Source organism: Streptomyces sp. S.PNR 29 (assembly GCF_030386795.1).
GTDB lineage: Bacteria > Actinomycetota > Actinomycetes > Streptomycetales > Streptomycetaceae > Streptomyces.
In genome coordinates, this window is sequence record NZ_JANUQM010000012.1 from 283,230 (window position 1) to 335,089 (window position 51,860).

At 70.2% G+C, this 51,860-nt stretch carries 51 protein-coding genes and 5 pseudogenes; 29 read left to right on the top strand and 27 right to left on the bottom strand.

From position 1 onward, the window contains the following. The first annotated feature begins 18 nt into the window (after positions 1–18). The 9 genes and pseudogenes from NW895_RS29980 to NW895_RS30020 all read left to right on the top strand — a co-directional run bounded on the left by NW895_RS29980 (position 19) and on the right by NW895_RS30020 (position 11,101). Positions 19–450, top strand: a complete 432-nt coding sequence (locus NW895_RS29980) for a tautomerase family protein (RefSeq protein WP_289939471.1) — start codon at positions 19–21, stop codon at positions 448–450. Further along, on the top strand, positions 443–1,453 hold the full coding sequence (locus tag NW895_RS29985) for an alcohol dehydrogenase catalytic domain-containing protein (RefSeq protein ID WP_289939474.1): 1,011 nt from the start codon (positions 443–445) through the stop codon (positions 1,451–1,453). Before NW895_RS29980 ends, NW895_RS29985 begins: the two co-directional genes overlap by 8 nt. 44 nt (positions 1,454–1,497) lie before the next feature. Then, entirely contained in the window at positions 1,498–2,208 is a 711-nt protein-coding gene (locus tag NW895_RS29990; RefSeq protein WP_289939476.1) for a PaaI family thioesterase, read from the top strand. Positions 2,209–2,512: 304 nt separating this feature from the next. Then, positions 2,513–3,601 (top strand): LacI family DNA-binding transcriptional regulator, encoded by a 1,089-nt coding sequence (locus NW895_RS29995; RefSeq protein ID WP_289939559.1) that lies wholly within the window; start codon positions 2,513–2,515, stop codon positions 3,599–3,601. A gap of 374 nt (positions 3,602–3,975) precedes the next feature. Continuing rightward, on the top strand, positions 3,976–5,367 hold the full coding sequence (locus NW895_RS30000; protein ID WP_289939478.1) for an extracellular solute-binding protein: 1,392 nt from the start codon (positions 3,976–3,978) through the stop codon (positions 5,365–5,367). Position 5,368: 1 nt separating this feature from the next. After that, the gene (locus NW895_RS30005; protein ID WP_289939480.1) at positions 5,369–6,247 is read left to right on the top strand and encodes a sugar ABC transporter permease; all 879 of its coding nucleotides are present in this window, start codon (positions 5,369–5,371) and stop codon (positions 6,245–6,247) included. Between the two features lie 92 nt (positions 6,248–6,339). Next, positions 6,340–7,170, top strand: coding sequence for a carbohydrate ABC transporter permease (locus tag NW895_RS30010; protein ID WP_289939560.1), 831 nt, complete (start codon positions 6,340–6,342; stop codon positions 7,168–7,170). Between the two features lie 48 nt (positions 7,171–7,218). Beyond that, positions 7,219–9,363: a beta-galactosidase gene (locus NW895_RS30015; RefSeq protein ID WP_289939483.1), complete on the top strand. Its 2,145-nt coding sequence runs from the start codon at positions 7,219–7,221 to the stop codon at positions 9,361–9,363. A gap of 109 nt (positions 9,364–9,472) precedes the next feature. Further along, positions 9,473–11,101, top strand: a pseudogene (locus NW895_RS30020) (RICIN domain-containing protein). A 179-nt stretch (positions 11,102–11,280) separates the two neighbouring features. Here NW895_RS30020 and NW895_RS30025 read toward each other — a convergent pair. Both NW895_RS30025 and NW895_RS41290 read right to left on the bottom strand, forming a co-directional pair. Continuing rightward, the gene (locus NW895_RS30025; protein ID WP_289939485.1) at positions 11,281–12,318 is read right to left on the bottom strand and encodes a PP2C family protein-serine/threonine phosphatase; all 1,038 of its coding nucleotides are present in this window, start codon (positions 12,316–12,318) and stop codon (positions 11,281–11,283) included. Positions 12,319–13,122: 804 nt separating this feature from the next. Continuing rightward, entirely contained in the window at positions 13,123–13,473 is a 351-nt protein-coding gene (locus tag NW895_RS41290; RefSeq protein ID WP_354670126.1) for a hypothetical protein, read from the bottom strand. Between NW895_RS41290 and NW895_RS41295 the strand changes: the two genes are divergently transcribed. After that, complete coding sequence (locus NW895_RS41295; protein ID WP_354670125.1) at positions 13,427–13,732, top strand: CAP domain-containing protein; 306 nt, start codon at positions 13,427–13,429, stop codon at positions 13,730–13,732. The two genes, NW895_RS41290 and NW895_RS41295, sit on opposite strands and share 47 nt — an antisense overlap. A gap of 133 nt (positions 13,733–13,865) precedes the next feature. On the opposite strand, the gene NW895_RS30035 is transcribed toward NW895_RS41295, so the two are convergent. Together NW895_RS30035 and NW895_RS30040 are read right to left on the bottom strand one after the other, a co-directional pair. Further along, entirely contained in the window at positions 13,866–14,831 is a 966-nt protein-coding gene (locus NW895_RS30035; protein ID WP_289939490.1) for a D-2-hydroxyacid dehydrogenase family protein, read from the bottom strand. A 130-nt stretch (positions 14,832–14,961) separates the two neighbouring features. Further along, the gene (locus NW895_RS30040; protein ID WP_289939492.1) at positions 14,962–15,708 is read right to left on the bottom strand and encodes a dienelactone hydrolase family protein; all 747 of its coding nucleotides are present in this window, start codon (positions 15,706–15,708) and stop codon (positions 14,962–14,964) included. A gap of 263 nt (positions 15,709–15,971) precedes the next feature. On the opposite strand from NW895_RS30040, the pseudogene NW895_RS30045 reads away from it, so the two are divergent. Next, positions 15,972–16,079: pseudogene (locus tag NW895_RS30045) on the top strand (branched-chain amino acid ABC transporter); the annotation flags it as partial. A gap of 28 nt (positions 16,080–16,107) precedes the next feature. Here the strand turns inward: NW895_RS30045 and NW895_RS30050 are convergent. Then, the gene (locus NW895_RS30050) at positions 16,108–16,416 is read right to left on the bottom strand and encodes a hypothetical protein (RefSeq protein WP_289939495.1); all 309 of its coding nucleotides are present in this window, start codon (positions 16,414–16,416) and stop codon (positions 16,108–16,110) included. Between the two features lie 154 nt (positions 16,417–16,570). Between NW895_RS30050 and NW895_RS30055 the strand changes: the two are divergent. Further along, positions 16,571–16,669 (top strand): annotated as a pseudogene (locus NW895_RS30055) (nucleic acid-binding protein); the annotation flags it as partial. A gap of 63 nt (positions 16,670–16,732) precedes the next feature. Here NW895_RS30055 and NW895_RS30060 read toward each other — a convergent pair. The 3 genes and pseudogenes from NW895_RS30060 to NW895_RS30070 form a co-directional block, all read right to left on the bottom strand. Continuing rightward, on the bottom strand, positions 16,733–17,254 hold the full coding sequence (locus tag NW895_RS30060) for a hypothetical protein (RefSeq protein WP_289939497.1): 522 nt from the start codon (positions 17,252–17,254) through the stop codon (positions 16,733–16,735). Positions 17,255–17,426: 172 nt separating this feature from the next. Beyond that, positions 17,427–17,588: pseudogene (locus NW895_RS30065) on the bottom strand (alpha/beta hydrolase); the annotation flags it as partial. 71 nt (positions 17,589–17,659) lie between these two features. After that, a complete protein-coding gene (locus NW895_RS30070; RefSeq protein WP_289939498.1) occupies positions 17,660–18,082 on the bottom strand; it encodes a DUF6223 family protein in 423 nt (140 codons plus the stop codon). Positions 18,083–18,323: 241 nt separating this feature from the next. Between NW895_RS30070 and NW895_RS30075 the strand changes: the two genes are divergently transcribed. Together NW895_RS30075 and NW895_RS30080 are read left to right on the top strand one after the other, a co-directional pair. Next, positions 18,324–19,451, top strand: a complete 1,128-nt coding sequence (locus tag NW895_RS30075; protein WP_289939500.1) for a histidine kinase — start codon at positions 18,324–18,326, stop codon at positions 19,449–19,451. After that, entirely contained in the window at positions 19,448–20,110 is a 663-nt protein-coding gene (locus NW895_RS30080; protein ID WP_289939501.1) for a response regulator transcription factor, read from the top strand. Before NW895_RS30075 ends, NW895_RS30080 begins: the two co-directional genes overlap by 4 nt. Positions 20,111–20,157: 47 nt before the next feature. Here the strand turns inward: NW895_RS30080 and NW895_RS30085 are convergent, their stop codons facing one another. Then, positions 20,158–21,591 (bottom strand): MFS transporter, encoded by a 1,434-nt coding sequence (locus tag NW895_RS30085; RefSeq protein WP_289939502.1) that lies wholly within the window; start codon positions 21,589–21,591, stop codon positions 20,158–20,160. A gap of 109 nt (positions 21,592–21,700) precedes the next feature. On the opposite strand from NW895_RS30085, the gene NW895_RS30090 reads away from it, so the two are divergent. Together NW895_RS30090 and NW895_RS30095 are read left to right on the top strand one after the other, a co-directional pair. Beyond that, positions 21,701–22,348 (top strand): TetR/AcrR family transcriptional regulator, encoded by a 648-nt coding sequence (locus NW895_RS30090; protein ID WP_289939503.1) that lies wholly within the window; start codon positions 21,701–21,703, stop codon positions 22,346–22,348. A 4-nt stretch (positions 22,349–22,352) separates the two neighbouring features. Continuing rightward, positions 22,353–23,057 carry a GNAT family N-acetyltransferase gene (locus NW895_RS30095; protein ID WP_289939504.1) on the top strand — a complete coding sequence of 235 codons (705 nt, stop codon included), beginning with the start codon at positions 22,353–22,355 and terminating at the stop codon, positions 23,055–23,057. Between the two features lie 178 nt (positions 23,058–23,235). Here NW895_RS30095 and NW895_RS30100 read toward each other — a convergent pair whose 3' ends face one another. Then, positions 23,236–23,718 carry a MarR family transcriptional regulator gene (locus tag NW895_RS30100; protein WP_289939505.1) on the bottom strand — a complete coding sequence of 161 codons (483 nt, stop codon included), beginning with the start codon at positions 23,716–23,718 and terminating at the stop codon, positions 23,236–23,238. Positions 23,719–23,843: 125 nt separating this feature from the next. Here NW895_RS30100 and NW895_RS30105 point away from each other — a divergent pair, with 125 nt between their 5' ends. After that, positions 23,844–25,205, top strand: a complete 1,362-nt coding sequence (locus NW895_RS30105) for an aminotransferase class I/II-fold pyridoxal phosphate-dependent enzyme (RefSeq protein ID WP_289939506.1) — start codon at positions 23,844–23,846, stop codon at positions 25,203–25,205. On the opposite strand, the gene NW895_RS30110 is transcribed toward NW895_RS30105, so the two are convergent. The 5 genes from NW895_RS30110 to NW895_RS30130 form a co-directional block, all read right to left on the bottom strand. Beyond that, a complete protein-coding gene (locus NW895_RS30110) occupies positions 25,200–26,117 on the bottom strand; it encodes an endonuclease/exonuclease/phosphatase family protein (RefSeq protein ID WP_289939561.1) in 918 nt (305 codons plus the stop codon). The genes NW895_RS30105 and NW895_RS30110 overlap by 6 nt on opposite strands. 83 nt (positions 26,118–26,200) lie before the next feature. Further along, positions 26,201–26,842 (bottom strand): hypothetical protein, encoded by a 642-nt coding sequence (locus tag NW895_RS30115; RefSeq protein WP_289939507.1) that lies wholly within the window; start codon positions 26,840–26,842, stop codon positions 26,201–26,203. A gap of 41 nt (positions 26,843–26,883) precedes the next feature. Then, entirely contained in the window at positions 26,884–27,756 is an 873-nt protein-coding gene (locus tag NW895_RS30120; RefSeq protein WP_289939508.1) for a methyltransferase domain-containing protein, read from the bottom strand. Continuing rightward, positions 27,753–28,406: a DUF2064 domain-containing protein gene (locus NW895_RS30125; RefSeq protein WP_289939509.1), complete on the bottom strand. Its 654-nt coding sequence runs from the start codon at positions 28,404–28,406 to the stop codon at positions 27,753–27,755. The genes NW895_RS30120 and NW895_RS30125 overlap by 4 nt, the downstream gene beginning before the upstream one ends. Continuing rightward, positions 28,403–29,119, bottom strand: a complete 717-nt coding sequence (locus NW895_RS30130) for a glycosyltransferase family 2 protein (RefSeq protein WP_289939562.1) — start codon at positions 29,117–29,119, stop codon at positions 28,403–28,405. The genes NW895_RS30125 and NW895_RS30130 overlap by 4 nt, the downstream gene beginning before the upstream one ends. 116 nt (positions 29,120–29,235) lie before the next feature. Between NW895_RS30130 and NW895_RS30135 the strand changes: the two genes are divergently transcribed. Together NW895_RS30135 and NW895_RS30140 are read left to right on the top strand one after the other, a co-directional pair. After that, positions 29,236–29,961 carry a response regulator transcription factor gene (locus NW895_RS30135; protein WP_289939511.1) on the top strand — a complete coding sequence of 242 codons (726 nt, stop codon included), beginning with the start codon at positions 29,236–29,238 and terminating at the stop codon, positions 29,959–29,961. Then, positions 29,951–31,063, top strand: coding sequence for a HAMP domain-containing sensor histidine kinase (locus tag NW895_RS30140; protein ID WP_289939513.1), 1,113 nt, complete (start codon positions 29,951–29,953; stop codon positions 31,061–31,063). The genes NW895_RS30135 and NW895_RS30140 overlap by 11 nt, the downstream gene beginning before the upstream one ends. A 1,144-nt stretch (positions 31,064–32,207) precedes the next feature. On the opposite strand, the gene NW895_RS30150 is transcribed toward NW895_RS30140, so the two are convergent. The 3 genes from NW895_RS30150 to NW895_RS30160 all read right to left on the bottom strand — a co-directional run bounded on the left by NW895_RS30150 (position 32,208) and on the right by NW895_RS30160 (position 34,481). After that, positions 32,208–32,837 carry a hypothetical protein gene (locus NW895_RS30150; protein ID WP_289939514.1) on the bottom strand — a complete coding sequence of 210 codons (630 nt, stop codon included), beginning with the start codon at positions 32,835–32,837 and terminating at the stop codon, positions 32,208–32,210. A 97-nt stretch (positions 32,838–32,934) separates the two neighbouring features. Then, on the bottom strand, positions 32,935–33,339 hold the full coding sequence (locus tag NW895_RS30155; protein WP_289939515.1) for a hypothetical protein: 405 nt from the start codon (positions 33,337–33,339) through the stop codon (positions 32,935–32,937). Beyond that, complete coding sequence (locus NW895_RS30160) at positions 33,336–34,481, bottom strand: molybdopterin-dependent oxidoreductase (protein WP_289939516.1); 1,146 nt, start codon at positions 34,479–34,481, stop codon at positions 33,336–33,338. The genes NW895_RS30155 and NW895_RS30160 overlap by 4 nt, the downstream gene beginning before the upstream one ends. Before the next feature lie 263 nt (positions 34,482–34,744). Here NW895_RS30160 and NW895_RS30165 point away from each other — a divergent pair, with 263 nt between their 5' ends. After that, complete coding sequence (locus NW895_RS30165) at positions 34,745–36,235, top strand: DUF1996 domain-containing protein (RefSeq protein WP_289939517.1); 1,491 nt, start codon at positions 34,745–34,747, stop codon at positions 36,233–36,235. A 189-nt stretch (positions 36,236–36,424) separates the two neighbouring features. Next, positions 36,425–36,994: an SMI1/KNR4 family protein gene (locus NW895_RS30170; protein WP_289939518.1), complete on the top strand. Its 570-nt coding sequence runs from the start codon at positions 36,425–36,427 to the stop codon at positions 36,992–36,994. A 79-nt stretch (positions 36,995–37,073) separates the two neighbouring features. Here the strand turns inward: NW895_RS30170 and NW895_RS30175 are convergent, their stop codons facing one another. Then, entirely contained in the window at positions 37,074–37,991 is a 918-nt protein-coding gene (locus tag NW895_RS30175; protein WP_289939519.1) for a hypothetical protein, read from the bottom strand. Next, on the bottom strand, positions 37,988–38,407 hold the full coding sequence (locus NW895_RS30180) for a peptidase inhibitor family I36 protein (RefSeq protein ID WP_289939520.1): 420 nt from the start codon (positions 38,405–38,407) through the stop codon (positions 37,988–37,990). The genes NW895_RS30175 and NW895_RS30180 overlap by 4 nt, the downstream gene beginning before the upstream one ends. A gap of 553 nt (positions 38,408–38,960) precedes the next feature. On the opposite strand from NW895_RS30180, the gene NW895_RS30185 reads away from it, so the two are divergent. Beyond that, positions 38,961–39,737: a winged helix-turn-helix domain-containing protein gene (locus tag NW895_RS30185; protein ID WP_289939522.1), complete on the top strand. Its 777-nt coding sequence runs from the start codon at positions 38,961–38,963 to the stop codon at positions 39,735–39,737. Here NW895_RS30185 and NW895_RS30190 read toward each other — a convergent pair. Both NW895_RS30190 and NW895_RS30195 read right to left on the bottom strand, forming a co-directional pair. Further along, positions 39,732–40,130, bottom strand: a complete 399-nt coding sequence (locus NW895_RS30190; protein ID WP_289939523.1) for a hypothetical protein — start codon at positions 40,128–40,130, stop codon at positions 39,732–39,734. The genes NW895_RS30185 and NW895_RS30190 overlap by 6 nt on opposite strands. Continuing rightward, positions 40,127–41,497: an MBL fold metallo-hydrolase gene (locus NW895_RS30195; RefSeq protein ID WP_289939524.1), complete on the bottom strand. Its 1,371-nt coding sequence runs from the start codon at positions 41,495–41,497 to the stop codon at positions 40,127–40,129. The genes NW895_RS30190 and NW895_RS30195 overlap by 4 nt, the downstream gene beginning before the upstream one ends. A gap of 95 nt (positions 41,498–41,592) precedes the next feature. Between NW895_RS30195 and NW895_RS30200 the strand changes: the two genes are divergently transcribed. The 3 genes from NW895_RS30200 (at position 41,593) to NW895_RS30210 (ending at position 44,339) form a co-directional block, all read left to right on the top strand. Beyond that, on the top strand, positions 41,593–42,270 hold the full coding sequence (locus tag NW895_RS30200; protein ID WP_289939525.1) for a metalloregulator ArsR/SmtB family transcription factor: 678 nt from the start codon (positions 41,593–41,595) through the stop codon (positions 42,268–42,270). Between the two features lie 371 nt (positions 42,271–42,641). Then, entirely contained in the window at positions 42,642–43,310 is a 669-nt protein-coding gene (locus NW895_RS30205; RefSeq protein ID WP_289939526.1) for a class I SAM-dependent methyltransferase, read from the top strand. 57 nt (positions 43,311–43,367) lie between these two features. Beyond that, a complete protein-coding gene (locus NW895_RS30210) occupies positions 43,368–44,339 on the top strand; it encodes a cyclase family protein (RefSeq protein ID WP_289939527.1) in 972 nt (323 codons plus the stop codon). A 185-nt stretch (positions 44,340–44,524) separates the two neighbouring features. On the opposite strand, the gene NW895_RS30215 is transcribed toward NW895_RS30210, so the two are convergent. From NW895_RS30215 to NW895_RS30230, 4 genes are all read right to left on the bottom strand, one after another. After that, positions 44,525–45,670: a DUF6596 domain-containing protein gene (locus tag NW895_RS30215; protein ID WP_289939563.1), complete on the bottom strand. Its 1,146-nt coding sequence runs from the start codon at positions 45,668–45,670 to the stop codon at positions 44,525–44,527. Positions 45,671–45,678: 8 nt separating this feature from the next. Further along, a complete protein-coding gene (locus NW895_RS30220; protein ID WP_289939528.1) occupies positions 45,679–46,086 on the bottom strand; it encodes a YciI family protein in 408 nt (135 codons plus the stop codon). 172 nt (positions 46,087–46,258) lie between these two features. Further along, a complete protein-coding gene (locus NW895_RS30225) occupies positions 46,259–47,257 on the bottom strand; it encodes an aldo/keto reductase family protein (RefSeq protein ID WP_289939530.1) in 999 nt (332 codons plus the stop codon). Positions 47,258–47,489: 232 nt separating this feature from the next. Then, positions 47,490–48,419 (bottom strand): DNA alkylation repair protein, encoded by a 930-nt coding sequence (locus tag NW895_RS30230; protein WP_289939532.1) that lies wholly within the window; start codon positions 48,417–48,419, stop codon positions 47,490–47,492. A gap of 143 nt (positions 48,420–48,562) precedes the next feature. Here NW895_RS30230 and NW895_RS30235 point away from each other — a divergent pair, with 143 nt between their 5' ends. Both NW895_RS30235 and NW895_RS30240 read left to right on the top strand, forming a co-directional pair. Continuing rightward, a complete protein-coding gene (locus NW895_RS30235; RefSeq protein ID WP_289939534.1) occupies positions 48,563–48,931 on the top strand; it encodes a MerR family transcriptional regulator in 369 nt (122 codons plus the stop codon). A 47-nt stretch (positions 48,932–48,978) separates the two neighbouring features. Next, on the top strand, positions 48,979–49,995 hold the full coding sequence (locus NW895_RS30240; RefSeq protein WP_289939536.1) for an NADPH:quinone oxidoreductase family protein: 1,017 nt from the start codon (positions 48,979–48,981) through the stop codon (positions 49,993–49,995). A 45-nt stretch (positions 49,996–50,040) separates the two neighbouring features. Here the strand turns inward: NW895_RS30240 and NW895_RS30245 are convergent, their stop codons facing one another. Next, the gene (locus tag NW895_RS30245; protein WP_289939537.1) at positions 50,041–50,664 is read right to left on the bottom strand and encodes a TetR/AcrR family transcriptional regulator; all 624 of its coding nucleotides are present in this window, start codon (positions 50,662–50,664) and stop codon (positions 50,041–50,043) included. Between the two features lie 70 nt (positions 50,665–50,734). On the opposite strand from NW895_RS30245, the gene NW895_RS30250 reads away from it, so the two are divergent. After that, on the top strand, positions 50,735–51,160 hold the full coding sequence (locus NW895_RS30250; protein ID WP_289939540.1) for a hypothetical protein: 426 nt from the start codon (positions 50,735–50,737) through the stop codon (positions 51,158–51,160). A gap of 294 nt (positions 51,161–51,454) precedes the next feature. Continuing rightward, a pseudogene (locus NW895_RS30255) lies at positions 51,455–51,635 on the top strand (AraC family transcriptional regulator); the annotation flags it as partial. Positions 51,636–51,860 lie beyond the last annotated feature (225 nt).

Genomic DNA, 51,860 nt, shown 5'->3' on the forward strand with positions numbered 1-51,860 from the left:
CGAAGGGGAGACTTCGTCATGCCGATGATCCGGCTCACCGCACCACACGGTGCCCTGGCCGAGGAGGGCCGCAGGACGGTCCAGCGCGATCTGGCCGCCGTCCTGCTGCGCTGGGAGGGAGCGCCCGACACCGCGTTCTTCCGCGCCCAGGCGTGGAGTTACCTCGTCGAGCTCCCTGAAGGGGCCCAGACCACCGCCGAGGACGACGCGCCCCGTTTCCTGGTGGAGGTGACGGTTCCGCAGGGCGCGCTGTCCGAGCGGCGCAAGAGCGGACTGGTCGAGGACGTCACCAGGAGCGTGCTCGCGGCGGCCGGGCTCTCCCCGGACGACGCCCTGCGGGTGTGGGTGCTGGTGCACGAGCAGCCCGACGGCACCTGGGGCGCCGGAGGCTCCGTGATCCGCTACGCCGACCTGGTGGCTCTGGCGAAGGGACAGCAGGCCGATGCGTGAGCTGACCTACGTGGCCCGCCATACCGTCGAGTGGCGCGAGGCGCCCGACCCCGAACTCCGGTCCGGCCAGGAGGCGATCGTCGCCCCCGTGGCCGCCACCTCCTGCGACGTCGACTCCGCGATCCTGGCCGGGCACGGCTTCATCGACCCGCCGTTCGCCCTGGGGCACGAGTGCGTGGCCCGCGTCGTCGAGACCGGTGACGCCGTCACCACCGTGGCCCCCGGCGACCTGGTCGTCGTGCCCTGGTCCATCAACTGCGGCACCTGCGACAACTGCCGCGCGGGACTGACCGCGCACTGCACGGCCGTACCGCACATGGCCATGTACGGCGCACCCATCGGCGGCACCTGGGGCGGGCTCTTCTCCGACCTGGTCCGTGTCCCCTGGGCGGACGCCATGCTGGTGCCCCTGCCCGGCGGTCTGGACCCCGTCGCCATGGCGTCCGCCGGCGACAACTGGTCCTTGTCGTGGCGTCTGGTCGCGCCCCATCTGAAGAACCGGCCCGAAGCCCGCGTCCTGGTCGTCGCCCGGGGCAGCATCGGCCTCTACGTGTGCGACATCGCCCGCGCCCTCGGCGCCTCCAGCGTCCTGTACGTCGACCCCGACCCCGAGCACCGCGAGATCGCCCGCGGCTACGGCGCCGCCACCGCCGAGACGCTTGAGCCCGTCCGGCACGGCTTCGACATCGCGGTGGAGGCGACGGGCCGGGTCGACCAGCTGGCCCTGGCCGTCAAGTCCCTCGTACCGGAGGGCGTTTGCGAGTCGGCGGGCAACCACTTCCGCCCCGGTGAGCTGCCGCTGCTCGACATGTACCTCACCGGCGTCACCCTGCGCATCGCCCGCGACAACGTCCGCAACCACATCCCCGACGCCCTCGCTCTCGCCGGATCCGGCAAGGTCGACCCGGCCCGGGTCGTCTCCCACGTCCTCGACTGGGACCAACTCCCCGACGCACTGCCCGAGAAGCGCCTCAAGCCCGTCTTCGTCCGCGCCGACGGCTGACCGCGCCACGCTCCCGCCCCACCTCCCCCGACCCGAGAAACCCGATGAACGCACCACTGCCCGAAACGGCCACGGACCCCGGCCCCGCGAGACCGACAGAAGAACAACTCGCCCATCAGCGGGCGGCGATCGCCGCACTCGGCCACGAACTGCGGTCCCTGGTGGACGCCACCGTACGCACCGCGGCCTCGGCGGACGTCCTGCACCACGTTGCGGACGGTGTGCGTCGGCTCGCCGGACAGCTGACCGGCCGACAGCGCGCACCGGCAGAGATACCCGCCGTGGACGAGTTCCCCGGAGGGGTCCGGATGTACAGCCCCGTCACCGGAGCCGGCAGCCCCCTCGCCCCGCCCCTGCGGGTGACGCAGGACGCCGACGGCATCGTCGGCCGCTGCACCCTCGGCATCGCCCACGAAGGCCCGCCCGGCTACGGACACGGCGGCATGAGCGCCATGCTGCTGGACGAGGTCATGGGCTGGGCCTGCGTCGCGGCCGGAACGCCGGGCATGACGGTCTCCCTGCAGGTGCGGTACCACCGACCCGTGCCGCTGGAGACCCCCCTACGGGTCTACGCCCGCGTCACGGGGACCGAGGGCCGCAAGGTCTTCGTGGCCGGGTCGATCAGCGTCGAGGGGGACCCGTCGACCGCCGTGGTCACCGCGGACGGCACCTTCGTCTCGCCCGACCCCGACCGCACCCGCGCTCTGTTCCCGGCCATGCAAGGACCGCCGCGAACAGCCGGCCCTCCCCGCTGACCCGCCGCACGGCTTTCAGCACGGCGTCATCAGCGACACCGCCCGGTACCGGTCACGGCTCCCGTCGAGAGCCGGGCGGCAGTTGAACCCAGGTGCGGTTCCGTGAACGATCCCCACCGACCCCTTGACGGCTCCTCTATGACTGCGTAGACATGACTACGCAGACATGACAGCGCAGTCAGGCGGCCTCGGACACGAGTCGGGCAGGCGGTGTCTGACACCATAGGGCTGGATCGTGCGGTCGGCGGGAGGTGCCATGACGCGAGGGACAGGGCGGGGCGGTAGCTCCGCCGCGCCGAGCAGCATGGACGTGGCCCGCGTGGCCGGGGTCTCCCAGAAGACGGTGTCGAGGGTCTTCAACGATGAGCCGTACGTCTCCGCGGAGGTGCGCCGACGCGTCCTGGAAGCCGCCGAGCAGCTCGGTTACCGGCGCAACAGTGCCGCCCGGGCACTGGCCTCCGGACGCACCCGCTCCATCGGCGTGGTCACGCTGGGCACAGCCCTGTACGGGCCGGCCTCACTGCTCATGGGTGTCGAGCGGGTCGTCCGCGACACGGGCTACGCACTCCGCGTGGTCAACTCGGTGGAAGGCGACCTTGCGGGCATCGCGGGCGCCGTGGACTCGCTCCTCGACCAGGGCGTGGACGGCATCGTCATCTCCGAACCGATCGACGAGGCCGGAGAGGACGGAGACGTGACCCTCCGCGTCGCCGTGCCGGTCCTCGTCATCGGCGCCCCGCCGCCCGTCACCGCGCCCACGGTGCTGACCGTGGGCGACGGTGCCGACCTGATGGCGCGTACCGCGACCGAACACCTGCTGGGACTCGGTCATCCGACGGTTCATCACCTGGCCGGTCCACAGCGCTGGTACGCCGCCCGGGACCGCCTGGAAGGATGGCGAGCGACGCTGACGGCACACGGCAGAGACGTACCTCCGGTCATCGCGGGCGACTGGTCGGCCGCGTCCGGGTACGCGGCCGGGCGCGAACTGGCCGAGGACGGTGACGTCACCGCGGTCTTCGCCGCCAACGACGACATGGCGATCGGTCTCATCCACGCGCTCACGGAGGCCGGACGGCGCGTACCGGAGGACGTCAGCGTCGTCGGCTTCGACGACATTCCGGTCGCCGCCCATGTGGCTCCTCCCCTGACCACGGTGCGGCAGCCGTTCGACGCCGTGGCGCAGGAGGGACTCAAGCGTCTCGTGCACGTCATCGAGAACCCGGAGGCAGCCCCCTTGACGGCCAGTGACCCACCGGTCGATCTCATCATCCGCGCCTCGACCGCGCCGCCGCCGAACCGGACGACCCCGGCTCGCGGGCGGCGCGCCGCCTCCCGTTCCCGACGGGGAAAGCCCGATCCGTCGCTCTCGAACGGAGGCCCCGCCACCTGACACCGAATGACACCGGCCTGCCCGCGCGGCAACGGCCCATGACCGAAGCGTGACCCCAGGGCAAGCCGCCCGACCGGTCACTGCCCGGCCGCTCCGGGCGCGCCCCTCGCCCCGGGCGACGCGCGCGGTCACCCCTGATCCCAGCATGCCCTGAGCCGGCTCGGAGCACCCTGTACGGGGCTCCCTCACCTCTTCTCTCCGGCCGCGATCTCCGCCTCCGCAACACATGGCGCGTCGTCGGCCCCGTCCACCTGGACGCGCCCCGGCCATGCCGGCGTTCCAGCCCGGTCGCGCGTCCGCGCCTTCCGTCCCACACCCCTTCGGCACGCCCTCGCCAGGCATGCCGCCACCTTCGCCATCGGCGGGAGTTCACCATGCCCCGAACCACATTCCTGTCCAGCGCGTCCCCGATGAGCCGTCGGCTGTTCCTCACCACGACGGGCGCCCTCTCCTTCGGCGCCGCCCTCACTGCTTGCGGCGGCGGTGACAACGGCGGTTCCTCCGCCGCCGGCAAGCCGGTCAGCCGCGCCGACATCGACAAGGCGATGAAGACGCCGACCGAGCTGACGTTCTGGACCTGGGTACCGAACATCGACAAGGAGGTCGCCCTCTTCGAGAAGAAGTACCCGGCCGTCAAGGTCAAGGTCGTCAACGCCGGTCAGGGCACCCCGCAGTACACCAAGCTGCGTACGGCGCTCAAGGCCGGCAGCGGCGCCCCGGACATGGTGCAGATCGAGTACCAGGCGATCCCGACCTTCACGATCACGGACAGCCTGCTGGACCTTCGGCCCTACGGCGCCGCCACGCTCAAGGACGAGTTCGTCGACTGGACTTGGGGCCAGGTCAGCGGCAGCGACGGCGAGGTCTGGGCGATCCCGCAGGACACCGGCCCGATGGGCATGCTGTACCGGAAGGACATCTTCGACAAGCACGGCATCGAAGTGCCGGGCACCTGGGACGAGTTCGCCGAAGCAGCGCGCAAGCTGCACAAGGCCGACCCCGGCGTGTACCTCACCAACCTCGCGGCCAACCAGGTCGCCGCCTGGCACGGGCTGCTGTGGCAGGCGGGTGCCAGGCCGTACGTCGTCTCCGGCAAGAGCGACATCACCATCAGCGTCGACGACGCGGTGTCGAAGAAACTCGGCGCGTACTGGGGTGGGCTGGCGAAGGAGGGGGTCATCGGTGTCGAGCCGGACTTCACCGATGCCTGGTACGCGGCGCTCAACAAGGGCAAGTACGCGACCTGGATCACCGCGGCCTGGGGCCCGGTCTTTCTCTCCGGTTCGGCCAAGGCCACCGCCGGCAAATGGCGGGCGGCGCCGCTGCCGCAGTGGGACGCCGCCAAGCCCAGCTCGGGCAACTGGGGCGGCTCGACGACGGCGGTCATCCGGTCGACCAAGAATCCCATCGCGGCCGCCCTGTTCGCGCAGTTCCTCAACAGCGACCCGGCGAGCGCCAAGATGTTCGCCACCGAGCAGTTCTTCTTCCCGGCGACGAAGGCCCTCCTCACCGACCCCGACTTCGCCTCGGACGCTCCGTCGTTCTACGGCGGTCAGAAGGTCAACCAGGTCTTCGCCGGCATCAGCGACACGGTCAATGCCTCGTTCCAGTGGCCTCCCTTCCTGGACAAGGCGGCGACGGACTGGACCGAGACGGTCGGCAAGTCTCTGGCCGACAAGACCGACACGGTCGCCGCGCTGGGCACGTGGCAGACGCGCCTGACCACGTACGCCAAGGGTCAGGGCTTCACCGTCAAGGGGGGCTGAGATGGCTGCCACGCACCGTCGTCGATCAGCGGGGCCGCTGTTCGTCGCACCGTTCATGGTGCTGTTCCTGCTGCTCTTCCTCGCCCCACTCGGCTATGCCGCGTACCTCAGCCTGTTCCAGGAGCGACTGGTCGGCGGAAGGGTGTTCGTCGGTCTCGACAACTACGTCCAGGCCCTGAGCGACGCGCAGTTCCTGGGCGGTGTCGGCCGCGTCGCGCTGTTCTTCGTGCTCCAGGTCCCCGTGATGCTGCTGCTGGCGCTGCTGTTCGCGCTCGCGCTCGACAGTGGTCTGCTGCGCCTCGCGCGCGTGATCCGGCTGGGCATCTTCGTTCCCTACGCCGTGCCGAGCGTGGTCGCCGCGCTCATGTGGGGCTATCTGTACGGCCCGGACTTCGGCCCCTTCGCCCAGCTGAGCCGCACGCTGGAGCTGCCGGCCCCGCACTTCCTCAGCGACGGCTGGATGCTCGGCAGCCTGGCGAACATCGTGACGTGGGAGTTCGTCGGCTACAACATGATCATCCTGTACGCCGCCCTGCGTACGATCCCGCAGGAGTTGTACGAGGCGGCCGCGATGGACGGTGCCGGTGCCTGGCGCATCGCCTGGTCGGTCAAGCTCCCCGCGCTCCGCCCGGCGCTGCTGCTCACCCTGCTGTTCTCCGTGATCGGCAGCTTCCAGCTGTTCAACGAACCGAACCTGCTGATGAAGATCGCCCCGGACGTGATCAGCAGTTCCTACACCGCCAACCTCTACGCCTACTCCCTGGCCTTCACCGGCCAGCAGGTCAACTACGCGGCCACGGTGTCCTTCCTCCTGGGCCTCGTCATCGTGATCGCCTCCTACGGCGTCCTGCTCACCGCGAACCGCAGGGGGACCCCGTGACGACGACACCGCCGGCCACGGCCGCCGCGACGACGACGCAGCCGGCGCGCACCGCCCACGCGAAAACGCACTCGGCCCGCCGCAGCACCCCGCTGACGATCGCCATGCTGGCCGCCCTGGCCTACTTCCTCCTTCCCCTCCTGTGGCTGCTGATCGCCTCGACCAAGAGCACACAGGACCTGTTCAACAGCTTCGGCCTGTGGTTCTCCGACACTCCGCAACTGCTGACGAACATCAAGGAGACCTTCACCCAGGACGACGGGGTGTTCGCGCACTGGCTGCTCAACACGATGCTGTACGCCGTCGTCAGCGCGGTCGGCGCCGCGCTGCTCGCGGCCGCCGGAGGGTACGGGTTCGCCAAGTTCCGCTTCCGCGGTGACCGGGCCGCCCTCAACCTCGTACTCGGCGCCGTCATGGTCCCGACCACCGCCCTGGCGATCCCGACCTATCTGCTCTTCGCGAAGGCGGGCCTGGTCAACACCCCCTGGGCGATCATCCTGCCCTCGCTCGTGAACCCGTTCGGCCTGTATCTCATGCGTATCCACGCCCAGGACGCGGTCCCCGACAGCATCCTGGAGGCTGCCCGCATCGACGGCGCGGGCGAGGCGCGGATCTTCTTCCGCATCGCCCTCAGGCTGCTGGGCCCCGGCCTGGTCACGGTCCTGCTCTTCACACTGGTCGCCACCTGGAACAACTACTTCCTGCCGCTGATCATGCTCAACGACCCGAACCTGTACCCCATCACGGTCGGCCTCTCCTCCTGGGCGGCCCAGGCGCAGAACGGTGGAGCGGGCGCCAGCAGCGACATGCTCGCGCTGGTCGTGACCGGCTCGCTGATCTCGATCGTTCCGCTGGTCGTGGCCTTCCTCATGCTCCAGCGCTACTGGCAGAGCGGTCTGGCCACCGGCGGCGTCAAGCAGTAGGGCACGCAGTCCCCGTACCACTCCCCCACTCTTCGGAGGTTCCCTTTCATGGCGGCTCTGCCTGCCCGCGTCCTCTTCGGCGCCGCGTACTACCACGAGTACCAGCCCTACGAACGGCCCGGCGAACGCCTCAAGACGGACCTGGACCTGATGGCCGACGCCCACGTCACCGTGATCCGGGTCGGCGAGTCCGTCTGGTCCACCTGGGAACCGGAGAACGGCCGCTTCGACCTCGACTGGCTCCAGCCGGTCCTCGACGGCGCCCATGAACGCGGCATCTCCGTCGTCCTCGGCACCCCCACGTACGCCGTCCCTCCGTGGCTGGCCCGCCAGTACCCGGAGATCACGGGCGAGTACGCCACGGGGCAGCGCCTCGGCTGGGGCGCCCGACAGGAGGTCGACTTCACCCATCCCGCCTTCCGGTTCCACGCCGAACGAGTCGTCCGCAGGATCGTCTCCCGGTACGCGGACCACCCGGCCGTCGTCGGTTTCCAGGTGGACAACGAACCCGGCCTGCACCTCTTCCACAACCGCGGTGTCTTCCAGCGCTTCGTGGACCATCTGCGCGAGAAGTACGGCGACGTGGAAACCCTCAACCGTGCATGGGGCCTGGTCTACTGGTCCCATCGCCTGTCGACATGGGCCGACCTGTGGACGCCGGACGGAAACGAACAGCCTCAGTACGACGTCGCCTGGCGCGAGTTCCAGGCCCGCCAGGTCACCGAGTTCATCGGCTGGCAGGCCGACATCGTCCGCGAGTACGCCCGGCCCGAGCAGTTCGTCACCACCTGTATCTCCTACACCCGCCAGGGGGTCGAGGACGACGAGCTGACCGACCGCCTCGACATCGCCTCCGGCAACCCGTACTACGACATGCAGGACGGCCTCCTCCTGCCGGACTCCACGCCCGACGTCCATGAGCAGATCTGGAAGACCACCGGTGTGTGGGCTCTGTACCAGACCGCCGACTGGATGTTCTCCTCCCGTCAGGCACCGTTCCTGGTGACCGAGACCAACGCCGGCTCGATCGGTTTCCCCTGGGACAACCGCCCCGCCTACGACGGCCAGTGGCGGCAGGCCGCCTGGGCGCTCGTCGCGCGCGGGGCCCGCATGATCGAGTACTGGCACTGGCACACGCTGCACTTCGGCGCGGAGACCTACTGGGGCGGCATCCTCCCCCACACCGGTCGGCCCGGCCGGACGTACGCGGAACTCGCCCGCCTGGGCGCGGAGTTCGAGACGGCGGGCGGGCTCGTCGCCGGCCTCGAACCGGACGCCGACATCACCATGGTGTACTCGACGCCGAGCAAATGGCTCATGCAGAAGTACCCCCCGCTCGCCAAGCCGGACGGCGAACCGGACCCGGCCGCCTACCACCGCTTCTTCGACCCCTTCTACCGCGGCGCGTTCGACGCCGGGCGCCAGGTCCGCATCGTCCACGCCCGCCAGTTGCACGATCCACGCGGGGAGCGCGAGGGTCTTTCGCCGGAGGAGGCCGTCCGCCGCCACCCGGTCCTCGTCGTCCCGGCGTTGTACCTCGCCGCCGACTCGTCCCTCGACTGGCTGGCCGCCTACGCCCATGCGGGCGGCCACCTGGTCCTCGGACCGCGCACCGGTTACGCCGACCAGGAGGCCCGGGCCCGCACCGAGCCGGCCCCCGGACGTCTCGGCGACGCCGCGGGCGTCACCTACGACGAGTTCAGCAACCTCGTGCGGGAGGTCCCCGTGCGGTCGGCACCCGGCGCCCCCCTCGACCTCCCCGACGGCGCGACCGGGACGCGCTGGGCGGACGGCCTGACCGTCACCGACGCCGACGTACTCGCCACGTACGACCATCCGCACTTCGGCCGCTGGCCCGCGGTCACCACCCGCCGTCACGGCGAGGGCCGCGTGACGTACGTCGGCACGGTGCCCGGCCGTGACCTCGCCCGGGCACTGGCCGAGTGGCTGACACCGTCCTCACGGCACGCATGGCAGGACCTCCCCGCGTCCGTCACGGCCGCGACGGGCACCTCCACGGACGGACGCCGGGTCCACATCGTCCACAACTGGAGCTGGGAGCCCGCGAGCGTCATCACGCCGGTGGAGCTGTCCGACGTCCTGACCGGCGCGTTCCTCCCCGCGGGAGCGTCACTGAACCTCGGAGCGTGGGAGGTACGCGTGCTCGTCTTCGCCGGCACCCCCGAGGCCTGAGGCCTCGAACCGTTCCTGATCCGTCCCCGAAGGAGGGGCTGTGCACAGAAGAAGACTCGCAAGAGCGCTGGGAAGCGTCACGGGAGCGGCGGCGCTGCTGGTGATCCCCATGGCCAGTGCGCGTGCGTACAACCCGACGGGCGGGATCCTCTACCAGCTCGGAAGCGAACCGTGCCTGAAGGGCCGGGGCAACTGTGCCATCTACCCGAAGTCGGCGCAGCTGCCGAGCGGACGCCTGGTCGCGTCGTAGGCCCCGGCGTACCTGTCCGATGACCCCCGGTACGCGAAGTACACGAGCAACTGGACCAACCCTTATCTCTACGTGCTTCCGCAGCGCGTCGGCGAACTGAAGGCGGGCACGCTGCTCCTGGCCGGTGTCGTGTCGGGCGACGACCACTACTACAGGGAACACAAGGCGGCCGACCCCACCTGGACGCCGTCCAACGACGGCGACCGCAGTGACATGGCGATCGCCCTGTACTCCAGCACCGACGAGGGCGTGACGTGGAAGGTCGTCAACGTCATCGCGAAGGGCGGCTGGCAGGGCGGCAGCGCGGGCGCGATCGGCCGGAACGTGGCTAGCGCGAACACGTACCGGCAGGTGGACCCGCTGTGGGAGCCGTACCTGATGGTCTACAAGGGCAAGCTCGTCTGTTACTACTCCGACGAGAACGACTACACCGGCTTCGACCCGGCCACCGGCGTACCGGCACTCGACCCTGCGAACGACACGGCCATGGACTCGCACGGCCAGATCCTCGTCCACAGGACCTGGGACGGGAGCGGCGAGAAGTGGAGCGCTCCCGTCGTCGACGTCGCGGGACTGACCCAGGACATGGGCGGCGGCAAGACGGAGATCGGCGGCGGGCGGCCCGGTATGACGAACGTCGTCCGCACGACGGACGGCAGGTGGCTGCTCACCTTCGAGTACTGGGGCGGTGGCGCCAACACCAGGTACAAGGTCGCGGACGACCCGTTGAAGTTCTTCCGCGGTTCCCCTACCGGCATGGCCGTCACCGCGCTGCCGGTCGTCGCCGGCTCCCGTCCGCTCGCGACGGGCGGCAGTCCGGTCATCATCAGGCTCCCCGACGGGCGCCTGGTGTACAACGCCGCCGGGAGCGGCAGTGTCTGGGTCGACGAGACCGGACGCAGCGACGGCGTGTGGAAGGAGTACCAGACGACTTCGCGGGCCGGCTACAGCCGCACCCTGCAGTACGTCGAGGGCACCGGCCGCATCGCGATCCTCAACAACCAGGACACCTCGACGCTCGCGTACGCCGAGGTGGATCTCGGCCACTCGGCCGGGGCCTACCACCAGCTGGTGAACCGGAAGACGGGGCAGATGATCGGCACCGGAAACAAGACCAACGACGCCAACATCGGCAACGGCGACGTCCCTGATGTCACCCTCGAAGACGCCGGATCGGCGGCGAACCCGGACACCCAGTACTGGCATGTCATGCCCAAGCCCGAAGGCGGCGTGACGCTGCTCAACAAGTCGGGAGGCCGTGCGGCGGCCATCTGGACGGGCGACGCGACGGCCGGCCGGCGGATCGGACAGTGGGTCGACGACAGTGCTGCCGGCAGCTGGAACATCGTCAGGACCGACGACGGGTTCTTCAAGCTCCAGTCGGTCAAGAACAGGGACCTGTACCTGACCGGGGCCTCCGACGGAGCACCGCTCACCTTGCAGTACGCGGTCGCGGACGGCTCACAGGACTGGAAGCTCGTCCCGTAGGCCCCGGTCTGCGGACGTTTCTCGTGAGGCCGAGCCGGGGCGCGCTGATGAAGCGACGCCCCGGCTTTGGACAACTCATCTGCCTCCCGCCCCCCGCCGACGTCTGATCGCCGCGGATCATCCGGCGCGCGGTGCCAACGCCATGGGCGGTGTTCCCAGCGCCATGGCCGACCGCTTGCCTAGGACTCCTGGGACAAGGTCTGCCGGCAGCGTACGGCGAGGGCCGCGATGTCGTCGTCGAGTCTTCCACCGCCGTAGCGGAGCAGATCTCCGTGCAGCCGGTCCAGCAGCTCACGGGGCGACGCCGGGCCCTGGCGCCGCATCCAGTCCGGCAGCGGGAAGAACTCGCCGGCGCGGTCCCGGGTCTCCGTCACGCCGTCGGTGTAGAGCAGCATCTGATCGCCCTGGACGAAGGCGACGGTGTCCACGTGGTAGTGGTCGCCGAGCAGTGCCGCGAGATTGAGCGGGGTCGAGGGCAGGGTGGGTTCAAGAACGTGGATCTCCCCGCTCCGTACGAACACCGGTGGCGGGTGTCCGCAGTTGAGGATTCTGATCTGCCCGCTGCCGTACGGGATCTCGGCGAGCAGAGCGGTGGCGAAGTGCTCCGACTGATCATCGGCCGGGACCGCCTCGCTGTAGCGGGCGAGGGTGACCTGCAGGCGCTGGATGAGGCCTCTCAGGTCGGGTTGGTCGTACGCGTTCTCCCTGAAGCAGTTGATCACCGCCGAGGCCGCCCCCACCGCCGACAGGCCCTTGCCGCGCACGTCGCCGATGAGCAGCCGGACTCCGTAGGGTGTGTCGGCCACCTCGTAGAAGTCGCCTCCGATCCGGGCCTGCTCCTGAGCCGCCAGATACAGGGACTCGATGTCGACGTCCTGGATACGGTGCGGCAGCGGACGCAGCAGCACCTTCTGGGCCGCGTCGGCGACGAGCCGGACCTGGAAGAGCGTCTCCTCTCTCTGGAGCCGTAGATGGCTCGCGTATGCGGCCGCCAGGGTGACCGCAATGATCGCGGCGGCCGTGTACGGCGTCCCCAGATCCGAGTAGACGAAGCTCAGGCCGATCATGATCAGCAGGCAGAAGGCGCCCAGCAGGACCGTCGGGAGCACCGGCCACAAGGCGGCGGCCAGGGCCGGTGCCGCGGGCAGGAGGCGGCTGAAGGCGATCTCTCTCGGAGTCGAGAACGCCAGCCCGCCGATGAGGAGAGTGACAATCACCGGCGACAGCTGTACGGCTTCCCTCTGGCCACCGTACGGACGGTGGCGGCGCCGGAGCCGTCGTGACCTGAACACAAAATGGATCATACCGGCGCGAAGTGGACATGAGCCCGCGACGGCGCGGCGAACATGACGTCCGGCCGCAGTGGCGCTGTCACCCATCACGAAGGCGCCCGCCGACGCGTCCGCGAAATACATCCGCACCCCCGCAGACGACACCCCCGTGACATCCGTCACAGCGATTGCCATAACTAAGCACGCCGCATAGTAGATGCCACTCTTGCGACATATGGGACTTGTCCGGCTTGGTAGAGCGAAATAGCGACCCAGGACGGGCGGCATTCCACCAGCACGGCAATTTCGCGCGCATCCGGGAAAAGAAAAGGCTTCTGACAAGTCGACAGGTTCCGCGAAAGGCGTCAGACGCCGGACCAGCACCGCACCCATACCCATGGCAAGGGCTGCCGTGACCTACGAAGCGGGGTAGTACGAACGTACATTGCGTTCCCCTGTGAAGCCGTCCTAAGAATGACCACCCGCAGGGCGTCTTTGCAGTTCATGACCGGAGTCTGCGCAGAGCCACAACACAGGGGCGCTCGGCGATCACCGAGTGAGGTCACGCATGGGGAAGCACCGTAAAAACAGACATTACCGCCGAATAGTCGTCGCTGTTACCGCCATAGCGGCCGTGGGCGTACCGTCCGCCGCCATGGCCTGCGGCGACTGGCAGGAGAGCGGAGGAGATCGGTTCCACAGCGCCGCAAGGCACTCGGACAAGGATTGGGGGAAGGACGCCGAGTGGCGTCACCACTGGAAGAAAAAGAACTGGGATCGCGACAGGAAGGGCGGCAAGGACAGCAAGCCCACTCCGACGGCATCGAAGACTCCCACCGCTTCCGCGAAGACTCCGAAGGCTGCGCCGAAGGCCACTGCGCCGAAGCCCAAGAGCACCGCGTCCCGTAGCACGTCGAAGCCATCCCCCTCGGCTTCCGCGACGCCCAGGCCGACGAGCACCCCGAAAGCCACCGCCCCTGCGACCGGGGCCACCGCCCGCGTCGTGGAACTCGTCAACGCCGAGCGCAAAAAGGTCGGTTGCTCGCCCGTAACGGTGAACGCGACGCTGACCAAGGTCGCGCAGGCACACAGTGAGGACATGGCGGCACACCAGAACATGTCGCACACCGGGTCCGACGGGTCCTCCCCGAGCGACCGGATCACACGTGCCGGCTACAACTGGAGCACCGTCGGCGAGAACGTCGCCTACGGTTACGCCACGCCCGAGCAGGTCATGGCGGGCTGGATGTCCAGCCCCGGCCACAAGGCCAACATCCTCAACTGCGCGTTCAAGGAGATCGGCGTCGGTCACGCTCAGCCCGATGACTACTGGACCCAGGACTTCGGGACCGCCCGGTAGGAGGCAGCAGGGTAGCGGGCCCTCGGCGTACGCCCGAAATGCGGTGGCGTACGGCTGTCGCCGAGGGCCCGGCGCCGCGCACAGGCGGTGTGCGGGAAGCGTGCCGGGAGTCGCACCGTTGTGGCAGCCCCGCTCAGCCGCCCGTCAGCAGTCGCACCGGGGAACCGGCGAGGTAGGCGGTGATGTCCTCCACCGCTTCCGTATAGAAAGTGCGGTAGTTCTGCTCGGTGACGTAGCCGAGGTGCGGGGTGGCCAGCACGTTCGGCAGGGAGCGCAGGGGGTCGTCGGCGGGGAGCGGCTCGGTTTCGAACACGTCGAGCCCCGCCCCGGCGATCCAGCCCTCCCGCAGGGCGCGCAGAAGTGCGCCCTGGTCGACGATGGCGGCGCGGGAGGTGTTGACCAGGTAGGCGTGCGGGCGCATGGCGCGCAGTTCCGGCTCGCCCAGCAGGCCGCGGGTGCGGTCGGACAGAACGAGGTGGATGGACACGAAGTCGCTGCTCCGCAGCAAGTCCTCCTTGCTGCGGGCCAGTCGGGCTCCGGCTTCGGCGGCTCGCTCGGCGGTGAGGTTCTCGCTCCAGGCCTGGACGTCCATGCCGAAGGCGGTGGCGACGCGGGCGACCCGGGAGCCGATCTTGCCGAGCCCGAGCAGGCCCAGGGTCCGGCCGTGCAGATCCTGGCCGACGGTGGACTGCCAGGGGCCGCCGTCGCGCAGGGCCCGGTTCTCGGCGGTGACGTGCCGGGCGAGGCCGAGAAGGAGCGCCCAGGTCAGTTCGACGGGCGGAGTGGAACTGCTCGCCGTACCACAGACGGTCACGCCCTGGGCCGACGCCGCGGCGAGGTCGATGGAGGCGTTGCGCATGCCGGTGGTCACCAGCAGGCGCAGCCGGGGCAGGCGGCGCAGGAGATCGGCGTCGAAGGGGGTGCGCTCCCGCATGGCCACGATGATCTCGCACTGGGCGAGTTCGGCCACGAGCTTGTCGCGGTCGGTGATGTTGTGGCGGAGCGTGCGTATCTCGACCTTGCCGGCGAGGGGGCTCCAGTCCGCCAGGGTCGGCGCGACGCCCTGGTAGTCGTCCAGCACAGCGCAGTGGAGGGTCATGCGGACATTCTGCCGCGAACGCGGGGACGCACCGGCCGCCGGCAGCACGGTGCGAGCCGTGCTGCCCGACCCGCAGTCCCCGGCCGCACGCAGCGGCGAGTCCTGGCCGAACGGGAGGGGGCACGTCTCCTCAGCCGGTGCCCAGAGCGCGGTCGAGGAGGGGAAGCAGGCGGTCCCAGTGGCGTTGCAGTGCGGCGGGATTGAAGGCGTCGGTGTCGGACATGGTGAAGCCGTGGACGGTGCCGGGGTAGATCTCGGAGGTGTGGTCGACGCCCGCTGCGTCCAGAGCCCGGTTGAGTTCACCGAGGGCCTCGGGCGTCATGTCGGTTTCGGCGTGGCCGAGGTGGACCTGGGCGGTGAGCTCGGAGAGAAGGCGGTGCAGGCTGTCGGGCCCGTCGGCGGCCACGGGGCCGTGGAATCCGGCGACGGCGGCCACCTGGCCGGGGTGGGCCGCGGCGGTGTGCATCGCCAGGAGACCGCCTATGCAGTAGCCGGTCACCGCGACCGGTCCGGCACTGACCTCGGGCTGGGTGGTGAGGAACCTGAGGTAGGCGTCGGCGTCACGCAGGACACGTTCGGTGGTGTGCGCCTCGATCAAGGGCATCAGCTGGGCGAAGACCGCGGGCCGGACCTCTTCTCCGATGTGCTCGGGAAGTTCGATCACCGGTGCCGGGCCGTGCCGGTAGAAGAAGTTGGGGACGAGCACGTAGTACCCGTGCCCGGCCAGTTCGCGGGCCATCTCCCGCAGCACGGGCCGGATGCCGAAGCCGTCCGCGTACATCAGCACCCCCGGGTGCCGCTCGCCGCGGTCGGGGAGGGCGGCGAAGGCGTCGGCCTGGCCGTCCGGGGTGGGAATCTGCAGCGTCTTGATGGGCATGAGTCCTCCTGTCGTGGTTGATGTGCCGAGCCTGTGATCAACACGACGGAGGCGGAGCCCGCGCGGCAGCGCGAGGGCCTCGATGGAACAGCGGGCCCGCACCGGCCCGTACGGCGCTCAGGAGAGCACCGGGTCACCAATCCGTGCGTGGCGCGACGCCGTCCCGGTAGTCATGGCCGTTCAGCCTAGCCCACACGGCAGAAGACGATCACTGCGCACGTGTCTGTCAGCCGAGAGCGCGGCTGCTGGGCCGGAGAGTTTGTCTGGCCGTCACCGTCGGCATGCACCTGTGGCGCCGCAACGCCCTGTTGAGCATCCTCACCGGAACCGCCGTCCATGTGGTGCTGGCCGGCACCGTCTTCGCGCACTGACGAGACTCTCCTGGGCGGCAGGACGGTCTCAACCGGTGCGTGCGATCTCATCGAGCCGCGCGTCCGCCTCGGCCAGGTCGGGGTGGTCCAGGAGTGCGGCCAGGACGGTCTGCCGCATCTCGCAGACGTACGCGGCGGTGACTTCCGCCCGCGTCACGCCCAGCATCTCGGCAACGCTTGCCGTCGCCTTCGTGTCGAGACCGTTGGACAAGGCCACGGCGGCGATCACCAGGATCGACGCGCGGGTCTCGTCATGGTCGGTGTCGTAGCCCGCCACACGGGCCTCGTTCAGCAGCCAGCAGGCGAATGTGGTCTTCGCGATCTCGTCCGGGGCCATGGGCGTCTCCCTCTCTCTGGCCGGGCCACAGCCCGGCACGGACGTCGTCGGCAGGCACGCGATCCCCGCGTGCCCGATTGCCGGCGGTCTCGCCGTGCGCCGGCGGTCCGGCACGTCGGGGCCCCGGCGGCGGGAGTCGTACCAATACCCCGTCGTGACGTACGACTTTCCCGGCGCTCTCCTCAACGCACAGCGCGACCTCACACAGATACGCGCCGACCTCACCACCCTGCTCAAGCGGCTGCCGTACTCGTGGAGACGATCGACACCAAGGCGAGCGTGAAGAGGGGAGGAGCCGGCTTCACCGGAGCCACAGCTACTCGGCGTGATGGATGACGAGTTTGAACTCGGCGAGCGTCAAGAGTTTCGCGTTGGCGTCGTTGTGCGTGACGCGCAGCGCGACGGGGGTGTCCGGGGCGACGAAAATGCCGTGGCTCTTGGCGTAGAACTGGGCACCCGGGGTCGGGGCGCGGTGCTCGGTCGCGGTCGTGTCGTTGGGGTTCGAGGTGAGGCCGAGGGGGTCACGCACGTACTGGTCGCGCAGCTCGGTATATCCGCCGGTGGCGCCGGCCGCCTCCCACTGGATCATGGCGTACAGGTGCCCCCAGCCGGCTCTGGAGGGCCAGATCAGCCCGCTGCGGTCATCCGTCGCCCAGTCGTTCACCACGTATCCGTCGGGCTGCACGGACTGGTGCATCCCAAACCGGTCGGTCGGCTCCTCCGCCCCGAACGGAAACCTGACGATCTTGTAGGTGGTGCCGGGCTGGATCAGCTGTGGGGTGTCGACCTTGAGGGAACACACCTGCACACCGGGGGTCGTTGTCTCATTCGTAGGCATCTCGGTACTGCCCTTCCTCGGCCGAGTCGATGGCGAGACCGCTGTAGCCCCGACCTCCGGCACGCGCTCTCGTCGCGCATCCCTGCCCGGGACCAGCCCCGGGTAGTCGTTCCGGGTGCCCTGTGCGTCCGCCGGGCGCTGCTCGACGTCCTGGAGCTGTCGGCCTCGAACCTGGCAGTTCCTTGTGCCTGCCCGCGTCGGCGTGCAGGGTCTTCTCCTTCGAACCGAAGGCGTCGAGCAGCGCCGGACCGGACTCGCGCGGGATGTGCTCGTCGTCCCACTGGAGCATGAACTCGATCGGGATGGTGATCTGCTTCGCCGTCCCGGCCAGGGCATGTCGCGGTGCCCATGTTCAGACCGAAGTAGCTTCCTGGTCGAGCCCCGGCCGCCCGCAGGCCGTTGCCGTCAACCGGTGCGGCGGGAACGAGCCAGCGCCAGCCCGCCCAGGGCCGTGCCGATCAGCCCCACCAGCATGGCCACGTAGGCCCCGCCCAGCCCGTTCCCGGTGCCGAGACCACCATCGGCGGTGGCCGCGACCAGCCCGCCGAGGGCGATGCTGATCAGCCCCGCCACCATGGCCGTCCTGGCCCCGAGTGGTCCGTGGGCGACGCCGAGACGACCGGAGGGGCGCGCCAGCGCCAGCCAGGCGATGACCACGCCGGCCAGCCCCAGCAGCGCGCCCGTGGTGGCGCCCAGCCGCCCGAGGCTGAAGTCGTAGACACTGGCGGCGACCGGCTGGGCGGAGGCGTGCGCGGCCGCCGGTGCGGCAAGGCCGATACCTCCGAGCAGGGCGGCCACGGCGGCGGCGAACAGGCGACGAACAGACATCGAGGTGTTCCCTCTCTTCCAGCGACTGGGGGTCGCTCTTCCTGCGACCGGGTGTCGCCCGAGCATGTCCGCAGGCCCCGCCCCCGGTCGTCCGGCGGGCGCAGACACTTCGCGCTGCCGCCGCTGCCGCATCCGGCTACCACGAGCGTCGCAGGAGGCGCCGAGGTACTGCGGGTGCGGCAGTCGGCCGCTCATCCACAAGAGCGACTCGCCCGTGGCGGCGACCGGTTAGGGTGCGCGCATGAGTGCAGGTGAGCCCGGTGTCCGGGCCCGTGTCGGAGACTGGGTCATCGCTGCCGGCGTGGCGGGGGTGTTGCTGGTCACGGGGCTGCCCGGGCAGCCCTCCGCCACGAGCCAGGACCTTCTCGGGTACGCGCTGCTGACGACCGGCGGGCTGGCGCTGGCCGCGCGCCGCCGGGCGCCGGTCGCCGTCCTGGCCGTCACCGGACTGTGCGCGGTGGGGTACCAGGCAGTCGGATTCGACGTGCCTGCCGTCGCGTATTTGTTCGCCGTGTACGCGGCCGTGCGGGCGGGACACCGCGTCGCCGCGGTGGCGGCGAGCTTGACCGTGCTGGCCGTCCTCCCCCTCGCGGCTCTCGCCTCTGGCCTCCACGACACGGGCGAGGCGTTCGCGCGGGCCCGAGGCGCCCTCGAAATCGCCTGGCTGATCGCGGCCGGGGCCGCAGGAGAGGCGCTGCGGCAGGCCGAGCGGAGGGCGGACGAGGCCGAGCGCACCCGGGAGGAGACCGCGCGGCGCCGGGCCGACGACGAGCGGCTACGCATCGCACGGGAGCTGCACGATTCGCTGACCCACCAGATCTCGGTCATCAAGGTGCAGGCCGAAGTCGCCGTCCATATCGCCCGCAGGCGAGGCGAAGAGGTGCCGGAGGCCCTGCTCGCGATCCAGGAGGCCGGTCGTGAGGCGGCCCGGGAGCTGCGCGTGACGCTGGAGGCGCTGCGCGACGACGACCCGACCCCGCCGCGTGGGCTGGACGACGTCCCCGAGCTGGTGGAACGAGCGAGCAGGACCGGCCTGGAGGCGACACTGACGATAGAGGGGCAGCGGCACGGCGTACCGGCCGCGGTGGGCAGGACCGTCTACCGGATCGTTCAGGAGTCGCTGACCAACATCGCCCGTCACGCGGACGCCGGCACCGCCTCGGTCTGGATCGACTGCCGCCCGGACGCCCTCGCGATACGCGTCGACGACGACGGCAAGGCCACGCCGGTCAGCGCGCCGACGCCCGGCGTCGGGCTGCAGGGCATGCGCGAGCGTGTCACGGCCCTCGGTGGCCGTCTGCGGGCGGAGCCACGCGGCGAGGGCGGCTTCACCGTGCAGGCCGAACTGCCTCTGGACCGCACGTCATGATCCGTGTCCTGCTGGTCGACGACCAGCCGCTCATCCGCAGCGGGTTCCGTGCCCTTCTCGATCTTGAGGACGACATCGAGGTGGTGGCGGAGGCCGCCGACGGCGAGGCGGGCCTGGAGCTCGCCAGGGAGCACCTGCCCGACGTCGCGCTCATCGACGTCCAGATGCCGGTCGTCGACGGCATCGAGACGACCCGGCGCATCGCCGCCGACCCGGCTCTGGCCGGGGTGCACGTCGTCATCCTGACCAACTACGGCCTCGACGAATACGTGTTCAACGCGCTGCGCGCCGGCGCTGCCGGATTCCTGGTCAAGGACATCCTCCCGGAAGACTTCCTGCACGCCGTACGCGTCGCGGCGCGCGGCGACGCCCTGCTCGCCCCCTCGATCACCCGCAAGCTGATCAACCGGTACATCACCCAGCCGCTCCCCGCCCACACCGGTACGGGGCTGGAGGAGCTGACCAGCCGCGAACGTGAGTCCGTCGTGCTGGCCGCGCAGGGCCTGTCCAACGACGAGATCGCGGACCGTCTGGTGATCAGCCCTCTCACCGCGAAAACCCACATCAACCGGGCCATGGCCAAGCTCCATGCCCGTGACCGGGCCCAACTCGTGGTCCTCGCCTACGAGTCCGGCCTGGTGGCCCCGCGCAACTCCTGACATGGGCGGACCGAGCAGGGCCGTTCCGCGGGGCGGCGGGCGTCGCATCAGTGCACGTGCGGTGCGCCGGTCAACTGCGGCTTGCCGCGCGGTACGAGCACCAGGGCCACGGCCGCGCTGACGCCGGCGGCCACCGCACACACCGTGAACGCGTCGGTGAAGCCGCCCACCGCTCCGCGCTCGATTCCGGAGGCCGCGACGGTGGAGACGACCGCCACGCCGATCGAACCGCCCACCTCGTGGAAGGTGTTGACGACGCCGGAAGCCAGCCCGGCCTCCCGGTGTTCGACCATGGCGAGCGCGGTGGTGGTGGCGGTGACGAAGACCGCGCCGATGCCGAGGGAGGCGACCGCGAAACCCGGCAGCAGGACGGCGTACACGCTGCCGGTGTCCGACAGCCGGGTCAGCGGCACGGTTCCGGCGGCCGCGATCACCATGCCGGCGACGGCGGTGGCGCGGCTGCCGATCCGGCCGACGAGGCGGGAGCCCAGGTGTGCGCCGATGCCGGTGGCGACGGCCACGGGCAGGAAGAACAGACCGGTCCGCAGCGGGCTGAAGCCGCGCAGGTGCTGGAGGTGGACCGAGCCGAGGAAGAAGAAGGCGATCAGCAGGGCGGTGGCCATCAGCATCAGGAACGCCCCGGCCAGGACCGGCCGGCGGGTGAACATGCGCAGGTCCATCAGCGGGGCCCGGCCGGCCCGTTCGGCGACGGTGAACAGGACGTACGCCAGGATCGCTCCGGCCAGCGGCAGCAGGGTGGCGGGATCCGCCCACCCTGAGTCACCGGCCTCCACCAGTGCGTAGATCAGCCCGCCGGTGCCGGCGGTGACCAGCAGCGCGCCGGGCACGTCGAGCCGGGCCGGCTGCGGGGCGCGGGCCGCGACGAACGCGGGGAGGGCGGCGAGGACGAGGAGGCCGACGGGCACATTGACGAAGAAGACCCACCGCCAGCCCGGCCCGTCGGTGAGCACGCCGCCGAGCAGGACACCGGCGGCGGCGCCGGACCCGCCGATCGCCGCCCAGACACCGAGGGCCTTGTTGCGCTCGTCGCCGTGGAAGGTGGTGGTGACGATCGACAGCGCGGAGGGGGACAGCAGGGCGGCACCGATGCCCTGGGCGACACGGCCGCCGAGCAGGACCGGGGCACTGCCGGCCAGGCCGGTGATCAACGACGCGGCGGTGAAGAGGGCGAGCCCGGCGAGCAGGGTGCGGCGTGCGCCGAGGGCGTCGGCGAGGCGGCCGCCGAGCAGCATCAGGCCGCCGAAGCAGAGCGTGTAGACGGTGACGACCCAGGTCAGCGTCTCGCGGCCGAGGGTGAGGTCGGCGGCCATGTCGGGCAGGGCCACGTTCACCACGGTGACGTCGAGGATCAGCATGAACTGCGCCAGACAGATCAGCGCCAGGGCAGTCCAGCGGCGCGGGTCGGGAGTCGGGTGGGTGTGTTCCGGAACATGCGGCGTACCGGTTGCGGAGTGGGTCATGACGGGGTCCTTGCGGCGAGAGAGAAGGGGCGGGACACCTTTCTTGAACTGTACCGTCCAGTTCACATGAACTCAACCGTTCAGTTCATATGGCTGGTAGGCTCTGCCTGTGAGCGTGAAAGGTGTGAAGCAGCCCCCGAGCGGCCTCCGTGCGGAGCTCAAGCGGCAGGCCATCGTTCGGGCGGCCCGCGAGCTGTTCCTGCGGGAGGGTTTCGGCATCGGGATGGACGCCATCGCCGCCGCAGCCGGCGTGTCCAAGGTGACCGTCTACAACCACTTCGGCAGCAAGGAGGCCCTCTTCACCGCCGTCATCACGGGCGCCCTCGACGAACCCCTCGCCGGGGACGCGTCCGCAGCTCTCGAGAAACTGGCAGAGGCCGGCGACCTACGGGCAGCCCTGCTGGAAGCGGCCCGCACCTGGGTCCACTCGGTGCGCACCAACGACGACGTCGCCGCCCTGCGCAACCTCGTGGCCGCCGAGGCACACCGTTTCCCCGAGTTGGGCCGTGCCTGGCAGAACCACGGACCCGAGGGACACCACCCCGCCGTGGCGAACGCGCTGCGCGCCCTCGCCGACCAGGGCCGACTGGTCATCCCCGACCTGGAGACGGCCATCATCCAGCTCTACGCGCTGCTGGTCTTCCCCCATATGGTGTTCGGCTCCTACGGCACCCACATCGACGACGACCTCACCGACCGCCTCATCACCAGTGGCGTGGACATGTTCCTGAGCCACTACGGCCCGACGAGCGACTAACCCGATGACGGGCACGGATGCCGTGATACTCGACGACCCGGTGGGCGAGTCGCTGCGCGGCCACCACGCAGATCTGGCTCGCCGACTCGGCCGGGCCGCCACCTACCTGCCGGGAGTCGCGACCTTCTCGGCCGTACCCACCGATCCGGACTCGGCGGACTGGGCCGACCTCGCCCGGCTTCTCGGACGGGGCGAGTTCGCCGACATGTTCAGCTGCCAGGCGACTCCGCCCTCGGACTGGGAGCCGGTTTTCGTCCTCGAAGGACGGCAGATGATCTGGCCCGACGGCAGCCGACCCGGTCAGGCCCGTGCCGCCATCGACACCGGCGTGGTCGAACTCGGTGCGGCCGATGTGCCCGAGATGCTCGACCTCACCGCGCGGACCCAACCGGGGCCGTTCTGGCCGCGCACCCACGAACTCGGCACCTACCTCGGCGTCCGCGACAACGGCAGGCTGGTGGCCATGGCGGGCGAGCGGCTCCGGCCTCCGGGATGGACCGAGATCAGCGCCGTCTGCACAGCACCCGAGGCACGTGGGCGAGGCCACGCCCGCCGCCTGGTGAGCGCGCTCGCCACGCGCGTCCTGGCTCGCGGCGAACGTCCCTTCCTGCATGTGGCCGAGACGAACACCACTGCGATCGCACTCTACGAACGGCTCGGCTTCGAGAGCCGTAAGCACGTGACCTTCCGCGGGTTCCGCACGCCGTGACAGATCCGGCACTCGGACGGCGGCGGGACGGTGAGTAAGTGCGTGGCCGGCCGTGGTCCGCGGGCGTCCAGTCGACGCGCCGGGGGCCGCGTGGCGAGCGCTGCACGGCCGGTGCCCGGTGGGACCGACGAGCCCGCCGTACAGGTCGGCGCGGCGGACTCGGCTGACGGTGACTCGGTCAGGCGTCGCTCAGGGCCTTCTGGATCTCGAGGAGTGAGCTGGTCAGGCGTTCGTAGTCGTCAGGTGCCACCGGTGCGACGAAGTAGCGCTCGACGACCTGCGCGTGGACGGCGGCGGCCCGAAGGAACACCGTACGGCCGCGGTCGGTCGACTCCACCAGGACACTTCTGCGGTCCCCCGGAGCCGGCACGCGTCGTACCAGTTCGGCTCCCTCCATGCGGTCGATCAGCCGGGTGATGCCGCTGCTGGTGAGGGTGAGGTCGTCGGCGAGCCGACGCTGCGAGACCTCCTCGCCCTGCTGCCGGCAGAGCCTGATGAGGACCTCGAACATCGTGTGGCTGATCTCGCACTCCTGCCGCAGGGCCGTGTCGATCCGCTGTTCCAGGCGGGTCGCGGCCTTGATCAGGAGCCCGAAGTCGTGAACGAGCGGGCTGCTGGCCGCACGGGCGGCCGCGTCGTTGTCTCGGTTCGCGGTGTGCACCAGCACTACTTTACTGCTTCTTCACCTACTGCCGCCTCAATTACTGAGCAATCAATTGCTGAGCAGTCAACGAAATCCTATGGTGGAGGAGCGCACACCAGCGCGAGTCGGAGAGAGGGAGATCAATGGATCTGCAGCACTGGCTCGGCCAGGCCAACGACGCGATACAGGAGTGGGCCGACACCTTCGGGCCGTACGAGCAGCACCCGTCACTCCTCGTGGAGGACGACCGCTTCGCCGCCGTGTTCGAGGAGTTCACCGGACGCCTGAAGGACAACTATCCCTTCTTCCATCCGCACTACGCGGGGCAGATGCTCAAGCCCCCGCACCCGGCGGCCGTGGTCGGCTACCTCACGACCATGCTGATCAACCCCAACAACCACGCCCTGGACGGCGGCCCCGCCACGGCCCGCATGGAACGCGAGGCCGTCGCGCAGCTGGCCGTGATGTTCGGCTATGACACCCACCTCGGCCACCTCACCACCAGCGGCACGATCGCCAACCTCGAAGCCCTCTTCGTGGCCCGCGAGCTCCACCCCGGCCAGGGCGTCGCCTACAGCGCCGACGCCCACTACACCCACGGCCGCATGTGCCACGTCCTGGGCATGAAGGGTTACCCGATCCCGACCGACGACCGCGGCCGTATCAGCCTCGACGCGCTCGAGGACATGCTCCGGACGGGAGAGGTCGGCACGGTCGTCCTCACCGCCGGAACCACCGGCCTGGGGGCCGTCGACCCCATCCACACCGCCCTTCCCCTCCGGGACCGCTACGGCGTCCGGCTCCATGTCGACGCCGCATACGGCGGCTTCTTCACCCTGCTGGCGGGCGCCGACGGCCCCGAAGGACTCCCCCAGGAGGCCTGGCGGGCCATCGCCGAGTGCGACTCGATCGTCGTCGACCCGCACAAACACGGACTCCAGCCGTACGGCTGCGGCGCCGTCCTCTTCCGCGACCCCGAGGTGGGGCGCTTCTACCTCCACGACTCGCCCTACACCTACTTCACCTCCACTGAGCTCCACCTCGGCGAGATCAGCCTGGAATGCTCCCGCGCCGGCGCCTCGGCCGCCGCACTGTGGCTCACCTTCCAGCTTCTCCCGCCCACCGCCCACGGTCTCGGCCGTGTCCTGGGGGCCGGGCGCCGGGCCGCTCTGCGGTGGTCCGAGCTGATCACGGCATCCGACGTTCTGGAGCTGTACCAGGAGCCCGCACTGGACATCGTCAGCTACTTCCCCGTCGTGCAGCCGACCACCCTCACCGGCATCGACGCGGCATCGGCACGCGTCCTGGCGGACGGCATGGCAGCTCCGGATCCGGTTTTCCTGAGCACCCTCAAGGCCGACCGCGAGGCGTTCACCGCACGCCACCCGAAGGTGACCGCGGACGCCCACGGCGCACGCATCCTCCGCAGCGTCCTGATGAAGCCGGAATCCGAGCACCACGTGCAGCACATCCACGACCGAGTCGAACACCTCGCGCGGTCATGACCGGTGGGACCGTCGTTGCCGCTGCCGCACGCCACCTCCCGTACAGACGGCTCGTACGCGGTGGACAGCGCCGTACGACGCGACGAGACCCACGAGGCTGGTCAGGGCCTCTTGACCCGGGTCCAGGTCGGCGTGCAGTAGGTGGTGGTCCGAGTACGGGGTCGGACGCACACGGTGCTTGAGCGGGACGGTGCCCCGCAGGAAGATGTAGTCGAACTTGCTCTGCCAGTCGGTGGTCGGCTTGCAGGTGCCGGTGGGCGAGGGACGGCACTGGGGGTCCGTATCCGCGGCCAGTGCCCATATCCCGGTGAGTTCGGGGGCGTCCGGCACAGCGTTGAAGTCGCCGAGAAGGACCGCGCGGTCGTGCCGGGCGACGTCTGCGGCGAGTACGCGGACCTGGTCCGCTCGGACTGCCTCTTGACGTCGCTGGGCGAGATGTGTGTTGAAGACCCGGACGGGCCGGCCGCCCACGGCGGTGGTGACTGCCATGTACCCACGGTCCTCGGACCCGCCGTCGGGGTACTCCACGTTGACGGGGTCCGTCATCGGTGCCGCCGAGAGGACCGCCTGGCCGAAGGCTCCCGGGTTCCACGGCACTCCACCGCAGCGGCCCCAACTCCTGAGAACCGTCCCGTACTCGACGTGGTAGACCAGCCCGTGAAGGCGCTCCAGATAGTCCCGGATCATCTCGACATCACGCACACATGCCTCTTGCAGGCCGATGACCTGGGGAGCGTACGTGGCGATCTCCGCAGCCCGGTCAACGTTGCTTTGTTCGCAGGGATTGCAGATGTTCCACGTCATGACCCGGTTCGGTACGACATCCCTGACGGCTCCGACGGGCAGTGACCCGGCGAAGAGGGCACCGCTCGGTGCACTGGGGCCGACGAGCACCATGCACACCGCGACCATGGCACCCGCGAGCAGCCGCGTTCCCCTACTGAGCACCGATGCCTCCCCGAAGTGTCCGTGGCGTTCCACCGGCAAGGCCCGTATCACTGCCTCGCCAGTTTCTCCAGCCAGGGATGTCCGGGATGCACGCGCGTCAGCCATCCGCTGAGAACGTTACGCCGCGCCCGGCTCAACAGCGGCAGGACACCGTCGAAGTCCGCCTGATCCTTGGGCCGCGTCGCCTTCGCCTTGAACAACAGCACCAGCTCCGGCACCAGATAGGGGATGCCGTCCGCGGTCCGCTCGATGATGGCGTCGTACGGCAGACGCAGGCTCTCGTCCCGCCGGCAGACCCACATCCCGCCCTCATGCGGCTCGCGGAAGACATCGAACAGGAACTGACCACTCGCCGGATCCCGCAGCCACGTCTGGTGGGTGGCTGCGAGCGCCTCAGCTCCTGCCGTCGCCCAGACCCGTCCCGAGCCCACCGCGTCAAAAACGTACTCGGGGAACCGGTCCCGAACCTCCCCGAACCCTGCCGCGGGCACCGCGATCTCCAGATCCCCGTGGGGCCGCGACTGCCCTGCGCGGAACAGATCAAGAGCCCACCCTGCCACGACGCACCAGGGCGTGCCGACCCCGCCCAATCGCTCCGCGACCTGTTCCGGTCGCCAGGCGTCCGCCCACCGAGCGACCAGTTCGTCCGCATCGAGGACGGCGCCGCCGGCCGGCAGAGAATCGGTCATCGGACCAACTTACTGCCGCGACCCGAACGGGGTGCGGCTCTTCAGGTCGGGCCTGGGCTGCCCGGCCTTCCGTGGGGCATGGGTCCTACGGCGTCGAATCCCGCGTTCGGGCGACGGAGTTCCAGAAAGGGGCGGTCGCCGGTAGTCCACCGGCCGGTGAGGATCCATCCGGTGGCGTCGGCGGCGCGCAGCAGGGCGGTGGTGCCGACACGGGCCCAGGGAAAGGGGCGTCCGTGGCGGCCGTGGGCGTCCTCGACGCGGACGGTGAGGCGTTCGTCCACGTCCTGCGGGGCTGCTTCGGCCAGCAGGCATCCGCCCGGGCGCAGCAGGTCACGCAGGCGGGCGAGCAGCGCCAACGGGTCGCCCCCGATGCCGACGTTGCCGTCCATCAGCAGGACCGTGCTCCAGCGGCCCTCTCTGGGCAGCCGGTCGAAGACGGACCGCCGCAGGGCGGCTCCGCCTTGGCGGCGGGTCCGGGCGATGGCTGCCGGGCTGACGTCCACTCCGAGCACCGGCATGCCCCGGGCGGCCAGGGCGGCCACCAGACGTCCCGGGCCGCAACCGACGTCCAGGACGGGTCCGGTGCAGCGGTGCAGTACGCCGGTGTCGGCGGCGTCGGGCGCGGCGCAGAAACGCTCCACGTCCAGCGGCAGCAGTTCGGCCGCCCCGGCGGTGAGCGGTGCCATGCGGCGCAGGTACAGCGGGCCGCGGCCGGTGCGCAGGGCACGGCCGTAGGGGTCGTCCGTCCAGGGCTCCCCCGACTCGACGGGGGTGAGTGGAGCGGGGCGGTGTGCGGGTGCTTGGAGCGGGGACGGCAGCGTGACGTGCAGGAGGTCGTCTTCCGGCCCGGTGTGCTCACCCGGCTCGGTTCGCGCGGCGGAGACTGTGCGCGTCCCGTGCGCCGTGCCGCTCATCGGACGGTCTCCGCGAGGGAGGCCAGGGTGGCGGCGAAGCGGGAACCGGGCGGGCAGCAGGCGACCACCGCGGCCGCGTCTGCCGCGGTGTCCACGTCGCGCAGCAGCGGCAGGTCACCGATCGTCAGCCCCGCCTCCGCGAGCCTGCGCCGTTGCACGGTTCCGGTGTGGTCGGTGGACATCGGGACGCCCCGCACGTACGCCCCGGCGCGGGTCGGGTCGGCGAAGCCCAGGGCCCAGAATCCGCCGTCGGCGGCGGGGCCGAACCAGGCATCGTGCCCGTCGCCGACATCGGCCAGCAGCTCGGGGGTGAGGTGCGGAGTGTCCATACCGACCAGCAGCGCCGGACCGTTGTCGCAGAGTGCGAAGGCGGCGGCGATCCGCTCGTCGAGGCCGCCGGACGCCTGGGGCACGACCTCGAAGCCGGGCGGCAGCCAGGGACCGGGGGTCCCGTCGAGGACGAGCACCCGGCGGCGGGCGGGAACCCGGAGCATCGTGTGGAGCGTGTCGGTCAGAGCCGCCTCGGCCAGGGCGGCCGCCTCCTGCGGAGTGAAGGGCGGGGTGAGGCGGGTCTTGACCCGCCCGGGCACCGGCTCCTTCGCGATGACGAGCAAGGTGGCCGAAGCCTGGCCCCCGGGGTCCGAGTTCATCGGGCACCTCCCGCAAGGCCCGCGTCGGCGACGGCCGTGGTAGCCGGCCGCTCCGCGAGGACCGCCCGCATGTCGCGCACGGCCTGCCAGGTGCCGCGCCAGGTGCCGGTGACCTTGGAGCGGCCCGTTCGCGGGTGGTAGGGCACGTCGGTCTCCGTCACCCGCCAGCCGGCGTCGGCGGCACGCACCACCATCTGCAGCGGATAACCGGAGCGCCGGTCCGTCAGGTCCAGGGCCAGCAGCGCTTGCCGGCGGGCGGCGCGCATCGGTCCGAGGTCGCGCAGGCGCACGCCGGTTCGATGGCGGATGAGACGGGCCAGCTCCAGGTTGGCCAGCCGGGCGTGTACCGGCCAGGCATTGCGGGCGGTGGGCCGACGGCGGCCCAGGACCAGGTCCGCGGTTCCGGCGAGGACGGGGCCGACGACGGCGGGCAGCAAACCCGGGTCGAGGGAGGCGTCGCAGTCGCAGAAGCAGACCACGTCGGCCGTGGCCGCGGTGAGGCCCGCGTGACAGGCGGCGCCGAAGCCGCGCAGCGGCTCGCGGACCACGTGCGCACCCAGATCGCGGGCGATGTCCGGGGAACCGTCGGTGGAACCGTTGTCGACGACGATCGCCCGCCAGCCGGGCGGGATCCGCTCCAGCACCCACGGCAGGGCCTCGGCCTCATCGAGGCAGGGCAGCACGACGTCCACGGAAGAGGGGGATGTCTCGATCACCTCACTCACCCTACGAGCGCAAAACAGACATAAGGGATTCGGTGTCCTTACGGATCGCTGACGTCGCTCACTGCTTCCCCCTGCGGCGGGGTCCGGATGTGAGACTCAGCGGTGTGAAACGCGTACTCGTCGTGGACGACGACCCGACCGTCTCCGAGGTCGTCGCCGGATATCTGGACCGGGCGGGCTTCGCCGTCGACCTGGCCGCCGACGGCCCCACCGCCGTGGCCCGGGCCTGCGCCCAACCACCCGACCTGGTGGTGCTGGACCTGATGCTGCCCGGCATGGACGGGCTGGAGGTCTGCCGCCGCATCCGTACGGCCGGACCACTCCCGGTGATCATGCTGACCGCACGCGGTGACGAGGAGGACCGCATCCTCGGCCTGGAGGTCGGCGCGGACGACTACGTCACCAAGCCGTTCAGCCCCCGGGAACTGGTGTTGCGGGTGGAGTCCGTGCTGCGCCGGGCCGGTGCGCCCGCGGCCCCGCGGGTCGAGACGGCTCAGCCATGGCTGAGGGCGGGCCCGCTGGCCCTGGACCCCACCGCCCGGCGCGCCACCCGCAACGGCACCGAACTGGGTCTCACCATCCGGGAGTTCGACCTGCTGGAGTTCTTCATGCGGCACCCCGGGCAGGCCACAAGCCGGGAGCAGTTGATGCAGCGGGTCTGGGGCTGGGAGTTCGGCGACCTGTCGACCGTCACCGTGCACGTGCGGCGGCTGCGCGAGAAGGTCGAGGACGATCCGGCCCATCCTCGTCTGATCAGCACGGTGTGGGGGATCGGCTACCGCTTCGACCTTCCCGGTTCGCAGGAAGCCGAGGTCGACGATGGTCGGTGACACTCTTCTCATCGCGCTCTACGCGGCGATCGGCGCAACCGGCGCCGGCCTGTTGGGCGCATTGGCCCTGCGGGCGCTGCGGAAGCGGTCCGTCGCCGTGTCGCTGGCCGTGGTCGCCGCCGTCACCGTGGCGGCGATGCTCGCCGGCACCATGCTCGTGTCGTGGGCGATGTTCCTGTCCGACCACGACCTGTGGGTCGTGACGATGGTGTGCTCCATGGCCGCGGTCGTCTCGCTCGTCGTGGCACTCCTGCTGGGCCGCAGTGTCGTGAAGGGGAGCCGGGAGCTGGCCGAGGCCACCCGTGCCCTCGGGGAGGACGGCAGTTTCACTCCGCCTGCCGTCGCGCCCACTGCCGAACTCGCCGAACTGAGCCGCCAGCTGGCCGCGACCAGTGCCAGGCTCGCCGCCTCCCGGGAACGGGAGCAGGCCCTGGAAGCCTCTCGCCGGGAACTGGTCGCCTGGATCTCCCACGATCTGCGCACCCCGCTGGCCGGCCTGCAGGCGATGGCCGAGGCCCTCGAAGACGGCATGGTCGACGATCCCCGCGTCTATCACACCCGCATCCGCGCGGAGGTCGGGCGCATGAGCGCCATGGTCAGCGACCTGTTCGAACTCTCCCGCATCCAGGCCGGCGTGCTCGCTCTGTCCCCGGCCCGGATGTCGGTGTACGACCTCGTCGGCGATGCCATCGCCGGTGTCGACGCCCTGGCCAGGGAACACGGGGTACGGCTCGTGGGCGACGGCGTCGAGCCCGTGCCGGTGGAGGTCGACGGCCGCGAGATGTCCCGTGTCCTCGCCAACCTTCTGGTCAACGCGATCCGCCGCACGCCCGCCGACGGCACGGTCGCTGTCTCGGCCCGCCGTGAGGCCGACCGGGTCGTGCTCTCGGTGACCGACGGCTGCGGCGGGATCTCTCCGGAGGACCTGCCCCGAGTCTTCGACACCGGCTGGCGCGGCACCGACGCCCGTACCCCTCCGGCCGGCGCGGGGCTCGGCCTGGCCATCGTGCGCGGCATCGTGGAGGCCCACCAGGGACGCGCGGCGGTGCACAACGTGCCGGGCGGCTGCCGGTTCGAGGTGCACCTGCCCGCCGTGGTCTGAGGAGCCGAGGAAACAGGGCAGGACCGACCGGGGAAACCGGCCGGTCCTGCGCGTCACAGGAGTACCCGACGAACTCACCCGCCCGCAGAGGCGCCGCGGCGAACTCCGCCCCACCTTCAGGGAAGAAGACCTGCGGCTTCCAGCCCGGTGCATCGCCAGCCACTGCGAGGAGGCGGAGGGAACTCCGGGCTGTCCAGCCGTCCGCGCCAGGCGCACACCTCGGCCAGAGCTCCCCGCCGTGCGGCGCCGACAGCAGGCCGGGCGGGCAGGTACGCGCGGACGGAGACGGGCAGACTCAGGGCGGCTCGCAGACGCGGGACGACTCACGGGCTCAGGACGACTCACGGGCTCAGGACGACGAAGAGTTCCTGCGATCCGTCCGTCGTACCGCCGAGGCGGCACGGACACCGCGTTCCGCCACGACCACCCGCCGCGCGGGCCCGCGCCGGCCTTGTCGACCTTGTGCGGGGAGATGGGGGGCCGGACGTCGCCGAGCCGGTGCTCGCCCGTGGCGACAGGCGGCGGTCCGCCGTACGCCTCGGCCGGCGCGGCGGCCATCTCCCCCACCGTCGGTGGGCCTCCGCTGCCGACGTCGTACGCCCGCAAGCCGCCCTCCGGGAGGCCGTCCGTGCCACCCAGCGCCGCGCGGGGTGCTGCGCCGCCATGCCCCGCGCCTCGATCTGCTCGACGGCGGCCCGCAGCAACTCCTCCCGCCTGTCCTTCAGCTGCACCTTGTTCTCGAAGCCGGTGCAGCTCCAGGGCTTCACCGTCCGCGGCAGCTCGGGCGCCAGGCCCAGCAGCTCCGGAACCAGGTGCGCCGAGCGCGGCCCTGCCGTACACGAACCCTCCCCCACCAGGCCGGCGGCCGGCGACTCACCACAGTGCGGGCACGGAGGGCGGGCACGGAGGCTCGAAACCTTCCGCCTCCGGGTCCGCCCCCGGCGCGGTCCGGGCCGTAAGGCCCATGTCAGTGGCACTCTTGGCGTCCCTCGCGGCCATGCCGGCGGGAGCACGGCGGTGCCTGCGTCGTTGCGGCCCACGTAGTCCGGGGCACCAGCGACGTCATGCCCGCTCGTCCGTCCCCGTCGGGGCCGGGCGAGCCGTGCGGTGCGCCGCGGGCAGCGGCGCGTCGAGGCCGCGAACGTCATGGCCGGCGCCCATGGGGGCGGTGACGAGATGCGAGCCATCCCGTCGCGGGGCGGGACGCCGCCATGACCAGCAGCGCGAAGGCCACGGCGAAGCCGAGCATCGTGAACACGCCCTCGGGCCAGAAGATGTGGCTGTCGACGAACGACCAGCAAGCGGCGAACAGGACAGCGGCACCCGGCAGTACCCGTGGGCCATGCCGCCGCCAGAGCACCGCGCACGTGGCGAGTGAGGCCACGGCCAGCCCGTACACCCCGGTCCGGCCCAGCTCGTCTCCGGTGGCGAACAACCGCCCGGCCGCCCCGTGGACACCGTGGTCCACCACGGTGCCGGCGGAGATGCCGGCCACCGCGTCCAGGCCGGAGTAGTACGCGGCGAAACAGAGACATCCGGCCCAGGCGAGCACCGTCAACGCCCCCTCCGCGTCGGGACGTGGCCTGCCCCACAAAGGGACCAGCAATCCGAGCACGAGGAGCGGGAAGACGGGCAGCAGAACGATGTGCAGCCCGGCCCAGTGGCCGGCCGTCGCCGCCGTCAGGTGCTGGGGATGGATCAGCCCCGCGGCGGCCAGCAGCAGCGGAGCGGCAGTCACCAGGGCCACCGTGGGCAGGGTACGGAAGGATCGCATCCGGTCACGCTAGGCAGCCGTCGACTGGTCCGATGCTCCCGTCCGCGACGCGTAAGACACCCGTAAGACTGCTCGTCCGTCGGCCGGCGGAAAGGCATCACGCATCAGGCCGTCGACCTCCGCTTCCGAGCACCCGCACGGCCGACCGAATCGCCGTCACCGTGGCAGCCGCCACCAGTGCGATCAGCCAGTTGCGCGGATAATCCAGCGGCAGCACCGACGAGTTGGCCGTCTTGCCCGGCCGTAGGAGCACGGGCAGCGCCACCGCCGTCAGCGCGCCCACGACCAGGAGGGCCCCGCGAACCAGCCCGCGCGCACCGCCACGCACCAGCAGCAGCCCGGCCAACAGCACCACCGGGGCGATCACCACGTCGTGCAGGACGACCGCCCCGCCCAGCCACACCAGCACGGCCGACAGGTCGCGGACATCCATCAGCAGGAACACGCCGACGCCCATGAACGCCACACCGACCGCACCCGATGTCACCCGCAGCGCCCTCATGCCAGCACCTCAAGTCGGCCGACCCACTTGGTCTGCAGCACACCCGGCCGATTGGGGGCTATGAGCCGCGCCGGATAGCCGTGATCGGGGTCGAGTTCCTCTCCGTTCAGCCGCAGGGCCAGCAGCGTCAGCGGGTCCCGGGCGTGGTGAGGCCCCATCTCCGACACCCGGTAGCCGCCCCTCAGCTGCAACGACACCACCCGCACACGCGCATGCGCCGGTGCGCCCGCCCGCTCCAGCAGGTCCACGACGCGCACGCCGGTCCAGCGCGCCGACTTGCTCCAGCCCTCCACGCACGCGATCGGCAGCTCCGCCTCGTGCTGCGGCAGAGCGCGCAGCTCATCCAGCGTCAGGGTGTACGCCTGCGGGCCGGTCACCACCAGGCGGTAGTTCCCGGCGCCGATCCGGCCGACTCCGGCCGCGGCGGCGGTCCGGTTGACCGGCAGGGACTGCGGTCCGTGGTCCGGGTGACGGGGCGCGAACAGGAGGAGGTCCTTGAGCGGGGTGACCGACTGCCCCACGGTGGTGAGCGTGACGGCCCCGACGGCCGCGCCCACCGCGGCCAGCAGCGACCGCCGGTCGGCGCCGTCCTGCACGGGCAAGGCGAGCGTCCCCGGGGCCCGACGGGTCCAGTGCGCCCTGATCACCGGCGCCTTGACGGCGATGTGCAGCACCAGTGCCCCGATGACCAGCCATGCCACCGCATAGTGCACCGGCACGAACGAGAACGGCCACGGGTACCACTGGGCGATGTTGAGCAGCCCGGTCGCCAACTCGAAGACGGCGCCCGCCACCAGCACCCCGACCGACAGGCGCTCCAGGGCATGCTTGACCGACCGCACCGGCGGCCACTCGAACAACCGTGGATAGACCGTCCACAGCTTCGCCAGCAGCAACGGGACCGCCGCGATACCAGAGGCGACATGAAGTCCCTGGGTGAGTCGATACCCCCAGGCCGGGCGGCTCGGAACGCTGTTGGCCAGCCAGCCCGGCGGATGCTGCATCAAGTGACTGACCAGCCCGGTGAGGAAGCACACTGCCAACGCCGGCCCCAACCAGCGGCCGATCGAGGTAGCCGTACGGGCATCATGCAATCCGCCCCGGAACACCGGCCGGGAGACACGCAGTTTCATGTCGTCCATCCCACTCGGCGCTTGGCCCTGGAGGAACAATCGAACTCTTACGGAACAGGGACATTCGGTCGGCACGAGCCGGAGACGTCGACCGCCCTGCGCTCCAAGTTCTTACGGAGGCATGACACGGCACCGAAGTTCCGCCCTCGCGCTCGTCCCTCCAGCAACCCTGATCACTGCCGGCCGTCGTCACACCTGACATCCGCTGCATCACGGCGGTGTGATCCGAAGCCCGGCCGATCCCCACTTATTCAGGAACTCGGAGGAGCCCCATGCGACGCAACACGCGCAGGCGATCGAAGACCACACATCGGGCCATCGCCGCGGCGGCCGGTCTGGCTCTGGGAGCAGGCGGGCTGATAGCGGTCAACGTGTACGCCTCCGCCCACGAGAGCGGAAGCGGCAATTCGACGAAACGTGCACCCCAGGGGCAGACGGATCGAGCCCTGGCGGCCGGTGCCGCCACCATCAGCTGCCCGGACGTCGGGGCCAGGCTGACCTCGGTCCCCGACCCGGCCAGGGCGCAGGTCGACAAAGAGCTCGCGGCCCTCGACAAGCAGGTGGCCGAGGCATATCAGCGGCTGCGGAGCTCGGCCGGGGCGATCCAGCAGGACAGCAACTTCGCCGACAACGCGATCATGGGCCCACTGAAGGACAAGCGCGTCGCGACCATCGACCGGATCGCGATCGCCATCGGCAGGTCGGGCACCAAGCCGCAGGGCCTTGAATCCCTGGCTCCCTGTACGCTGCGCGCCACCGGCGACCAACCGGGCGCCGGCCAAGGCCAGAACGGCGGCCAGGAGCAGGGACAGGGCCAGGGCCAGGGCGGCAATGGCGGACAGGGCGGCAACGGTCCCGTGGCCGCCGACTTCGTGGACATCACCACCGTCCAGCCCAATGTGACGAAACCCCGCCAGTCGAGCGGCGCTTCCCGGGGCGTCTTCACCACACGGTGCGGCGTCAACGAGAACAAGCTGTACAACACCGACAACATCATCGTCGCCCCCGGTGTGTCCAACGGCGCACACCACACGCACGACTACGTCGGCAACCAGGACAACGACGCCTTCACCACCAACGAGGAATTCGCCGCCGCCGAAACCAGCTGCCGCAACCAAGGCGACAAGTCCACGTACTACTGGCCGGTGCTCCGCCTGCAGGACGGCACCCAGGAGTTCGACGCCCAGCAGCTCGGCGGCGGCGCAGAGGGCAACACCGGCCGGATCCTGACCGCTTCGCAGGTCACCTTGGACTTCGTCGGCAACCCGCGTGGCAAGGTCGTGGCGATGCCCAAGTTCCTGCGGATCATCACCGGTGACGCCAAGGCGTTCACCAATGGCACGGCGAACGCCAACGCGTCGTGGAGCTGCACCGGTTTCGAGGACCGGCAGCTGACGGACAAGTACCCGGTGTGTCCCGAGGGCAGCAGCCTGGTCCGCACGTCCAGGTTCCAGAGCTGCTGGGACGGCCGGAGCATCGACAGCGCCAACCACCGCTCGCACGTCGCGTTCGCCGACCCCAGGACCGGCAACTGCCCCAACGGCTTCAAGGCCATCCCGCAGCTGGTCCAGCGTCTGGTGTACGACGTGGACGCGCCCAGCCTCGACGACAACGGCAAGTCCAGTCCGTTCTACGCGGTGGACGGATTCCCGGAGCAGATGCACAAGCCGATCACGGACCACGGCGACTTCATCAACGTCTTCGACGAGAGCCTGATGAACCGGATGGTCCAGTGCATCAACACCGGCCGAAAGTGCCAGTAGGCGAGCGGCGCCGCGCCCGTACCCCCGGGGTCCGGGGGTACGGGAGAGGTGGCCGTCGCCGTGATGCTCAAGAACTCAGCGACAGGGGTGCTCGGAGTACCATCCCTGCGAGGTTCTCCGGTCTGCGCTCCGCAACCCCCGCAGTGACGCAGTCGTATGGGGGCATCCGTGCAGAGAGGGCAGAGGGGAATGAGCGTGACGGAGAGCTGGTCCCGCGTGATGAATCTTCTTCGGCAGCACGCCCCGGCCGATCACGCGGATCTGCCTGGGCCCGCTACGGAACTGATGCTCGCGGCCGCCGAGGAACGAATGGGTATCCCCCTCCCTCAGGATCTGCGGGCGTGGCTGCTGCAGAACAATCTGGATCTTCCTGAGGAAGATGTGGACGACGATGTGGCATGTTGCGGTTTCGCCGGGTTCCCGGATGAGGGAAGCTTCTTTCTGGGCATCCGGGCGATGGAGAAGCTCTACGCGAACCACTTCATGCCCGGTGGATTCGCCCCTCCGGACCAGCCGGACAATCCGTTCTGGCGTAATGAGTGGATCCCGTTCCTGTCGGACCAGGACGGCTGGACGGGAAAGTTCATCGACGCGCGGGACGGGCGTGTCGGCAGGTGGTTCGTGGGTGAGGCCACGATCACGGGCGAGTACGAATCGCTGGCTCACTATTTCGACTCCGTGGCGGAGATGCTGACGAAGATCGCCGACGGAAAACATCCGGTCTGTGAGGTCGCCGAAGGGCGACTCGTCTGGTCGTGAAACAAAGGATCCCTTGTCAGTCCCAACTGGATGGCAGTCATCGCCAAAGCCGACGCGGTTGTGGCCCGTCTGAAAACGCTCAGTGGATGTCCCGGACGCGTTTCAGTGCCTCGAAGCGCAGCTTCGCGGCCGCATTGAGGTCCCGTCGTAGGTCCGCACTCAGTTCGAGGACATACCGACGGCCTGCTTGGTCGACCGTTCCGGGCAGATCGGCGGCTTGTGCGCATTCACCGTCGGCGACAGCTATTCGGATTTCCGACCGTCGTGCGGCGTCTTCGTTCTCTGCGACGTCGTAACTGCGGCGGGCAGCGGCACGAGAGCCTTCCATGGAGGTGAAGGAAAATCCTCGGTCTTTCATGCACGACCTCCAGCGCTGCATGGCCTGACGCATAGCCGGGTCGTCAGCGATTCGACCATGTATCGCGTTATACGCTTCCTGCGGCACATAGGAGACTTTGGCCGCGCTTGTGACATCACCGAAAAGGCTGATGCGGCTCTCAGCTATACAGCCGGTCGTGGCGAACGTGAACTCAGGACCAGTGGACAGCCTCAGTGTGGCCCGCCGGTCGGGGTCTCCGGTGAGCGCACGAGCATAATCTGCGCGCTTTGCAGCCGGGAGACCAGGTGGATACTGATCGTCCGATGACGGCCCCGATTCGGAAAATCCATACCCGCGGGCATGCCGGACATTGAGATCCGGCCGCCAGGAGTTGTCCTCATAGGGAGAGAAGTCGGACCGGACCGGATAGTCGAAGCCGCGCCCTGCCATACATCGACGGGTCAGTTCATCCTCCGCCCCAAGCAGTGCGCGCTGGTCGTCTCGATAGGGGTCGGTCCGGAGTGCGAGGCCGACAACTGCATCGCCGAGCACAGGCCCGCCGGGTCGGTTCGGACGGTCTGTCGGCTGCGCTCGCGCGCAGCCGACACCCCCGAAGGCCAGCACGGCAACCGCAACTCCGGCAACGGCACGCTCGGCCATCGGACGCATGTCCGTCACGCCTGTCCGCACCACCAGTCGTTGGAGCTGATGGCGTCGTTCCACGTGCCCCCGCTCGGCTTGGCCCACTGGGTCAGGTTCGCGGCCCGCGTGTCACGATTGATCACCCACGAAGAGCCGCCGTAGTTGGTGTACTGATAGACCACTACCTCGCAGCGCAGGCCCTCGTTCCGAAGAGACGAGGCGCAGTTGTCCCACCTGGAGGTCGTATTGCACCCACCGGTGAAGTCTCCCCAGTCAGGGTTGTTGCCGGACACCTTACCCATTGGGCCCCCGTAATCGACATCGGTCCAGAAGCAGAAGTATCCGCTCTCGTCCGGGCAGTCGGTGACTGCAGCCTGAGCTGTCGGGGCGAGTGTCAAACCGGATAAGAGCAGCACTCCGGTTGCCAACACCGACGTGATGATTCGACGCATGTCTCTTTGTTCCTCTCCGAAATGTGAGTGTGCTGCCGATGCGGCGATCTATCCGCCTGTTCAGCGCCGGCGGGGGGCGAATCCGGCACGTCAGGTCGGCCCGACCCATGCAGCGGCCATGCCCGGCATCGCCCCCACAAGGAATACGGCAACAGCCAGAGCGAGCGCCATTCGCTTGAACACCAGTCTCTCCTCTCCGTACGCCGACCAGCAGGCAGCCGGCACAGCTCGCTTCCCTCCAGCCGATGGATGGCTGTTCAGAACAGGCTGACTGAGCGCATAATCGCGGCACAGACGTTTCATCTGAGAATGAAATGTTCTTCCGCCGCGGCTTGGGGGGACAGTGGCCCGTGTTCACTTCGCGTCCGCAGACATCGGCCGGACCCGGATCGCCCTGCCTGGTCCGCTGGCCGAGGCCCAGCTCAGCCTCTGGACAGCCCAGCAAGCAGGTGAGGCCGCTCTCTTCGACCGCTGGCGTGCACGCACCCGGCGAGCGCTGGCCACCGGGGACTTACCCGCGCTCGTCCGGGGCCTGGCCCTTCCGGGGAAGGGCATGGTGGATCTGTTCACCCTGGTCGGCACCGTCCCGAGGACAGTGGACGCCATCGACACGCTCCTGCGTGGCCCACAGCGCTTGCGAGCAGAGCTGGCCTTGTATTCCCCGCAGCGGCAGGCGTTACTGCCGAAGTGGGTGTTCGGCGCTGCCGACGGCGACGGACTGGCCGCCCGCCGTCTGGCCGCGGCTCTCGACGCCGTGTACCAAGCCACTGTCGCTCCGCATTGGCCGCGCATCCACGCTGTGCTCCAGGCGGAAAGGGCCGCTGCGGCCTCAGTGATGATCACCGGCGGCGTCGATGCCATGCTGGGTTCACTGCATCCGGCAATCCGCTGGGAGCCACCGGTGCTTGAGGTCCCCTACCGGACATGGGTGAACAGCGACAACATCCACCTCGCAGGCCGGGGACTGGTCGTCACCCCTTCTGTGTTCTGCCGGCAACCCCTGCTGTACGCCCCTGAACACGGAGAGCTGATGCTGATCTATCCGGTGGTACGCGATGTCCTGGCGGCAGCGGAAATATTCGGCACCTCCATGCGGGACGAGGCAGTCGCCCATCTGCTGGGGCGCACCCGGGCGGTCGTTCTTGAGGCCACGGAAGCCGGCGCCACGACTGGCCAGATCGCGCGCTCCCTGGGCATTTCACCGGCCAGCGCAAGCCAGCATGCCGCCGTACTTCGGGAGGCCGGATTGGTCTCCTCCCGCCGCCATGGCAAGACCGTCTGCCACTCGCTCACCGCACTGGGCAAGGCGTTGCTCGACGGAACGTCATGACCGATCGGCCGCGCCCATTCCGTCAATGGGTACCGTGCGCGGTGCCTCGCCGTGAGTGCCGTCGGTGATCCAGCGAGCGGCGAGCAGTCCTGAGGCCGCGGTGAGAACGGCGGCGGCGACGAGGAGTTGCTTGCGGCGGAAGCGAGCGGTGAGCGCGCCGGCAGCGAGGTTGGTGAGGGCCTTGGTGACGCCGAAGGCGACGATGAAGGAGAAGACCGCCAGATCGCTGGTCAGGCCGAAGACGTCGGTGCCGATCAGCGGGACGGTGGTGCGTTCCAGTCCGACCAGGGCGCCGACGCAGACGTTGACGATGACGAGCAGGGCGAACTGCAGCCGGTTCTCCCGCAGCCCGAGCCGAACCGGCGTGGGGGCGGCCTTGGGCGTCATGCTCACCCGGCGCTGCCTTCGGCGAGCTGGGTGGCGTGGGCGGCGGCGTACGCGCCGGGGCCGCCGTTCAGCACGGTGAGGCTTGTGTGTCCGGCGCGTTCCAGGACGCTCGCGGCGGTCATGGCGCGCTCGCCGTGTCCGCAGGCGATGATCGCGCCCTGGGGTGCGTCGGCAGTCCGGGTGGCGAGGGATCCGAGTTCCAGGTGCACGGCGCCGGGGACGTGTCCGGCGGCGTACTCGGCTTCCTGCCGCACGTCGAGGTAGGGGGCGGCCGGGGCCTGGTCGGGCGTGACGAACGCTGTGGCCGACGTGGGCAGCCCGGTCTCCCGCCAGGCGGTCATGCCTCCCGTGAGACGGCCCGCCAGACGCTCGTAGCCGATCTTGTATGCCTGCCAGACGATCTCCGACAGGTTCTGGTCCTCGCCGGTGACGAAGACTATGGGGGCCCCATCGGGCAGGAGCCAGCCGAGCCAGGTGGCGAACTGGTCGCGCAGCGGGATGGAGATCGCGCCTGGGATGTGGCCGGCGGCGTAGTCGGCCGCGGGGCGGGCATCGACGACGTGGCCCCCGTCGGCGAGCAGTGCGCTGACCTGCCTGGCGTCGAGGGCGGGCAGGACCGGTGTGGTGGTCAGTACGGCGGGGCCGCGACGGTTGATTTCGGCGAGTCGGTCGAAGTAGGCGGGGTAGGTTCCCAGGCTCGCGGTCAGCCGGCGCACGAAGGTGTCCTCGTCGGGTGCGGCCAGCAGCAGGTTGGACTGCTTCTCGGCGCCGATGGTGGAGGTGCGCTCGGTGCCGGGCGGGGCGGAGCAGAACGAGCCCGCTCCGTGGGTGGGCCACACCGCGGTCTCGTCCGGGAGCCGAGCCAGCCGCTGGAGCGAGCGGTACTGGGCACGGGCCAGTTCCTCGGTGCGTTCGGCGCCCAGGAGGTCGGTGCGGGCGGCGGAGTTCACGATCAACGAACCGCCGGTGAACACGCCCAGTCGGCGGCTGCCGTCCAGGAGCAGGAAGGACAGGTGCTCGTCGGTGTGCCCGGGGGTGGCCAGGGCCCGCAGGGTCAGCCCGCCCAGATCGACCTCCTCACCGTCCGCGAGGCCCCGGTGCTCGAAGGTGCGGCGGCCGGCGGCGGAGGCCAGCACGGTCGCGCCGGTGTCGCGACCGAGCTGGACGGCGCCCGTGAGGAAGTCGGCGTGCAGATGGGTGTCGGCCGCGTAGGCGACGGTCAGGCCGCGCCGGGCAGCGGCGGCGTGCAGTGCGCGCAGGTCCCGGCCGGCGTCCACGGCCAGCGCCCGGCCGTCGCCCAGGTCGACGAGGTAGGCGCTGTTGCCCAGCCCTTCGTCGACCAGTGCCATCAGATGGTCGTCGGCAAAGCCCACGGCGGTCCTCCACGAGAGGTACGAGAGGGGGCGGAGGGGCGTGTGGCCGTCACCCCCTTTCATCTACAATATTCCATGGATTTATGGAGGATGCCATGTCGGAGACCACCGCGACCGGCTCGAAGACGCGGCTGTACGACGCGTTCGCGGCCAGCGGAAAGGCGCTGGCCAGCGGAAAGCGTCTGGAGCTGCTCGATCTGCTGGCCCAGGGCGAGCGAAGCGTCGACGCCCTGGCCAAGGCAGCCGGGCTGAACCTGACGACCGCGTCGGCGCATCTGCAGACGCTGAAGCAGGCCGGGTTCGTGGCGACCCGACGCGAGGGTGTGCGCATCCACTACCGGCTCGCCGGCGACGATGTCGCCCAGCTGTTCGCGTTGCTGCGCAAGGTCGCCGAAAACCACCAGGCAGCCGTGCCCGCCGCCCGCGACGCCTACCTCGGCGACGACGGCGGGGCGGAAGTCACCCGCGAGGAACTGCGGGCCCGGATCGAGATCGGTGACGTCGTCGTGCTCGATGTGCGACCGGTGGAGGAGTACCACGCCGGTCACATCCCCGGTGCGGTCTCCATCCCGGTCGACGAACTGGCCGACAGGATCAACGAACTGCCCGAGGACACCGAGATCGTCGTGTACTGCCGTGGCGAGTACTGCGTCCTGGCCCATGACGCGGTGCGGCTGCTGACCGACCGCGGGCGACGCGCGATCCGGCTGAACGACGGCATGCTCGAATGGCGCCTGTCCCAGCTGCCCGTCGACGCGGCGGAGCTGACGTGACCCGTCCGACCGGCGCCCTCCCGCCGCACCGCGGGCCGGCCGGTGGGCCGGTCTGCCTGGACTGAAGTGCGTCCAGGAGCCCGGTGACGTTGCGGGGCGTGCCCCCCCGCAACCTGGCCAGCGTCCGCTGGGTCATCGGCCCGTCCCGGAACAGGGCCCCCAGGAGGGCGGCGCGTGCTGTGGTCAGGCCGCACCCCGCCATCCTGCGCTGCATCATCGCGCCAAGCACCTCGGCCGGCTCGAAGAGCCGGTCCAGTGAGACGCTGGCAGAAGCGGGCCGCTCAGGCACATCGTGAAGAGACTTCACTATGTAATACCTCCGCATATCAGGGCAGGCCCCACCGGCGCGTCCGCTGAGGGAGACGGTCACCATGCCCCAACCGATCAAGCACCCGGTCTTCGCCCGTTTCTACGCAAGGCTCGCCGGGCCTGCCCTGGAGAAGGCAGGCATCGCCGAACACCGCCGTCGGCTGCTGGCCGGCCTGTCCGGAGAGGTCGTCGAGGTCGGTGCGGGCAACGGGCTGAACTTCCCGCACTACCCGCCCGAAGTGAAGCGCGTTGTCGCCGTCGAGCCGGAGCCGCGCCTTCGCGCCCTGGCCGAACAGCAGGCCCGCAGCGCACCTGTCCCTGTGCAGACGACCGAGGCCCGCGCCGAGCAACTTCCCTTTGCAGACGGCTCCTTCGACGCGGCCGTCGTCTGTCTGACCCTGTGCTCCGTGGCCGACCCGCGAGCGGCCGTCGCCGAGTTCCACCGGGTGCTGCGGCCGGGCGGGCAACTGCGGTTCTTCGAACACGTGCAGGCCGACGGGCCCGCGATGCGGCGTGTCCAGCGCATGCTGGACGCCACCGTCTGGCCGAGGCTGATGGGCGGCTGCCATACCGGCCGCGACACCCAAGCCGTGATCACCGCCGCGGGCTTCGCCCTCATCAGCGTCGACCGGTTCACTTTCCCGGCCACCCGCGTCCCCTCACCGGCCGCCGTTCACATCCTCGGCACCGCTGTACGCACCGACCTGAGAGAGACCACCTCTCGACCGTAGCGCGCCTTCCGGGTCGGCCGACGACACCCTCCGAGCCTTGGAGCGCTGAGCAAGCCCATGACCAGCAGCCCGTACGACCCCCCTTCCTCCCCGTCCGTTCCCGACAACGGTCCGTCCCTCACCCGCGCGGAGTTCGACGCCCTCTTCGAGACCGTGCGCACCTGGGGCCGCTGGGCCCCCGAGCAGGCCGACCGAGGTGCCTGGAACCGGGTCACGCCCGACCACGCGCGCCGCGCCGCCGCGCTCGTCCGCACCGGCGCCACCGTCCCCATGGCCCTGCCCTGGAACACCGTGCCCGGCCCGGACAACGGCAAGCCCGCCCTGCACTACATGTCCGACCTCGGTGACGTCGAGGCTGCCGAACCGTCCTGCCACAAGGACTTCATCGCCGTCGACTACCACGGCAAGGGCGTCAGCCACCTGGACGCGCTCTCCCACATCGCCTACCGCAGGCAGCTCTACGACGGCCGCACCGCGAGCGAGGTGGTCGACGCCGCCGGTGCCCGCTTCGGTTCGGTCGCCGCGCTCGGTCCCCTGGTCACCCGGGGTGTCCTCCTCGACCTCCCGGCCGTCCTGGGCATCGACTGGCTGGAGCCGGGCCGGGCCGTGCACGCCGAGGAAATCGTGGCCGCCGAGAAGGCACTCGGGGTGAGCATCGGCGAGGGCGACGCCGTCCTGCTGCGCTCCGGACACTTCCGGCGCCGCGCCGAGCTGGGCCCCTGGAACCCGGACGCGGCCAGCGCCGGTCTCCACGTGGACGCGATGCCCCTGCTGGCCGAGCGCGGCATCGCACTGCTCGGCGGCGACGGCGACAGCGACGTCCGGCCGTCGCCGGTAGAGGGCCTGCACTCCCCCGTGCACGCGCTCGCCATCACCGCCATGGGCGTGCCGCTGCTGGACAACCTGGACCTCGAAGCGCTCTCCACCGCCTGCGCGGAAGCGGGCCGCCACGAGTTCATGCTGGTCGTCGCGCCGTTGAACGTCCCCGGCGGCACCGGCTCGCCGGTCACCCCGGTGGGGGTGCTGTGATGACCGGTCTGTTCACCGCGCCCGCGGTCACCGAGCGCACCTTCGCGTACCGTGCCCGGCCCGCGCGGCATCCGGGGAGCCGGGCTCGACGTCTTCGAGTCCCCCCCCCCGGCACCGGACCACCCGTTGCTGACTGACCGTCGCGCCTCGCGCCATGTGCTGTGGGGGATTCCGGGCGCGACCTGTCAGCGATCCCGGAGGGCGTTGAGCCGGGCGGCCTGGCGCGTCAGGTGGTCGCGCTCGGCCAGGTTGGGTGCCTTCTGGGCCGCCTCGGCGTACAGCCGTGCCGCCGTCGCCAGGTCGCCGTCACGCTCGTGGAGGTACGCCGCCACCGCGGCGTGGCGGGGCAGTGAGGCGTCCAGCGCCGCGAGCGCCGCCAGCCCGGCGCGTGCTCCGTCGGCCTCACCGACGGCCACTGCGCGGTTGAGCCGGACGACCGGGCTGTCGGTCAGGCGCGCGAGCTCGTCGTACCACTCGACGATCTGCACCCAGTCGGTCTCCCCGGCGGTGGGCGCGTCGGCGTGGAGTGCGGCGATGGCGGCCTGGGCCTGGAACTCGCCCAGCCGGTCGCGGGCGAGGGCCGCCTGCAGGATCTGGACGCCCTCGGCGATCGCTTTCGTGTCCCACCGGCTGCGGTCCTGGTCGGCGAGCGGCACCAGGCTGCCGTCGGGCGCGGTCCGGGCGGCGCGCCGGGCGTGGTGGAGCAGCATGAGGGCGAGCAGCCCCGCCACCTCCGGGTGATCGATCGCGGCGGCGAGCTGCCGGGTGAGCCGGATGGCCTCGGCGGCGAGGTCGACGTCGCCGGAGTAGCCCTCGTTGAAGACGAGGTAGAGGACGCGCAGCACGGTGGCGACGTCGCCGGGCTGGTCGAACCGCACGCCGGCCACGGTGCGCTTGGCCCGGCTGATGCGCTGCGCCATGGTCGCCTCGGGCACGAGGTAGGCCTGGGCGATCTGGCGGGTGGTCAGCCCGCCGACGGCGCGCAGGGTGAGCGCGACCGCGGACGACGGAGTCAGTGACGGGTGGGCGCACAGGAAGTACAGCTGGAGCGTGTCGTCCACCGCGGGCGCGGGCCCGGGTACTGGCTCCTCGTCGACGAGGTCCTCGCGCCGACGGCGGGCGGCGTCCGCCCGGGTCGCGTCGAGGAACTTGCGCCAGGCCACGGTGACCAGCCAGCCCTTGGCATCCCGAGGCGGGTCGGCGGGCCAGACGCGGAGCGCCTCGACGAGCGCGTCCTGCACGGCGTCCTCGGCCGCCGCGAAGTCGGCTCCGCGGCGGACGAGGATACCCAGCACGCTCGGTGTGAGGCTCCTCAGCAGGGCCTCGTCCATCGATGAGGTCACTCCGTGATGGTAGGCGGCGCGGCCAGGAACGGGCGCACCTCAAGCCACTCGTGGATCGGCTTGCCGCCCGCCCCGGGGGCGGCCGACAGTTCCCCGGCCAGCTCGATGGCGCGCTCGTAGCTGTCGACATCGATGATCATCCAGCCGGCGATGAGATCCTTGGTCTCGGCGAACGGTCCGTCGGTGACCGGCGGCCGTCCCTCACCGTCGTAGCGGACCCACGCCCCCTCGGGGGCGAGCGCCTGGCCGTCGACGAACTCACCGGTCTTCTCCAGCCGCGCCGCGAAGTCGTGCATGTACTGCATGTGCGCCGAGATCTCCTCCGGCGTCCACTGGTCCATCGGCACGTCGTTGACCGGAGCCGGAGCGCCGCGGTAGTGCTTGAGCAGCAGGTACTTGGCCATCGTGTATCTCCTCGGTGCTGGCGCGACCCATTGTGGTCGCGTTCACTGCAGGGACGGAGCCAAGCACGGGTTCTCGACATCGCCGTCCAAGATTTTTCGGCTTTCGTGGTTGTGGGCCGTTGGAGACTCCGACGGCGCCGTAGTCCGTCGGCTGTGGTGATCGCGGGCGCGGTCAGCGGTGCCTGATGCCGGGCTGGGCGGCGGGGGCGAGGGTGGGTCCGGTGATGGGGACGTCGCCGAGGGCCCGGTCGACGGCCGTGAGCAGGTCGTCGGACAACTGCACGCCGGAGGCGGCGGCGTTGGCGTGGATCTGTTGGGGGCGGGAGGCACCGGTGATCGCGGAGGCGACTTCGCTGCGCCGTAGGACCCAGGCGAGCGCGAGGGTGGGCATGCTCATCCCCGCCTCCTCGGCGATGGGGACGAGGCGCTGGACCGCTTCCAGGGTGGCGTCGCTGTAGACGAGGTCCTGGGAGACCGCCATGTCGGCGGAGGCGAACCGGCTGCCCTCCGGCACGGGCTGCCCCGGCTTGTACTTGCCGGTCAGCACGCCTTGGGCCAGCGGCGACCAGACGATCTGCGAGATGCCGTTGGCCGCGCACAGGCCGAACACCTCCGCCTCGGGGGCCTGCCACAGCATGGAGTACTGCGGCTGGGAGGCGACGAACAGGTCGGGCCCGGCGATGTCGATCGCTGCCTGGATCTGTTCGGGGGTCCACTCGCTGAAGCCGAGGTAGCGGGCCTTGCCCTGCTCGACGACCTTCTGGAACGCCTCGATGGTGTCCTCGATCGGCACGGTGGGGTCGAAGCGGTGTGCCTGGTAGAGGTCGATGTAGTCGGTCTTCAGGCGCGTGAGGGAGGCGTCGATCTGTCTGGCGATCTGCTGCGGGGACAGGCCCCGGTCGGCCGGGTCGTCCGACATCGGGAAGTAGACCTTGGTGGCCAGGATGTAGGAGTCGCGGGGGTGGGCCGAGAGGATCTCGCCCCAGGCCGTCTCGGCGGCTCCTTGGCCGTAGGCGTTGGCGGTGTCGAAGAAGTTGATGCCGGCCTCGAACGCGGCCTCGGTGCAGGCGCGGGTCGCGTCTGCCTCGATGCCGCCGGCGTAGGTCAGCCATGAGCCGAGGGAGATCTCGGAGACCTCCAGGTCCGAACTGCCGAGTGTGCGGTACCGCATGATTACTCATTTCGGTTGACGTTGATGGTCTCGTGTCCGGTCAGCATCGGCGGGCTGCCGGTTCCAGTGCGGGATTGAGGAAGCTGGTGTCGGCCGGGTTGATGACCGTGCCGGGGGGTGCCCCACGGGCCGATCCAGCGGCCGCGCCCCGCAGACCGGCACGCTTGTGAGGAGTAACGACAGGAACCCCCTACAACGGCGAGGGGCCGGGTTCGGCCCTGCGGTCTTGGTGTCAGGGTGCGTCCGTGCCGACCAGTTCGAAGTCGGCGCGGGCAGACTCGACTCCGTTGATCTGCAGGGAGATCCCGTGCTGTCCGGGGTAGTAGCGGCGGGTCGTGATCGGCCGGAACGAGTGCTTCCGCGCCACCTGGATCCCTTCGCCTGGTGCGAGGGTGCGGGTGGTGAGTTTGAAGGTCTTGCCGCTCTGGCCGCCGTTGGCCTTGCGGTGGTGCACGATGTAGTCGATCACCAGCCGCGCCCGGGCGTCACCGGTGTTGCGGATCGAGGCGGTGAAACGGACGCTGCCGCCGAACGGAACGGTGTGGTGGTCCAGGTGAGGTCCGTCGACCTCAAGTGCCGCGGGGGCGAAGCCGAGCAGGTCCAGCGCTCCGGGGTGGCCGCGCTTGACGAGGGTGCGCAGCCCGTGGCGCACGAGGCGCTCGGTGGCGGTGCCGGGATCCGCCAGCCAGCGGCGGGCGGTGTCGATGACGAGGTCGGGGTGGTCACGGCTGAGGTCGTTGAGGTGGTTGGCGACCGAGCGGCGTACGTACTCGCTCTCGTCCCGGTGGAGGGCGTCCAGGATGGGCAGGCTTGCTCCGGGGCGGACGATGAGGTCTGGCACCCGTACCGCCCAGGGAAGGTAGGGGCGGGTGCCTTCCGAGGCGAGTCTGCGCACGTGGATGCCGGCCGAGCCGGTCCACTTGCCGATGATGCCGAGCGCCCGGCCGAGGTCGTGCCGCAGCAGTGTCCTGATGGCGAACTCCGCAGTGTGACGCCCGGTGAGGTCGGCGAGCAGCGCCATCGCATCGTCGAAGGCGGCGGTGCTGCCTTCCTGGACCGCGCGGGTGGCAAGCGCGCTGGTGACCGGCCAGATCAGCCATCCGGTGAAGTCGGGGGCGTCGCCCCGGGCGGTTGTCGGCGCTGTCGTGGTCGATAGTGGCATGGACGGTACCGGGACTGTAGAGAATGAGCAGGGCACGTGGCGGTCGGCGGGGCTGAGGGCGGCATCGCGGCCGTCGGCCAGGATCGGCGCGCACTCGCACTTCCCTTGGAAGTTCGCGGAGCGCCCGGGCGTTGCTTCCAGGTATGAAGATCAGTGAGGCGTCCAGGATCAGCGGCGTGAGTGCGAGGTCGTTGCGGTACTACGAGGATGAGGGCCTGATCGTCCCCGGTCGTTTCGGCAACGGGTACCGCGACTACTGCCGGTCGACCATCGACCGGGTCCTCGCCATCCGCTCGCTGCTGGAGTCCGGACTGCCCGTGCGGTTGATCAAGGAGGTCCTGCCCCACCTCACGGACGGTCCCGACGATGTCAGCAGGGATGTGGTCTGCGCGGAGTTCCTGCACGAGGTGCAGAGCTATCGCGATCGGCTCGCTGCCCGTATCGCCGATCTCAGCGCTCAGCAGGCGGCACTCGACGCCTACCTGCGCAGGGCCCGCCCCACGGAGGCCTGATCGCCGCTTGACCTTGACGCCAGTGTGAAGCTTCTACGTTCCAGTGCATGGAGATCAACGAGCAGCATCACAGCGCCGAGCAGACGATGCGGGCCCTGGTCCAGCACTCGCACCGCGGGCCGAAGGATCTGAGCCACACGACGGACCGTCGCCGTCCCGCTCCGGGCCCGGGCGAGTATCTGATCCGAGTCGGCGCCGCTGGGGTCAACTTCGCGGACGTCATGCAGACCCGTGGGACCTACGCTGGAGGGCCACAGGCTCCCTACGTGGCAGGCTTCGAAGCGGCCGGCGAGATCGTGGCCGTCGGCCCCGGGGTCGCAAGCCCGCTTGAGCTCGGCACGCACGTCGTCGGAGCCGGCCCGGGTGCCTTCGCGCAGTACATGAAGATGCCGGCCGCGGAGGTGCTGCCGGTCCCGTCCGGCTGGAGCGATGCCCAAGCCCTCGGCCTGGTGCTGAACTGGGCGACCGCTTTGGCGGCACTGAAGCCGCTCGGCGAGGTCAAGAAGGGTGACTCGGTGCTCATCCATGCCGCGGCCGGCGGTGTGGGCCAGGCTGCCGTCCGCCTCGCCCACCACTACGGTGCGCGTGTGATCGCCACGGCGTCACCGTCCAAGCACGACACCGTCAAAGCGCTCGGCGCCGACGCGGTCCTGGACAGCGCCCGCCCCGATCTGGCCGCGGAGATCACCCGCCTGACCGGCGGAGTGGACCTGGTCCTGGAGTCCGTGGGACAGGCCACGTTCGATGTCAGCCTGGCGGTCACCAAACCGTTCACCGGCCGCGTCGTCGTTTTCGGTGCCGCCTCCGGCGACGCCGGCGTGACCACACACGACCTGGTCTTCACTCACCAGATCCAGATCAAGGGGCTGCACATCGGCGCGCTGGCGGCCGCAGCCCCGTCCATCTATGGCGAACTGCTCACCGAACTCGGGGCACTCATCTCCGACGGCGTGTACCCGCCCGGCACCCCCGAGGTCCATCCCCTGGCCGAAGGACCAGCCGTGCTGCAGGAGCTCGAAGCGGGTCGGACCCGTGGCAAGCATGCCCTCGATCCGTGGCTGTAGGAGACGAGCCGCAACCCCGACGACTGCGTTCGCGGCGCCACACCATCAGGAAGCGTCCGCATCACGATCGATGAGGGACATGTCGGATGCCAGGGAGCGGGCGGCGTCGGCGAAGTACTGCTCGTCGGCACCGTCGGCGAGACCGAGGATGACGCCCTGGCTGAGGCCGACGAACAGTGCCCTGAGTGTGGTGACCAGGCGTTGGGCCTGGTGGGGCGTGACGACGCCGCCGTTGTGCGATCTTCCGGTGAACAGCGCGACCAGGTGGGCCTCCTGCGCTCGGATGGAGGCGGCGAGCTGGGACCCCAGGTCTGGGTCGTGCAGGGCCATGTCCAGCAAGGTGATCTGGAGTGACAGACCGGACCGTGCGTCGGAGGCGTCGCAACTGCGCCGGTAGTACCGGGCAAAGGCGTCGACCGCTTCCAGCAGATCAAGTCCAGCGGGAACCGCCTGCTCGATCTCTTCGTAGTGCGGTCGCAGGTAGTCGGCGACCAGGGCGACCACCAGGCCGTTCTTGCTTCCGAACAGTGAGTAGATGGCGCCGGTGGTCAGGTCGGCCCGCTCGGCGATCTCCTCAAGCTTGGCCTGGTACCCGTCTCGGGAAACGACTTGGAACGCGGCGTCCAGCAAGGCGCGGCGGTTGCGCTCCCTGGCCTCCGCTCTCGTCATTCTCATAATTTCATTATTACCGTAATCTCATTACGGAACCAGCCAGGACGAGCTTCCGGGAGGACCGCACATGGCCCAAGTCGTGCCGCCGTCGGTGACACGCCGGACGGTGGGGATCATCGCCGACGGCGTCTTCAAGGTGTTACTCGCTGGTGTCTACCTTGCCGGCGCCGCCCCACTCGGCCGTCTGCTCGGCGTGCCCGCCTGGCTGATGGTGCTCTCCGGTGCGGCTCTGCTGATCGGTGGCGGGGTCGAGGTCAGCTATGTGCGCAGACGACCGATGCGCACGTACACGTGGCTCATGGTTGCCTACGACACCGGCTGGGTGTCGACGGCGCTTGCCGGCCTCCTGATGGCTTGGCAGGGCAGCAGCGCTGGGGGTGAGGTGTGGATCGGGTACCAGACAGCAGCCCCTCTCGTGCTCGCCGCACTGCTGGTCGCCGCCGCTCCCTCGCAGCCGGCCTCGGGCACGCGCGCGAAGAGCCCCGCCGGCTGACGGGGGGAACCGGCGGCGCCGTCAGCAGCCTGAGCAGCCGTGTCCGGCCCACGCCCAGCCGCCGTCGCTCGCGGTGCTGCACGCCTCCGCTCGAACTGGAGCGCCTCCGCGCTGTGCGGCCGACGCCGCATTCATCGGCGACCTGCTCGTTGCCGGCGGCAAACACTCGCTCTTGGTGGTGAGGCGGAGGAGGGCGCGGCTGAGCCCCGCGGGCAGGGCGGAGATCAGGCGGGCGCCCTGGGCCAGAATGTTCCCCTCGGTCGGCTCAACCAGCATGGGACGGTGCGGACTTTCATGCGCGGTGCGGCTGTGTGGGGGCGTCGCGTGCCCGCAGCGGCCCAGCAGGGCGGCCGGTCTCACCATGGCAAGGGTTCCGTGTCCGTGACCTGGCCCCTCTGCGGATGGCCCGCACTCGGCCGTAACGCTGCTCCTGGAGTTCGGCGCCGACTCGCCCGTCCTTGACTGTGCTGCCGGGCCGGCACCAGCGCTTCTCGCCCGCGGAGGCGGGGCGCAGGTGAACCCGGAGGTGGCCTGAACTTGGCACCGGATCGTCAACGGAGAGCTCTTTCCCGCCGTTGACGACATCGCATGGCCCAACCGCGAGACACCCGCCAAGCCCCACGTGGTGGGTTCGGCGAGCGGGAACCCGCCCTGCGGCCTCGTTCAAGACCTGCGTCGATCCCCGGCTCTCCGACTACAG

What these genes read in the sequence shown, in the direction of transcription:
- NW895_RS30150 (WP_289939514.1), bottom strand. Translation starts at nt 32,837, where the DNA reads ATGCGATCCTTCCGTACCCTGCCCACGGTGGCCCTGGTGACTGCCGCT.
- NW895_RS30220 (WP_289939528.1), bottom strand. Translation starts at nt 46,086, where the DNA reads ATGGCCAAGTACCTGCTGCTCAAGCACTACCGCGGCGCTCCGGCTCCG.
- NW895_RS30040 (WP_289939492.1), bottom strand. Translation starts at nt 15,708, where the DNA reads ATGCCCATCAAGACGCTGCAGATTCCCACCCCGGACGGCCAGGCCGAC.
- NW895_RS30050 (WP_289939495.1), bottom strand. Translation starts at nt 16,416, where the DNA reads ATGGCCCCGGACGAGATCGCGAAGACCACATTCGCCTGCTGGCTGCTG.
- NW895_RS30200 (WP_289939525.1), top strand. Translation starts at nt 41,593, where the DNA reads ATGTCGGAGACCACCGCGACCGGCTCGAAGACGCGGCTGTACGACGCG.
- NW895_RS30235 (WP_289939534.1), top strand. Translation starts at nt 48,563, where the DNA reads ATGAAGATCAGTGAGGCGTCCAGGATCAGCGGCGTGAGTGCGAGGTCG.
- NW895_RS30070 (WP_289939498.1), bottom strand. Translation starts at nt 18,082, where the DNA reads ATGTCTGTTCGTCGCCTGTTCGCCGCCGCCGTGGCCGCCCTGCTCGGA.
- NW895_RS30080 (WP_289939501.1), top strand. Translation starts at nt 19,448, where the DNA reads ATGATCCGTGTCCTGCTGGTCGACGACCAGCCGCTCATCCGCAGCGGG.
- NW895_RS29995 (WP_289939559.1), top strand. Translation starts at nt 2,513, where the DNA reads ATGGACGTGGCCCGCGTGGCCGGGGTCTCCCAGAAGACGGTGTCGAGG.
- NW895_RS29990 (WP_289939476.1), top strand. Translation starts at nt 1,498, where the DNA reads ATGAACGCACCACTGCCCGAAACGGCCACGGACCCCGGCCCCGCGAGA.
- NW895_RS30160 (WP_289939516.1), bottom strand. Translation starts at nt 34,481, where the DNA reads ATGGACGACATGAAACTGCGTGTCTCCCGGCCGGTGTTCCGGGGCGGA.
- NW895_RS30085 (WP_289939502.1), bottom strand. Translation starts at nt 21,591, where the DNA reads ATGACCCACTCCGCAACCGGTACGCCGCATGTTCCGGAACACACCCAC.
- NW895_RS30245 (WP_289939537.1), bottom strand. Translation starts at nt 50,664, where the DNA reads ATGACGAGAGCGGAGGCCAGGGAGCGCAACCGCCGCGCCTTGCTGGAC.
- NW895_RS30180 (WP_289939520.1), bottom strand. Translation starts at nt 38,407, where the DNA reads ATGCGTCGAATCATCACGTCGGTGTTGGCAACCGGAGTGCTGCTCTTA.
- NW895_RS30205 (WP_289939526.1), top strand. Translation starts at nt 42,642, where the DNA reads ATGCCCCAACCGATCAAGCACCCGGTCTTCGCCCGTTTCTACGCAAGG.
- NW895_RS30250 (WP_289939540.1), top strand. Translation starts at nt 50,735, where the DNA reads ATGGCCCAAGTCGTGCCGCCGTCGGTGACACGCCGGACGGTGGGGATC.
- NW895_RS30185 (WP_289939522.1), top strand. Translation starts at nt 38,961, where the DNA reads ATGGTGGATCTGTTCACCCTGGTCGGCACCGTCCCGAGGACAGTGGAC.
- NW895_RS41290 (WP_354670126.1), bottom strand. Translation starts at nt 13,473, where the DNA reads ATGTCCTCACTGTGTGCCTGCGCGACCTTGGTCAGCGTCGCGTTCACC.
- NW895_RS30155 (WP_289939515.1), bottom strand. Translation starts at nt 33,339, where the DNA reads ATGAGGGCGCTGCGGGTGACATCGGGTGCGGTCGGTGTGGCGTTCATG.
- NW895_RS30225 (WP_289939530.1), bottom strand. Translation starts at nt 47,257, where the DNA reads ATGCGGTACCGCACACTCGGCAGTTCGGACCTGGAGGTCTCCGAGATC.
- NW895_RS30005 (WP_289939480.1), top strand. Translation starts at nt 5,369, where the DNA reads ATGGCTGCCACGCACCGTCGTCGATCAGCGGGGCCGCTGTTCGTCGCA.
- NW895_RS30210 (WP_289939527.1), top strand. Translation starts at nt 43,368, where the DNA reads ATGACCAGCAGCCCGTACGACCCCCCTTCCTCCCCGTCCGTTCCCGAC.
- NW895_RS30015 (WP_289939483.1), top strand. Translation starts at nt 7,219, where the DNA reads ATGGCGGCTCTGCCTGCCCGCGTCCTCTTCGGCGCCGCGTACTACCAC.
- NW895_RS30230 (WP_289939532.1), bottom strand. Translation starts at nt 48,419, where the DNA reads ATGCCACTATCGACCACGACAGCGCCGACAACCGCCCGGGGCGACGCC.
- NW895_RS30095 (WP_289939504.1), top strand. Translation starts at nt 22,353, where the DNA reads ATGACGGGCACGGATGCCGTGATACTCGACGACCCGGTGGGCGAGTCG.
- NW895_RS29980 (WP_289939471.1), top strand. Translation starts at nt 19, where the DNA reads ATGCCGATGATCCGGCTCACCGCACCACACGGTGCCCTGGCCGAGGAG.
- NW895_RS29985 (WP_289939474.1), top strand. Translation starts at nt 443, where the DNA reads ATGCGTGAGCTGACCTACGTGGCCCGCCATACCGTCGAGTGGCGCGAG.
- NW895_RS30170 (WP_289939518.1), top strand. Translation starts at nt 36,425, where the DNA reads ATGAGCGTGACGGAGAGCTGGTCCCGCGTGATGAATCTTCTTCGGCAG.
- NW895_RS30240 (WP_289939536.1), top strand. Translation starts at nt 48,979, where the DNA reads ATGGAGATCAACGAGCAGCATCACAGCGCCGAGCAGACGATGCGGGCC.
- NW895_RS30120 (WP_289939508.1), bottom strand. Translation starts at nt 27,756, where the DNA reads ATGAGCGGCACGGCGCACGGGACGCGCACAGTCTCCGCCGCGCGAACC.
- NW895_RS30105 (WP_289939506.1), top strand. Translation starts at nt 23,844, where the DNA reads ATGGATCTGCAGCACTGGCTCGGCCAGGCCAACGACGCGATACAGGAG.
- NW895_RS30110 (WP_289939561.1), bottom strand. Translation starts at nt 26,117, where the DNA reads ATGGTCGCGGTGTGCATGGTGCTCGTCGGCCCCAGTGCACCGAGCGGT.
- NW895_RS30165 (WP_289939517.1), top strand. Translation starts at nt 34,745, where the DNA reads ATGCGACGCAACACGCGCAGGCGATCGAAGACCACACATCGGGCCATC.
- NW895_RS30125 (WP_289939509.1), bottom strand. Translation starts at nt 28,406, where the DNA reads ATGAACTCGGACCCCGGGGGCCAGGCTTCGGCCACCTTGCTCGTCATC.
- NW895_RS30000 (WP_289939478.1), top strand. Translation starts at nt 3,976, where the DNA reads ATGCCCCGAACCACATTCCTGTCCAGCGCGTCCCCGATGAGCCGTCGG.
- NW895_RS30140 (WP_289939513.1), top strand. Translation starts at nt 29,951, where the DNA reads ATGGTCGGTGACACTCTTCTCATCGCGCTCTACGCGGCGATCGGCGCA.
- NW895_RS30215 (WP_289939563.1), bottom strand. Translation starts at nt 45,670, where the DNA reads ATGGACGAGGCCCTGCTGAGGAGCCTCACACCGAGCGTGCTGGGTATC.
- NW895_RS30060 (WP_289939497.1), bottom strand. Translation starts at nt 17,254, where the DNA reads ATGCCTACGAATGAGACAACGACCCCCGGTGTGCAGGTGTGTTCCCTC.
- NW895_RS30035 (WP_289939490.1), bottom strand. Translation starts at nt 14,831, where the DNA reads ATGACCCTCCACTGCGCTGTGCTGGACGACTACCAGGGCGTCGCGCCG.
- NW895_RS30115 (WP_289939507.1), bottom strand. Translation starts at nt 26,842, where the DNA reads ATGACCGATTCTCTGCCGGCCGGCGGCGCCGTCCTCGATGCGGACGAA.
- NW895_RS30075 (WP_289939500.1), top strand. Translation starts at nt 18,324, where the DNA reads ATGAGTGCAGGTGAGCCCGGTGTCCGGGCCCGTGTCGGAGACTGGGTC.